The following is a 43238-nucleotide window of genomic DNA, read 5'->3' on the forward strand; positions in this document are numbered from 1 at the left end:
ACGATTCATTTAAAGAAGCCATCTTTTTGGCTTCTTTTTTATCGGACAACAATGAATTTAAATATTAAAATTGGAATGATATATATCATATTTAGCAGTTTAGAATCCATTTTGATTATTTAGGAAAACTTAAGGTTACTTGAGTTCCCACATTTTCTTTACTTTCAATATTCAAATCGATATTAAGTAAAATACATAATCGTTTTACAATTGACAACCCTAAACCAGTTCCTTTTATTTCTGGATGATCGGAAGATTTGGATCTATAAAACTGGTCGAAAATTTTCTTCATATCTTCTTTTGCAATTCCGATTCCGTTATCAGAAATTGTACAGACTACCGCTTTTTTTGTGTCTTTTAAATCAAAAGTTATAAAGCTATTTACTTTCGAATATTTGACCGCATTGGTTAAAATATTATTACTTATAATGGTAAACAAGTAGGAATCCGTTTCAACATAAAAATCCTTCGAAAAAGTAGCCACACATTTCAGTTTTTTTTCATTGATAATTGTCGAATTTCTTGAAATAACATCTAAGAATAAAGCATTTAAAGATATTTTTTCAGTCTTCAACGATTTTCTTTGATTTTCAAATCGTGCTAATAAAAGTAGCTCATCAACTAAATTATTCAATCGATTGACTTCGTTGATACAGAAATCGATTTTGTCTTTGTATTCTTTCTCGCTACGAGGTTTTCTCACCAAAACTTCCATTGTGCCTTTGATCACAGCCAGTGGAGTTCTCAGTTCGTGTGAAGCATCAGAAGTAAATTGTTTTTCACGTTCGATCGCATTTTCTACCCTATCCAACAAATTGTTAATGGTTTCAGAAAGCAAGTGAAGTTCGTCACGATTAATTGGTAAGGGAATTCTAGATTTCAGGTTGTCTTTGGTGATAATATTAGAGGTCTGAATTATGGAACATATTGGTTTTATACTTCTTCCTGCTATGAATCGCGCAATAAGAAATAGTACTAAAAGTATCAAAGGATAAGCTACTATTAATATGAAAAATAAATTATTCAAAACCATTGCAGAATCTTCTAAAGACATGGCGATGATCATAAATCCAATTATCTTAGTATTTTGATATAAAGGAACTTGTATTTGTCTAACTGAAGTGTTTTCAAGCCTTCCGTCAAACAAAACATTATTGATTGCTAAAGGATAATACGTTAGTTTTTTTTGTTTTAGATTCGGAGATTTATCCACTAATGCTCCTAATTCATCCACAAATTGAATGAAAGCTGGACTGATGTCTACCTTGTTGAACTGCACCTTTTTCCACTGTTTTTCACGAATAAGAAGGACGCAGTTTTCCTTGACCTCAATTTCTTTTAAGTGTTTGACAACTTCCAATTTGATGTCGTTATTCACCTTCACATACACACTGAATCGTACAATTGCGTATATGACAAAAAACACTACAAAAATTAATAATGCTGTAGAAATTAGGTAATTGGAAGCAATTCTATTTTTAAAAGAAAGTTGTTGCATTTATTTAATCGTTGGCGATATAACCCACACCGCGAATGGTTTTAATGTAATCTTCGTCTACTTTTAAGTTGAGTTTTTTTCTAATAGAATTCATAAAAACATCAATAACTCCCGTATCATAATCGAAATGAATATCCCAAACATCCTGAATTATTTGTGTTCTTGAACAAACGGTTCCTTTATTTTTAACCAAATACGATAGCAAGTCGAATTCTTTTTGTGTCAACGCAACATTTTGTTTATCAACAGTAACAGCGTGTTTTTGGATGTTGATTTCAATTGGACCGAGAGTTAATATTTCTTGGTCTTTTTTATCTCGAAGCTGGACTTTAATGCGTTCTAACAGTTCGTCAAAACTGAAAGGTTTCTTAATATAATCGTTTGCACCTGTTTTTAAACCTTCTACCGTTTCTTGAACTGTATCTTTAGCCGTCAGGAAAATAATAGGTGTTTTAGTATCGGTTTCTCTGATTTTTTGACAAACTTCTAGGCCGGTCATTTTGGGAAGCATCCAATCTAAAAGTATCAAATCAAACTTTTCTTTTTGAGAAAGAGTATAACCTTCTAAGCCATTATTAACAGCAGAAATTTGATAATTTTCTTCTTCTAATCCCTGTTTCAGAAATTGAAGAATTCCTTCTTCGTCTTCAACTATAAGTATGTGCTTCATAGCGGCTATTTTTTTTGGTAAATTTAAATCAAAATTAAAAAGCTATTACTAAAATCAATACTTTATTAATCAAATATTAATTAAGTTCTGAGCTTAAATTTAATCAAAAGCAATAAGCTTTATTTAATTAAGCTTAATGAATTTTTTTAATAATATTTTTGAATTATTTACATAATACTAATTGTTGCTGTTAGTATTATCATTAGTTTTGGTTTGTCAAATTGTTTGACAATCCAAGTAAGATAATAATAAGTATTTTAAATAAGCCTGTTAAAAACAATCAATAAAGAATAAAGTTATATGAATACAAATGTTATTAACAATTATTCCAAACTCAAATCATCTTTATTTTTTTTACCCATATTTTTCTTAAGTTTAATTGTAGTAGTTCTTAGTACTCAAGATGCCTTAAATACGGTTAACTACGTAAAAATTCAAAAAGGCACTTTTTTTTATATTAATTATAATTTAGGACAATATCCAAACTTTATCGCGAATCTTACCCAAATAGGAGATACTTCAATTTTTTTTGCATTGCTATCGATTTTTATTATAAAAGCACCAAAATTATGGGAGGCTTTATTATCATCTACCATAGTTGCGGCTCTATTTTCTTGTTTACTCAAAACTATTTTTAGAGTTCCACGACCTCATGAAGTCTATGATGATAGTAGTTTTATAATAATCGGAAAAAAAGCTATAGGTTTTGCGAGTTTACCTTCCGGACACTCAATTACAGTCTTTACAACACTTACTGTTTTGTTATTTGCATTTATGCCTAAAATGTTGAAATATAAAATTTTATGGATTTTTACTATAATCATCTTAGGATTAGCAATTGCGTTTACAAGAGTTGGCGTCGGAGCACATCACCCACTTGATGTTATTATTGGCAGTATTATTGGATATATTTCTGGACTTTTAGGGATTTTTGTCATCATAAAATATAAAATTTTTGCGTGGATCAACAATAAAAAATATTACCCAATTTTTATAGTGTTAATGCTAAGTTGCAGCATTTCGTTAATTTACAAAATAATGTATGAAAATTTGGTAATATATTATTTGACCCTAATTTGTTTACTTATTTCACTTTATAAAATCACTTATGTATATCTTAAAAAATATTTTAAAAATAACTCATTTCGTTTTATTAATGAGTCTGCTTAATTTTTTATTCTTTCATTACCCTTTTTTTAAATTTGTTGTTAATAATGTTGATTATAAAAGTAGCGATGGTATTGTTATTATTATTAGTTTAATTATTCTAATGGTAGTTTTAAATGCTTTTGTTTTTTTTATCATTTTTTTTCTTTCTCGTTTTGTCGGAAAATTTTTGTTGGTCTTATTCTTTATGATCAACGCAGTTGCTATTTACTTTATTAATACCTACAGCGTTATATTAGATGAAAGCATGATTGGCAATGTGCTCAATACAAAATTTGAAGAGTCTAGTGGTTTTTTTTCCATTAAATTAGTTTTATACCTAATTTTCTTTGGTATTCTTCCTAGCATTTATATCATTAAAGTTACAATTATAAATGTAACTGCAAAGAAGTTTTTAACCATCACTTCACTTACACTTTTATTTATTTTAAGTTTAGTATTTGTAAATTCAAGCAATGTGCTGTGGATTGATAAAAATTCAAAAGTATTAGGTGGACTTGCTATGCCTTGGTCCTACACAGTTAATATTACTCTTTTTAATGTTCATCAGTACCAAAAAAATAAGAAAGAAATTTTATTACCAAATGCAATAATAAAGGATACACAAAAATCAGTTGTAATATTAGTTATAGGAGAATCTGCCAGAAGCGAAAATTTTTCTTTATATGGATACAATAAAAATACCAATCCACTACTTGCAAAAATACCGAATGTCTTTCATTTTAATGCTAACGCTGGAGCCACTTATACTTCCGCAGGTTTAAAATGTATCTTAGAGCATACTCGTACAGACGATTTGTATGAAATTTTACCCAATTATTTATATCGAAATAATGTAGACGTTATTTGGAGAACTACAAATTGGGGAGAACCTCCAATTCACATAAAAGATTATCAAAATAGAGAAGTTTTAATGCCAAATTGCAAAGGTGAAGGATGTAATTATGATGAAGTTCTTTTAGCTGGATTAAAAGAACAAATACTAGCCAGTAAAAAAAATAAAATATTAATAATATTGCATACAAGTACAAGTCATGGACCTACTTATAGCAAGAAATATCCTTCTCAATTTGAAACTTTTAAACCCGTTTGCAATAGCGTTGAATTAGCAAATTGTTCGCATACAGAACTAATCAATGCTTATGACAATACTATAGTTTATACTGATTATATTTTATCAAAAGTAATTGAAGATTTAAAACAATTACCAGAGTATAAAAGTGCGATGATTTTTGTTTCAGACCATGGTGAATCCTTAGGAGAAAATAATCTATATATGCATGGATTACCTTTAAGTATTGCTCCTAAAGAACAGTATGAGATTCCGTTTATCGTCTGGTATTCTGATAATAGTTCGAAAAAATTAAAGCCTAATAAATTAATATCTCAAAACTATATTTTTCATAGTGTTTTAAATTTTTTAAGCATTCAAAGTCCAATCTATAATGAGGAAATGAACATTTTTAAATAATTAGCAATTCCAAACGCTTTTATCAAAATTTAGAAAACTGACAATCATATGCTCATCATCGGACAAAAGCATTATAAGAATATAAACTTGTGGGAGATTATAGAAAATTCGAGTGTAGATTTTATAATTCGAAGCAGGAAAGAAATAGAGCGAACAATTAACTTATAAAAAAAACCTCCGATTTCTCGAAGGTTTTTATTGTTTTTTTAAAATACGCCGGTATAGCTTACAAACACTACTTTTCCGTCGCTGTAATATTTGGCGAGAAGTAATTTTTTACTATCCTGAAAATAGTTCATAAATTGGTGAACATAATATCCTCCGCTAAAATCACCATCTATTCTACTGTTGTATTGATAAGGAGCGATTGGCAACTGAATGTTTTGTACATTCAATATAAAATTTGGTGACGTCAATTGATACAAAACAGGATATTCCTCATTGTTTTTGTCTCCGCCCCAAGCAACGGTGTTCAAATAATAGTTTCCTTTTATATTCAATAATCCAAAATTATTTACCAATTCATTACTGAACGGAACTTTTGGAAGCAGGTTCATGCTTTTTGTGACTTTACCTTCTGTATTCATTACAATCAACATGCCAGCTCCAAATGAATAAACAGGATCATTAAACTTAGGATCGTTTGGAAAAGCAGATGATGGTTTAGAACCTGTTTTGTATTTACATTCAGTAAACAATTCAATTTGATTATTTTGAACAGTTACACTATTGAATTTTACATCCTGAATATCTTTGATTCCAGGGAAAGCATCTATTTTATCGTTATTCAAAATTTTTCCACCATTCAAATCATAAAGCATAATGTTGCTGTATGAAGCTTCTCTTAAACTAGCTTTAAAATTGAAAGCAACAAGATAATCCTGAGTTCCGATAGAAATTGCTAAAGGTTTACTGATTTTAATTTCAGCACCTAAATCTTTATCGGCTTCGCTAGTAGCATCAACAACATATAAACTGTGCTTTTCTCCTTTTTCAACTACTCGCTTAACGAAAACTAATTTACCTGAATTCGTCATCGTAACATCTCCCGAATAGAATTCTAATGGGAAAGTGATTGTTTTCTTCCAAACTTCTGCAAAAGATTTACCGTCAATTACCAAGCAGTCATCCACTTCAGCGATTTTTCTGTTGGAGAATTTAGAATACACGATTCCAAAATAAGTACCGTTTGGAGAAGCAACAACCGTAGCAGTTCCCGATTTTGAAATACTTTCAAAGGTGTAATCGACAATTAAAGTAGACGTAAATTTATCCGTAGTTTTATCAAAAATCATTCTGTGAATGGACTTCTTTTTAGCTTTATTCGAATAACCATCAATAAAGATTACAATTTTGTCTTTTCCTAATTCGTAACTTCCTAAATAATTGTATAAAGTAAACATCGTTTTTTCGGGAAAATCCTGAGTAAACGTGTTAACCAGATTATTTTTCTGATCAAACTTTCTCATGATGATACCGTGTTGGGCCATCATTCCATGTTTGTTTACCGCAGTCATTAAGTAATGCCCATAATTATCGGCCAAAACCACTTTTGGATCTTCTTCAAGATTCACATTATAATCAAATTTTGAACCCCATTCTTTTTTGATTTGAGCAGACATCGTCGTAGATGTTAGCACCAAAATCAATGTGAAAATTCTAAAATATTTCATAATTATACTTTGTAAATTGCGCTTTCAAATTGTTTTAATTCTGCTTTTTCCTCATAAGACAAGTCCATATAAATTATATTTTCTTGCAACGCATTCAGTTGTTTTTCAGCTTCTTTTTTGTCGCCAAGTGCAATGTATAAACGAACTAAGTTAAATGATACAAACGTTCCGATTTTAGCATTCAAATCAGCTTTTTTGTCTTTCCATTGGATTTTTGTCATCGTATCTTTCCAAATATCAATTCCTTTTTGCATTCCAGCCATTCCCGCTGCAGTCATTTCTGGACTTTCCGGATTTAGTTTTCTCAAATTAGTTGACACATAAACGGAAGCTTTTTCTAAATCATCGTATTTTCCTTTGTTTTTAACAGAAACTATTTTTACCGATGGCGTTGTGTAACGAATACCGTAATTCTCATCTAAATACGCGTTTACATGAGCAATAACTTCATTCAAATAATTCTTTTCAGATAAAGGTTTGTTCAAATTATTAGACGGAGAAGTCGAGTACAATTTGAAATCCTGATAAAACATAGTATTTATCTTTTCGGTTCCATTTATCTTAACAATCAATTTTGTAGGTTGATTAGCGAATGTTTGTCCAGCATTATCTTGAAAATTCATTTTTTTGATATCAAGCATTATATCTACATAACTTCCACCTTTCGTGAATCCTGTAATTCCAATTTGTGAAGCCAAAACATCATTATCCACAATGATATAATTGTTAAAATTTGGTTCGCTATAAACGGGTTTAGTTGGTTTGTAATATACGGGCTTAGTTGGTGTAACTAATTTTGGCGCTTTACCCTGATCGGTCATTGCCAAACGCTCTAATAAAGACATTTTTTTAAATTCGGCTGATTCTAAAGCATATTTTTCTTTAGAATTAATAACATCTTCATCGTAAGTTTTTAATTTATCTTTGAATTCCACTTCGCTATCTGCTACAACTTTATCGTAATTTTTTAACTCTGCTTGAAAATCTACTTTTGATTGTGCCACAATATCATCCGTTTTCAACGTGTATGGCGAAGTAACTTTAACTTTAAAATTTCTATTCAAAGCTTCTATTGGAAATTTTGCTACAACAGGAACTCTAAACTGAACCATTTCAGAAGTAAAACTTTGTGCATTTGATAACGAAACAACTCCAATAAGGAATACTAGTAAAAATCTAACTTTCATAATTTTAATAATTTACATTTTGGCAAAAGTACTATAATTATTAAGCCTACAAAATACAATCATAGTTAATTATGTTAAAATTAAAGAAATAGCGATTATAACAGTCCGTTATACTTTCGGATAAACCATTCTGTACCTAAAGAAATGGCGATCAAAACAAGTAGCCAAACCCAATCAATAAGTGGTGATTTTTTAACCAAAGTCTTTTGAATGGCTTTATAACTTTCGTCTGCAAGAAGTTGTTTTATAAGTACATCAGTCTGATTGGCAAGGAAAGCTTTTCCTTTGGTCTGGTTTGCCAATTGGTTTAATTTGTTCCAATCTGGGTTCACAAATTGTTTTTCAATATTAAAATCTAAGACTTCAAAACCACTGCTGTAAACTGAATTAGAGTTCAATTCTTTTACTGTAAACGTATAATTTCCAGCGGATAATCCGTCAAGATTTACTTTGAATGCGTTAGATGTTCGAAGCAAATCGTAGTTTTTAACTTGTTTGGTTTTTTTATTGGTAACTGAAATGGTCAATCGCGCTTTTTCATCCAATTCATAATTCTTATTGAAATACTGCGCCGTAATTTCGATACCTTCACCCGAGTTGTAAAAGCGTTCGTGATTGACAACTAAAGATTTTTTAGAATTATTAGAAGCCAAATATTGTATTGTTTTGTCTAAGAAAATATCAAAATCGGCAAAGCTTTTTTTATCTACGTAAGTATTCGCACGCCATTTCCAGATGTTTTCACCAAATAAGTAAGCGTTTCGCTTGCCTTGATTTTCAGCGAAAGCCAACAAAGGTTGATTGGTTGCGATGTTTCGGATGGTAGATGATAAAAGAACATTCACGTTTCCGGTTTCTGTGATCGTTCCAAACGGATTTTCTAAGGGCGGAAATTGCTCAAATCCGAAATTATCTAATGCAAAAAGATTAAATTGAGTGTCGAATGAAGCCAAATAATCCTCTTTACTTCCACTCATTTTGAAAGTAAAATTATCCTGATTTTGATTTAAGAAAGTGTAGTCGGTATCATTTCCGGTAATAATCCAACTGTTGATTCTCGCATTTTTATTCTGATCAAAAATAGCTTTAAACTCTGCATTTGGTTGATACAAAATCAAAACATTATAATTAAGTAACGAACTGACTTGGTTTGGCTTAATAATAGTTACTTTTCGTTGCGCATTAGATTCTATTGCGCGTTTTATCGCACCCAAATCAGGATGAGAAATGGTAGAAATCAAGGCAACTTCTGTTTTTTGATCAATGACTTCTACTGCAAAATTTTTGGTGTTGTTATACGTGTTCTTTTCCTGTTCTTTTGATGATAGTGTTGCTTTCAGAATTTGAATTCCCACTTTATCCGCCGGAAGTAAAACATTCAGCGTTGCCGATTTTTTAGAAGGTGAAAAAGAAACCGTTTGCTCATTTAAAACCGAATTCCCTTGAGAGATTTTAAACGTAGCATTGATACTTTTTGTTCCCGAATAATTCAGGAATACTTCAACTGGATATTTATTCTTGTGAAAAGCATATTTGTTGACGTTCAATTGCGAAATCCTTAAATCTAAATACGTCATCGTATCACCAACAACCAATGGATAGACTTTGTTATCGGGGTTGAACCCGAAAACGTAATCTTCACCCGATGTTTGGTTTCCATCAGAAATCAAAACCGTTGGGTAATTTGTATTCTTATAGATGTTCTTAAGATTCTTGGCAACCACATCAATATTAGATTGTGTTCCTTTAAAATCAATGGTATCCGATGGCAAAAAATCGGAATCAAACTGATAAGTCTGTACTTCGAACTTGTTCGCTAAATCGGAATTCTCAGAAAGTTTTTTAAAGACTTCCATCGCCGAATTATTTGCTTTCAAATCTTTTATAGAAGCCGAATTATCGATTACAATAGGCAACGGAGTTTTTACCGTTTCAATAGTTTTTCGGGTAATAATCGGATTAATCAATAAAAGTAGTAATCCGAAAATGCTGAAGAAACGCAAAAAAGCCAAAAGCAGCGTCACTTTCGACTTGCTTTTAGCTTTGTATAGGTATTGGTAAAATGATAAACCAGCAGCAATTAGTATTGATACAAGTAATAACAAGATTGTTGTGGTATTCATTTAAAGAATTTATTTTAAATTTTAAATTATAAATGAATCGAACAATTCAAAATTCATAATTCAAAATTCATAATTATTTTTAAGTAAGCATTCCTCCGCAAACATTCAACACTTGGCCAGAAACATACGCACTCATATCGGAAGCAAAGAAAAGACACGCATTGGCTACATCTTCTGGAGTTCCACCGCGTTTTAGCGGAATAGAATCTCTCCAACCTTGCACCACATCGGCATTTAATTTGGCTGTCATTTCAGTTTCAATAAATCCTGGAGCAATAGCATTACAACGAATGTTTCTTGAACCCAATTCTAGCGCTACCGATTTAGTAAAACCAATCATTCCCGCTTTAGAAGCTGCGTAATTTGCTTGCCCGGCATTTCCCTTCACTCCTACTACGCTACTCATATTTACGATAGAACCCTTACGGTTTTTAAGCATCACTTTCTGAACCGCTTTGGTCATATTAAAAACCGATTTTAAGTTGATTTCGATTACTTTATCAAAATCTTCTTCAGACATACGCATCAAAAGGTTGTCTTTTGTGATTCCGGCATTGTTAATTAATATGTCAATATTTCCGAAATCAGCCATAACATCGTCTGACAATTTTTGAGCTTCGTTGAAATCGGCTGCATTTGATTTATATCCTTTGGCTTTAATTCCCATTGCCGATAATTCGTTTTCTAAGGCCAAAGCTGATTCGGCAGATGAACTATAAGTAAACGCAACGTTTGCTCCGTGTTGGGCAAATACTTTGGCGATTCCGCTTCCAATTCCTCTACTCGCTCCAGTGATGATGGCTACTTTTCCTTCTAATAATTTCATGATAAAATTAGTTTTGATTTTTTTTATTGAAAGTTCAAATATAGAATATTTTATACTTAGTAAAAAATCATTTGCTATCATTGTACTCGAAAGCAAGCAAATGATTGAAAACCAATTCCATTTTGAAAAACTATATCATGAGTATAAAAAACTTGTGTTCAATGTGGCGTTGAATTATCTGCAGAATATTGAAGATGCTGAAGAAATTACGCAAGATGTTTTTGTCAAAATTTATAATTCAGTAGACAATTTCAAACAAGAATCGAGTTATAAGACTTGGATTTACCGCATTACTATCAATCAATGTTTGGATTATATCAAGCAGAAAAACAGTCAGAAACGCTTTTTTATATTTGGAAAGAAAAGCCAAAACGAACAAGAATATCTCACGAGTTCCACTTTCGAACATCCTGGTATTTTAATGGAAAACAAAGAAGAAGCAGCAATTCTTTTTAGTGTTATCAATACGCTTACGGAAAATCAGAAGACTGCTTTTTTACTTTCCAAATTGGATGGAATGAGTAATTCTGAGATTTCAGAAATCATGGAGTTGAGTATTTCATCAATAGAATCGCTTGTATTTAGAGCCAAAGTCACGCTTCAGGAAAAATTAGGAGAAAAATTTACCAACTACCGCAAGAAAAAATAAAAACCTTCGTCTATATGAGTATGGAAAAAAATAATTGGATAGAAACTATTCTAAACAGCACCAACGGAATTACACAAGTAACGCCCAATGATGCTTTATTTTCTAAAATCCAGCAGCGAATTGAGCCCCAAAATAAAGTCTCATCCAAGACACTTTGGTTTGCAGCGGCTTCAATAGCTGTGTTAGTTATGCTTAACGTCAGCATAATTGCATCCAAATCAAAATCAGAAAAAAATTCAACAACAGCCTATTTAGAAATGACAATTAATAAAAGTAACCAGTTATATTAACGATGATGGAAAAGACAAAACTTTTAACGATTTCAGTTGTTGGACTATTATTACTCAATTTAGGAACACTGGGATTTCTTTTTTTGAATGGAAAAAATCACGGACCATTACATGAAGGCAGACCCGAACCAAAGGAAATTATTATTGGAAAATTACATTTTGATGCTGCCCAACAAAAGGATTATACCAAATTAATACAATGGCATCGCGGAGAAATCAAAAATCTTGACGCAAACATTCGTCAAACTAAGAACGAATTGTATTTCCAATTAAGTGAATCCGAAGTGAATGTAAAAACAAAAGACAGTCTGATTACACTTTTGAATACTTATCAAAAACAAATTGAAGAAACGCATTTCAAACATTTTCAAGATATCAAAAAGCTATGCAAACCAGAACAACAAGATAGTTTTAATGATTTAACCGAAGAATTAGGACGAATATTTTCGCCAAACAAGCCACCAAGAAAAAGACATGATTAAAAAAGGAATATATCTTGTTTTCCTTTTGATTTGTTGCTTTCAGAATTATTCTCAAAGTAATAGCGATTCGTTGCATCTCAATTTTAATCTTAAATTCAATAAACTTCCTTTAGAATTAAACAAAAACTATGTTTCTGATACTAAAGACACTTTGAGTATCAGCACTTTTAAATGTTATGTTTCCAATATTCAAATTCAGTATAGCGATAACTCAAGATTTATACAAAACGACAGCCAGCACCTACTCGATTTTGACAGCTCCAATTCATTTCAAATTCCAATTTGCAAAAAATCAGATAAGTTAATTTCCAAAATCACTTTCAATATTGGTATTGATAGTCTAACCAATACGGCTGGAGCCATGGCTGGTGATTTGGACCCAATCAAAGGAATGTATTGGGCTTGGCAAAGCGGTTATATCAATATGAAGATAGAAGGTAAAAGTACACGTTGCAAAACTCGTAAAAATGAATTTCAGTTTCACATTGGCGGTTATCTTTCTCCCTTTTACGCTATGCGGAAAGTAGAAATCAACGGCAATGACAATAGCAATTTCAATAGCAATGACAATTTCAATAGCAATAACAAAATAAATATTGCGATAGAGTTAAATGATTTTTTCTCCAAAATTCAATTATCACAAACAAACAGCGTTATGATTCCGGGGAAAATTGCCCTGGAATTAGCCAATGATAGCGTTAAAATGTTTCATTTAGAATGAGAACCTATTGGAAATATTATGTTGTATTTGGGCTTATTGGATTATCCTTTTCCAATCAATTTACGACACCTTTGTACTTAGAAATTCCTGAAAATTGGCCTCAACCTAAATATGATTTCAAAAAAAATCTGTTGACGGAAGAAGGATTTCAACTCGGAAGAAACTTATTTTATGACCCAATTCTATCGCGCGATAATACTATTTCCTGTCAGAGTTGCCATTTGCAACAAACGGGATTTACCCATGTCGACCATCAATTGAGTCACGGCATTGAAGGTAGCATTGGCACCAGAAATTCTTTAGCACTGATTAACCTGGCTTGGAACAAAGATTTCCATTGGGATGGTGGTGTGAATAATTTAGAAGTACAAGCCATCAATCCAATTACTAATCATTCTGAAATGGATGAAACTTTGGAAAATGTCATCTCTAAATTGCAAGCAAGCGAAAAATACAGAACGTTATTTTCAAAAGCTTTTGGCGATGATAAAGTTACTAGTCAACGCATGTTGAAAGCATTGGCACAATTTACGGTGATGCTAACTTCCTCCAATTCAAAGTACGACAAAGTCATGCGCAACGAGGTCAGTTTTACAACCCAAGAACAACACGGCTATGACTTGTTTAAACTTAATTGTGCTTCGTGTCATACAGAACCATTGTTCCGAAGTGATAAATTTGAAAAAAACGGATTGGCAATCGACACCACTTTGAATGATTTAGGTCGGATAAAAATCACAAACAAATCCGACGATAATCTGCGTTTTAAAATCCCAACATTAAGAAACATTCAATTTACGTTTCCCTATATGCACGATGGCCGATTTAAAACCTTGACCGAAGTTGTGAAGCATTACAACTCGCTAGGACATGATAAAAACTTACCAAAGGAACTAGCAAAACCCATGAATCTATCCGATAACGACCGAGTAGATTTGGTTGCTTTTTTAGTAACCTTGACCGATAAAGAATTTCTATTCAATAAACGATTTAGTTTTCCTAAAAATTAATTTTAAAACAATACGCAAGAATTAAAAAGTTCTGTCGTCTAAAAAAACAACAAACCAAATAACTAATTATGAAAAAAGCACTTTTACTTTTATTGCTTAGTACCCATTGCATACTTTTTGCACAAACCAACCCTGCTATTACAAGCTGGTTACAAAACACAACCGGAATTACGGGTCGTCATTATGTATCAGGAAACCCTACTCCTATTATAGATGCGGTTGCAGCCAATGTTCAATCGGTTCAATACAACACTACTTATTCTTATGTATCGGCAACAGGAATTCCCGCATATATAACGGGACCATTTCAAGGCGGCAATCCTTCCTTAGCAACAGCTCAGAATAAAATTTTCAGAATTCCGTTAACGGCAACTCAAAATACAGGAACAGCCACAGCAACCACTGGTGGAAATATTGGCGTTTTTATTAATGGCGTGGCTTTATTCGATTACCGAGATGGTGTGGCTTGGAACAATACTACAAATGCACTTTGTGGTGGACCTGGAAATCCTCCTTGCGCCGGTGGACCAATGACTACTCAAGCTTGGAACCGAGATGCAATTCCGGCAGAACGTGATGGTTTTGATTGTGCCAAAGCACATCCTGCGATGGGAAATTACCACCACCACCAGAATCCAAGTGCATTTAATTTAGACTTACAAGTGGTATCGACCATTTGTGATGCCTATCCTTCTGATGGTTTGTATGTAATAAATCCCACGGTGCATTCGCCTTTGCTGGGATTTGCTTATGATGGTTTTCCAATATATGGAGCTTATGGCTACACCAATGTTGATGGAACAGGCGCTATCGCAAGAATGAAATCCAGTTATCAATTAAGAACCAATACATCTAGAACCAATGGCCCAGCAGTTGGAGGCACCTACTTCAATGGGTATTTTAGAGAAGATTATGAGTATGCTGCGCATTCTACTGACCCAACCTATTTAGATGTTCACAATGGTCGTTTTTGTATCACGCCCGAATATCCAGTAGGGATTTATTGTTATTTTACTACGGTAGATGCCAATCACAACTCGGCGTATCCCTATGTAGTGGGACCAACATTTTACGGAAATGTTGCTGTTACTACTGTTACTTCAGTTCCGGCCGGAACCACAACATTTGTCTTAGCAAATGCAGATTTTAATTTGTCCAACTTGAATATTAAAATCTATCCAAATCCGGCACAGGATTTTATAGCGATTCAATCGGATATGATAGAAGACAATTTGGACGTTTCTTTGATTGACGAATTAGGCAAAGTAATCCAAACCAACAAAATCCTGCAAGGAAGCACGTTGAGCATTATCGATTTAACCACTGTTTATAATGGTATTTATTTTGTGAAAATAGCCAGCGGAAAAGATGATAAAACGTTTAAAATAATTGTAACTAAATAATCCTATGAAACTTCGCTATTTATCATTCGTTCTCCTACCTGCTCTTTGGTCTTGCAGTAGTTCTGATTCAGGAAGTAATTACATTGACCCCTATGCTAATGTAAAGGTAACTTTTGGTACCACTATCGATGTAGATAATTTAGCGAATTATGCCAATCAAAATATTCCCTCATACATTACTAAAGACAACACCACTGGAAATCCTATTACCAATAAAGGAGCAACGCTTGGAAGAGTCTTGTTTTATGATAAAAATTTGTCGGCTACCAATACTGTTTCCTATGCCACTTGTCACCAACAAGCGAATGCCTTTAGCGATGCCAATGTAGCAAGTATTGGTGTAAACGGAACTACAGGAAGACATGCCATGAGGTTAATCAATACCCGATTTGCAGTTGAAAATAAGTTTTTTTGGGATGAACGTGCCGCAACATTAGAGTTACAAACTACACAACCCATACAAAATCATAGCGAAATGGGATTCAGCGGTACTAGTGGTGATGAAGGTTTTAGTGGTTTGGTAACTAAATTAAATCAAATAGCGTATTATAAAGAACTTTTCAAGTTTGTCTATGGCTCAGAAGAAATTACCGAAAATAAAATCCAATTGGCACTGGCGCAATTTATTCGAAGTATTCAATCATTCGATAGTAAATATGATACAGGACGAGCGCAAGTTGCCAATGATGGTCAATTGTTTCCCAATTTTACTGCACAAGAAAATCAGGGCAAAAATTTATTCTTGTCTCCTCCCGTTTTTGATGCTACAGGAAACCGAATAGCCGGAGGAGTTGGATGTGCAGGCTGTCATGCTGCACCAGAATTTGATATTGCACCCAATTCAGGAAATAACGGAATCATTGGCGTTTTAAACGGAACTGGAATTGACATTACCAATACCCGCGCTCCTTCCCTACGCGATCTTGTCAAACTAGACGGAACCTTGAATGGCCCATTGATGCATACTGGATTTTTTACTTCACTACAAATGGCTATAGGTCATTATGGAACAATCAATATCGCTCCGGGAAATACAAATCTCGATCCAAAGCTTCGTCCAAATGGTTTTGGACAGCAGCTCCACTTTACAGCAGCCGAAATCAATTCGTTAATAGCTTTTCTTAAAACACTCTCAGGATCTAATGTTTATACTGATGCGAAATGGGGAAACCCTTTTCCGAATTAAAATAAAAAACTCCTCTTTTTATATAACTAGAGGAGTTTTTTTTATGTGTCAAAGCGATAGTTCAAATACCTTGAAGCTTGGGGAGTATTGAGCGACTTTTATTCCTTAATAAACTTACCACTTGCTGTTCCTTTATCAGTAACAATCTTAATAAAATAACTTCCCGATTTTAATTCCGAAACATCCAATGTTGTATTCGGATTGGTATTTACTTGAACTAACTGTCCGAGCGTGTTATAGATACTTACCGAGCTCATTAGCACATCTTGCTTAGTTGTAATAGTCAAAATATTTTTAGCTGGTACTGGGGACAAACTAAACATACTACTAAACTCAAAATCCTGAGTACCCAAAGCAGTAATTGTCGTAGTATAAGTATTAGTCAGAATTGGAAAATTATAATCAAAATAAATATTTGCACTATTACTAAAAGTATTCCCAACAACCAATGTTGACTTTGTTTTTATTTTAAATACCACATAACCGTCATTATTGGCATCATCAAACGGAAGGTTAATATTTTCAAAAATGAATTCTACTTTATTCGTATTCTTGATATTCGTAACAAAACTGGCGCTTCCACTTAATGGAACCAAACTACTAACATCAAATTTAGTTGTATCAATTATATCACTTACAACAATGTTTTCTGCCTCAGCCGTTCCGGTGTTTTCAAACCGTATCATGTAATGCACATACTTACCAACCGTTTCCAAGCCAACTACATTACCTTCCAAACAGTTCTTATCATTTGGATCAAATGAACCAACAACCACTTGCTGTAAGCGATGTGAATTATCGGTTTGGGTTTCGTCAGCAGTCAAGGGAAATATGGTGGATTCAAATTTTATTAAGTCTCCAATAGTAAGCGGAAGAGTTTCTGAAGGGGTATTCATATTAATAATGACCTCTATCTCGCGAGTTTCAAAAGGAGCAAGATTGACATAAGTCCATGTCAGTAAACTAAAAGCTTGACTGTTTGGTACAGGTGTTGACATGATAAAATCCATATAATTATCTTCAAAACCAAAATTTAAGCTTCCTGAAATTACTGTATTTCCTTTGTTTTTATAAAAGATTTTATACCTCGAATCAAAACCTGGTCTTGCTCCGATTATGGGTACAATCCAAGTTTCAACATCCTGATGTGTTCCATTTGGGGTAATGCAAAAATTTTGAGTTACAGGCGAAACCTGATCAGGAAAAGCAAGTTCTAAGCTTGTTGGCGATGCTGTATAATAGGATGGATTTTCAAAAACGGGTGTAATGGTATAGCTTCCGGTTGAAACGTCAATATTATAATTTCCAGAGGCATTGCTTATGATACTCCCTGACGTAGTACCATTTTCAATCGTGAAACGTAAATTTGGGAGAATAATATCATTGTTATCACAGCCATTAGCATCAAGGTCGAGTTTTTCACTTCCCTGAATGGTATAGTTAACACCGCCGGGCGTAAAACTGCAATAGGTATTTATATTGCAATTCGGATAATAGCTCTGTATAAATGCAATTTCAGATTCATCACAGCAAACATACTGCATGTTTGGATTTCCTTGTGTAATCATTCCGAAATTGTCAATTCTGCCATTTTTAACATTCATTGCTTGCAAATTATTAAATCTCAATTCATAAAAAGGTGGACCTTGGTTAGCAGGATAAGCAATTGCCAAATCACTCAAATCTAAATACTCAATGAGGTTATTAGCGCATTGCAGATTGCGCAATTTGGTAAGTCCTGAAATATCCAACTGGATTAATTGATTGTTTTCACAAACTAAGCCTTCTAAGTTCGATAGATTGGATACATTTAAACTATGCAAACCCATATAACTACAACCTAAATAAGTCAATAAATTGTTACCCGATACATCCAAAGTTCCTAAAGGTGTGTAACCACAATCCAAGCTTTTTAAGTTGGGCATTGTAGCAAAATTAAATGTTGCAAGTGGATTTTGTCCGCAACTAAAAAGCTCTAAGTTAAGTGAGTTAGTTAGCACAATACTGGTAATCTGATTATAACTACAGTCAAAATTTTTAAGACTTGGATAGTTATTTAGATTAATCGAGGTAAGCAAATTAGAATTACAATACAACTCATCCAGATGAATCAGTCCTGTATAATTTAAATTAGTAATATTGTGGCTACTGCATCTTAAAAACTTCAAATTAGTAAAACTGCTCAACCCTGTAAGGTTCGTAACATAATTTAAATCCGATGCTATTCTGTAAAAGTCAAGGTGAGAAACTGCCAAAGCTTCACTAACTTCAATTTGTCCGTTATTGTTTGCATCTATTTTAAAGTAGGCTCCCAATAAATTCTTAACGATGTAATTGTTTGTATCTGCTTCTAAAAGTTTTGCTTTAAAATTCGCATCAGGTATAGTAACAATCTGCGCATTACCAATAACTAACGTAAACGCTAAAATCAAAAAAGTGTAAAGCTTGTTCATAATTATTCTTTTATAAACTTACTACTTGCTGTTCCGTTATCACTTATAATCCTGATGAAATAATTTCCGGTTTTTAAACCCGAAACATCTATAATTTCATTCGGATTGGTATTTACCTGAACCAATTGACCAATTGTATTATAAATATTTATAGAGCTTATTACAACAGTTTGTTTAGTTGTAATTGTCAACACATTTTTAGTAGGCACTGGACTTAGTAAAAACGCACTTTGAAAGTCAAAATCTGCTACAGCCAATGGATTAAAAACAAGCGTAGTATAAGGATTAGTAACAATTGGCGCATTGTAATCGAAATAAATACTTGCCGAGTTAGTGAAAGTATTTCCATCAACAAGAGTTGGTAATGTTTTGATTTTAAATGCTACGTATCCATCGTTATTGGCATCGTCAAAGGGAAGGTTTATATTTTGAAATATAAATTCCACCTGATTGGTATTAGAAATTTTTGTAGAAAAAGCATCACTTCCAGTTAAAGGTATCAAAGTTGTAATATCATACTTAGTGGTATCAATTACATCTTTTACAACAATATTCTCAGCTGAAGCAGTACCATTGTTTTCAAAATGAATGATATAATGCACATACTTTCCAACTTCATTTACAGGCAAGACAGCACCTTCGGTACAAATTTTATCATTTGGATCATAAGAATTGACAACAAGTTGATAAAAGAAAGAGGAATTGTCATCTGGAGTTTCATCAGTTAACCCCGTGACCGTAGTAGTAAAAATTATTCCATTTCCAGCATTTACAGCAGGAGTATCCGTCGGTGAATTAAGATTGAGAACAACCTGAATTTCTCTTGTGTCATAGGGTAGTAAATTACTAAAATCCCAGTTTAAAGTATTCGTGACTTGACTAGAGCTACTTGGGTTTGAAGAAACAAAATCCATAATAGTGTCGTCAAAATCTAAGGATACCGACCCACTTTGTGTTGAAGTTCCTTTGTTTTTATAGACGATTACATAGTTAGCATCAAAACCGGGCCTTGCAGGTCCAATAGGATATAGTACAACTTCTAAATCATTGTGAACAGTATTGGATGTTATACAAAAATTTTGAATAAACAGACTTGTTGTAGCTGGAAAAGTAACCGTAGCAGTTGCTGGTGAAACTGTAAAATAAGTTGGGTTTTCTACTATTGGAGTTATGGTTTGTGTTCCGGCTTGTACATCATAATGATAATCCCCAGTACCATCTGAAATGAGGCTTCCTATATTAGTGCCATCGCTAAATGCCAATTTTAAATTCGGATAATTAATATCGGAAGCATCACAACCAGTATTGTTTTCGTCATATTTATTATTTCCCTGAATAGTATAAAAATCACCTCCAGGATTAAAACTACAATACGAGTTTACATGGCAGTTGGTATAGCCATACGTTGTGATACTATTCTGAAATTGTGCAATCTTGTTCTCGTCAGTGCAGATATATTGTAAATTTGGGTTTCCTGCAAAAAAAAGGTCTGCCAATTCGTTTGTTGAACCTGTTTTAATAAATAAAGTTTCTAATGGATTATTATCAGCATAAAGTGAATATAGGTTTGGTGAATGACTAAGGTCAATAGTGGTTAGGAGCGTATTTTCAGAATCTAATTCGGTAAGCGAAACCAAATTAGTTAAATCTATGGAAGCAATCGGAGTAAAACTAATGGCCAAAAATTGGAGTTGTGCCAAATTGGATACATCAAGTGTTGCAATGGGATTCAAAGAACAGGTTAATGTAAGTAGATTATTTAAGCCACTTACATCCAAAGCTGAAAGTTGATTATTACTACATTGCAATACTGTAAGATGAGTAAGTCCGCTTAGATCGAGTGTTTCTATTAGATTATTTTCACAAGTAAGATCAATTAGATTTAGCGAATTACTTAAATCAATTGAGGGAATTTGATTAGAAGAAAAATTTAAAAATTCAAGTAGCGTCAAATCGGTGACATCCAAAGTGGTCAATTGATTTAGTCCACAATCTAACGATGTTAGGTTTGTCAATAAATTAAGGTCTATTGCTTGGACAGCATTTTGTGTAAAGTTAAGTTTTCCCAAAGCTAACGAACTAGCCAAGTCTAATTCGGGTATCAGGTTTTGTGAGCAATCCAAAGTTATAAGAGCGGATAATGTAGAGGTGTCCAGGTAATTGATTTGATTCATATTGCATTTTAAATGCTGCAAATGCGTTAACCCTGATACATTTAAACTAACCAAATTGTTATCTAAACATTCTAAATTTTCTAAATTCAATAATGCTCCTAAATCTAAGCTTGTTAATGAATTATTATTACAAAACAATATTCTCAAATTCATGAAACTGGCTATTCCTGTTAGGTTGGATATAGGATTGAAAACACCCTGCACATTTAATTTCCAAACCAATAAAGCTTCACTAACTTGAATTTCACCATCATTATTAGTATCTATTTTTATGGGCGTAGATTCAGCATTATAAGCTATAGGTTGTGTAGGACTCGCCGCTAATAACTTCGCCTTAAAATTTGCATCGGGAATGTTAATAATTTGTGCATTTCCGACAACTAACGCAAACATTAAAATCAAAAAAGTGTAAAATTTTTTCATGTATATATGCATTATTCTTTAATAAATTTGCTACTTGCCGTTCCTTTATCGCTCACAATCTTGATAAAATAAGTTCCAGTTTTTAATTCTGAAACATCTATCGTTTCGTTTGGATTGGTACTTACCTGAACCAATTGTCCGATTGTGTTATAAATATTGATTGAACTTATTATAATAGTTTGTTTGTTTGAAATAGTCAAAACTTCTTTTACTGGAACTGGTGATAAAGAAAACAGGGTACCAAAATCAAAATCAGAAGTACTTAAATTTTGGATTATAGTTGTTGCTGTATTTGTTATTATTGGAAAATTATAATCAAAATAGATATTTGCGCTATTGCTGAACGTATCCCCCAAAACTAATGTTGGTTTTGTTTTGATTTTGAAAGCCACATAACCATCATTATTAGCGTCGTCAAAAGGTAGATTAATGTTTTCAAAGATGAATTCAACCTGATTGGTATTAGTAATTCTAGTAACATACTCAGCACTTCCGCTTAGTGGTATTAAGCTGCTTATATTATATTTGGTAGCGTCAATTATGTCTTTTACTACAATGTTTTCTGCATTGGCGTTTCCGGTATTTTCAAAACGAATTAAATAATGTACATATTGTCCAATCATTGCAGGAGATATTGCTGCTCCTTCGAGGCAGGTTTTATCATTTGGATCTAACGAATTAACTGAGTTTTGATTTAATGTGAAACTATTGTCATTTGGAGTCTCATCATATGAACCAGCAATAGTTACAGTATAACTTAAATTATCTCCAGCATTAAATGCAGGGATTTCGATTGGAGAATTGAGATTCATCGTAAATAGGATTTCTCTTGATTCAAATGGCTGAAGGTTTGAAAATATCCAAGACAAATTATTCGTGGATGATCCTGTATTTAGTGGATTAGCCGAAACAAAATCCATTATATAATCATCAAAAGATAAACTGATAGAACCATTTTGCGTAGTAGTGCCTTTATTCTTATAGAGAATTTTATAATTTGCATCAAAACCAGGTCTTGCAAGGCTTAATGGAATTATGGACACTTCTAAATCATTGTGGACTCCAGTGGCAGTTACACAAAAGTTTTGGGTAATAGGACTGCCTACAGCAGGAAAAGTTAGGGTTACCGCTGGTGGCGAAACTGTAAAATAAGTTGGATTTTCTACTATTGGAATGATAGTATGTGTGCCAGACTGAACATCATAGCTATAACTTCCTGTAGCATTAGAAATTAAATCACCTGTATTTGTGCCATCGGTAAACGAAAATTTTAAATTAGGGTAATTAATATCGGCAACATCGCATCCAGTATTGTTTTCATCATATCTGCTATTCCCCTGAATGGTATAGAATGTTCCTCCAGGTGCGAAACTGCAATATGTATTAACGTGACAGTTTGAATACCCATACTCAGTAATTTTATTCTGAATAGTCAGAAGCTGAATGGCATCGGCACAAATGTACTCAATATTCGCATTGTTAGAAAAATTTAAAGTAGATTCAGTTAGTCCATTTTTGACAAACAAAGTATTTAAAATATTATGACTACAGTCAACATATTGCAAGTATAAAGAGCAGCTACTTAAATCTAATGTGGTGAGTTGATTATTTTCACATTCTAAATAATTCAAGTAAGGTGAATTATCTATTTCAATTGAAGTCAACAGATTGTTTTGACATACGACATCCATAAGATTAGGAAACTGTGTTAAGTTTAGACTAGTCAGAAGATTGTTTTGACAATATATATAATAAAAATTTAACGACGAATTATCTAATACTAATGTTTCTAGTTGATTGTCGTTACAAGCCAACGATTGAAGATTAGCCAAATTGCTCACATCAAGTAAAGTAAGCAAATTATGATCACAGTTTAATGCTTCAAGGTTAGTCAGACCATTTACATCTATAGTAACGATTGAATTATATTCACAATATAAATTAGTAAGTTGCGGCAATCCATTGAGATTTAAATTTGAAATCATATTGTTGGCACAATTAAAAATCTTAAGGTTAGGCATACCAGAAATATTTATTGATGAGATTTGATTATTTCCTGCGCTAAATTCCTGAAGTGCTGTTAAGCTAGTCAAATCTAATGTTGTTAGCGTTGTTAATTGACAATCATAAGCTCTAACTCTTTCAAGATTATTCAATCCTGTTAAATTTAAAGAAGTAAGATTTGGATTGTTAGTACAGAGCAGGTCACGCAGATTAGTCATACTAGTTAAATCTATAGATGCCATTTGAACAAAAGAAATCTCTAAAACTTGCAAGTTTGTAAAATAGTGTAGTCCTTCAATTGATAGTATAGCTGTATTATTGAGATTTAACTCCATAACCTGTGAAGCTTCGTCTTGGCTTATTTCACCGTCATTATTTGCATCAATTTTAAAATATACATTACTAAGATTTACTGCAAAAAGATTTGTATCAGCATCAGCCAATAACAATCTTGCTTTAAAACTAGCATCGGGAAAATTTAGTATTTGTGCCTTTACTGAAAATTGACTTAAAACAAGAATAAGTAAAACGTAGTATTTTTTCATAGCTAGTAATTTGAGTCTCAAATATAAGAAAGTACGAAATAAAAAAGCTCCACTAATGTGAAGCTTTTTTTAAATATAATTTGAATGGATATTATCCCATTACTTCTTTCACTTTTTTACCTATTTCTGCTGGTGAATCTACCACGTGAATGCCACATTCTCTCATGATACGTTTTTTAGCTTCAGCTGTATCATCAGTACCACCCACGATTGCACCTGCGTGACCCATTGTTCTTCCTTTAGGAGCAGTTTCTCCAGCAATGAAACCAACAACTGGTTTACGGTTTCCATCAGCTTTAACCCATTTAGCAGCATCTGCTTCTAATTGACCACCGATTTCTCCAATCATAACGATACATTTCGTTTCGTCATCATTCATTAATAATTCAACTGCTTCTTTAGTTGTAGTTCCAATTATTGGATCTCCACCAATACCAATAGCTGTTGTGATTCCCATTCCTTGTTTCACTACTTGGTCAGCCGCTTCATAGGTTAATGTACCCGATTTAGATACAATTCCAACAGTTCCTTTTTTGAATACAAAACCTGGCATAATACCAACTTTGGCTTCACCTGGAGTAATAACACCTGGGCAGTTTGGACCAATTAATCTACAATCTCTTCGTTTGATATATTCATTTGCTTTAATCATATCTGCAACAGGAATACCTTCAGTAATAGCAATAATTACTTTGATACCAGCGTCTGCAGCTTCCATAATAGCATCAGCAGCAAAAGCTGGCGGAACGAAAATGATAGAAGTATCAGCTCCTGCTTTTTCTACAGCGTCTTTAACTGTATTAAAAACAGGTCGGTCTAAATGCGTTGTTCCTCCTTTTCCTGGAGTAACACCACCAACCACATTAGTACCGTATTCAATCATTTGCGTAGCGTGAAAAGTTCCTTCGCTACCTGTAAATCCCTGAACTATTATTTTTGAATTTTTATTAACTAAAACGCTCATGTTTGTATTTGTTTATTGTGTTTATTTTTCTAGTGTTGCAAAAGTATGAAATAGTGTTCAGTGTTCACTAATCAGGACTCTGTTTTTTATCAAAAACTACAGTTGACTCATTTGATAGCCTCTGTAAAGTTTGTTGTTTTTCAGCTCCCAGACAACCATAAAGTGGGCTAAAAGCATTTCTTCTCTTGGGTTTTCGATGGTTTTTACATAATGTGCGTAGCGAACAGAAACGGTATTTCCATCTTCGAGAATATGTGTGATTCTTGCTTTCGAACGAACATACGCTTTGCCTAATTCAGTAGATAAGTCGATGATCTCCTGATGTTTTAATTTTAGATACCCTTTTGAACTGTGCCATTCCAAAACTACATCAGCATGTAAAAACTTTGAAACAGTTTCGCTTTCCAATAAGACATCTGATTTGTAAAACTCTAGAACGATTTCTTTAGCGCTCATCTTTATTTTAGTTTGTTTAAAATTTCTGGTATTTTCTTGACATTAGCCAATTGCTTTAATTTCTCTCTGGATTCTTCTATTGGTGTTCCGAAATAACTCTTTCCACCTTCAACCGATTTGGTTACTCCCGTTTGTCCCATGATAACCGCCTTCGCTCCTATCGTGATTCCGCTTGTAGTACCCACTTGACCCCACATGGTAACTTCATCTTCAATAATTACACAACCAGCGATTCCGGTTTGCGAAGCAATAAGACATTTTTTTCCAATAATCGTATCGTGACCAACATGCACTTGATTGTCGATTTTTGTTCCCGCACCAATAGTAGTATCTCCCGTAACGCCTTTGTCAATAGTACATAACGCTCCTATTCCAACATTATCTTCAATAACCACTCTGCCGCATGAAAGCAATTGGTCGAATCCTTCAGTACGTTTTTTATAATAAAAAGCATCAGCGCCAAGAATGGTTCCCGAATGAATGATGACATTATCGCCAATCACCGTATGATCGTAAACAATTACATTGGCATGAAGCAGACAGTTTTTACCAATCGTTACATGATTTCCGATAAAACAATTGGGCTGAACAATAGTTCCTTCTCCAATCGTTGACGATTCTGAAATACTAGCACTTGCTGGCACAAAAGGGCGAAAATGTTTGGTAAGAGTATTAAAATCCCTAAACGGATCGTCAGAAATCAACAATGCTTTTCCAACTGGACATTCGACTTCTTTGTTAATTAAAACAATAGTCGCCGCCGATTCTAAAGCCTTATCATAATACTTTGGATGATCTACAAAAACGATATCACCCGGCGTAACCACGTGAATTTCGTTCATGCCTTCCACAGGAAAATCATCAGCCCCAACATATTGGCAACCGATGATTTCAGCAATTTCTTTGAGCGTATGTGTTTTTGGGAACTTCATGTTTTAGATTTGTTTCAGGTTTCAGGTTTCATGTTCAGGTGGTTTGACACAACCTGAAACTTTAAACTTTAAAACAAATTTATTCCTTAACTCTTTCCATATAAGAACCCGTCGCCGTATCAATTTTGATTTTGTCGCCTTCATTGATAAATAAAGGAACGTTTACAGAAGCTCCAGTTTCTACTTTCGCAGGTTTGTGAGCATTTGTAGCAGTATTTCCTTTAACTCCTGGCTCAGTGTAAGTAACTTCTAAAACAATAGAAGCTGGCATATCTACAGAAAGTGGTAAATCAGTTTCTGTATTGATTTGTACCATTACCAAAGTTCCTTCTTTCAATAAATCTGGAGCATCAAGGATTTTTTTCTCTAATGTGATTTGCTCAAAATTTTCGGTATTCATAAAATGAAATTGGTCTCCTTCTGCATACAAATACTGATACGTTTGTGTTTCAACACGTACATCTTCAATCTTATGTCCTGCCGAAAAGGTATTGTCTAATACTTTTCCGTTCGTTAAACTTTTCATTTTTGTTCTCACGAAAGCTGGACCTTTTCCAGGTTTAACATGAAGAAATTCGATGATTTTATAAATATCGTGATTGAACTTGATGCATAATCCGTTTCTAATATCTGATGTAGATGCCATTGTATGTTTATTAGTTTATTTGTTTTTTCGTTTTAAAGAACTTCGACTGCGCTTGGTATGGTATTTTGAATGTTTTGTGCTCCTAAATACTAATTACTGAACACTGAATGAATACTTTTTTAATATGCTCCAGAATAGCCTTTCATGATACCTCTTGATGAGTTTCTGATAAAATCCAATATTTCATCGCGTTCTGGTGAAGCTGACATTTCCGCTTCAATGATACCAACAGCCTGCGACGTATTATAACTTTTTTGGTACAGAATCCTATAGATATCCTGAATCTCTCTGATTTTTTCTGCTGTAAATCCGCGTCTTCTCAATCCAACAGAATTGATTCCAACATAAGAAAGCGGCTCTTTTGCAGCTTTAGTATAAGGAGGGACATCTTTACGAACCAAGGAACCTCCAGAAATCATCGCGTGATCTCCAATATGAATGAACTGGTGAATTGCTGCTAAACCGCCTATGATTGCATAGTTTCCAACAATTACGTGTCCGGCCAAAGCCACACCGTTAACAATAATTGCGTTATCGCCAATATGACAATCGTGTGCTATATGCGCCGTTGCCATTATCAAACAGTTGTTTCCAATTTTTGTCTGACCAGAAGCTACTGTTCCTCTGTTGATCGTAACACATTCTCTAATAGTTACATTGTCACCAATTACTGCAAGTGAATCTTCACCTCCAAACTTCAAATCTTGTGGCACGGCAGAAATTACTGCTCCAGGGAAAATATTACAGTTTTTACCAATTCGTGCACCTTCCATGATGGTTACATTAGATCCAATCCAAGTTCCATCACCAATAATTACATTGTTGTGAATGGTTGTAAAAGGCTCTATAACTACATTTTTGGCAATTTTTGCTCCTGGATGTACGTATGCTAAGGGTTGATTCATTTGTCTTTTCTATTGTTTTTTATTAGTCAAATGTAATTCGCACTTTAAAATGTAATTGCAAACCACTCATTTCATTTGTTATAGTTTAGTTTATTCTGGCAATTTGAGCCATTAATTCTGCTTCAGCTACTAATTTTCCATTAGCATAAGCGCTTGCCTGCATGTGACAAATTCCTCTACGGATAGGAGAAATTAAATCACATTTAAACACCAAGGTATCCCCTGGTAACACTTTATGTTTGAACTTCACATTGTCGATTTTCATGAAGTACGTCAAATAATTTTCTGGATCTGGAACCGAACTTAAGATTAAAATTCCACCGGTTTGTGCCATGGCCTCAACAATGATTACTCCAGGCATTACTGGTGCTCCGGGAAAATGTCCAACGAAGAATGTTTCATTCATTGTTACATTTTTCAAACCTACAACATGACTATCGGACATTTCAATAATTCTGTCGATAAACAAAAAGGGCGGTCTGTGCGGAAGAATACTCATTATTTTATGAATATCCATCAAGGGTTCCAAGTGCAAATTAAAAACTGGAACTTGATTTTTCTGCTCAATCTTAATCATCTTAGATAATTTTTTTGCAAACTGAGTGTTTACGAAATGTCCCGGTTTATTCGCTATTACTTTTCCTTTGATTCTCATTCCAACCAAGGCTAAATCACCAATTACATCAAGTAATTTATGACGTGCGGCTTCGTTTGGATAGTGCAAAGTCAGGTTGTCCAGAATTCCATTTGGTTTAACCGAAATAGAATCTTTACCAAATGCAACTTTCAAATTTTCAATAGTTTTTGGAGAAATTTCTTTGTCAACATAAACGATGGCATTGTTCAAATCACCACCTTTTATTAAACCATTATCCAATAAAGTTTCTAATTCGTGAAGGAAACTAAAGGTTCGTGCATCAGCAATTTCAGACTTAAATTCTGAAATGTTTTTCATTGTAGCATTTTGAGTTCCTAAAACTTTAGTCCCAAAATCAACCATAGTCGTCACTTGATATTCATCTGCAGGCATTAAAAGGATTTCGCTTCCTGTAGCTTCATCTGTAAAAGAAATTACCTCTTTCACAACATAATAGCAACGTTCTGCATCCTGCTCTACCACTCCAGCTTTTTCGATAGCTTCCACAAAAAACTTAGAAGAACCATCCATAATTGGCGGCTCTGATTCGTTTAATTCAATAATTACGTTATCCACATCACAACCCACAAAGGCCGCTAATACATGCTCAGAAGTCTGGATTTTAACGCCACGCTTTTCAAGGTTTGTACCGCGTTGTGTATTTACTACATAACTGGCATCAGCCTCGATAACCGGGTGTCCTTCTAAATCTACTCTTACAAACGTATAACCGTTGTTAATTGGTGCAGGTTTAAAAGTCATTTTAACTTCTTTTCCTGTATGTAATCCAACTCCCGTAAGTGAAATCTCGTTTTGGATGGTCTTTTGTTTAACCATGAAATGCTTATTTAGTTTAGTTTAAATTATTCTTTTTTAAATCCTCAATATCAGCGACAATCTTAGGTAAATTTCTGAAATGAACATACGATTTACTGAAATCTCCATAATTAAATGCAGGTGATCCCTGAATTATTTCGCCATCTGCAATGCTTTTCCCTATTCCGGATTGCGCCTGAACACGGACGTTATTGCCAATTGTAATATGTCCAGCAATGCCAACTTGCCCACCAATCATACAGTTGTTCCCAATTTTAGTTGAGCCTGCGATTCCCGTTTGAGCTGCAATCACAGTATTTTCTCCAATTTCAACATTATGTGCCACCTGAATATGATTGTCTAGCTTTACTCCTTTTCGGATAAAAGTGGTTCCCAAGGTGGCTCTGTCTATCGTCGTATTGGCACCAATTTCAACATTATCTTCAATAATTACATTTCCAATTTGCGGAATTTTATTGAATGTTCCCTCTTCTGTAGGTGCAAAACCAAAACCATCAGAACCCACAACACACCCCGAATGGAAGTTGCAATTGCTACCAATTATAGTTTCAGAATATATTTTAACGCCTGCAAAAAAGATACAGTTGTCACCAATCGTAACATTATCACCTATAAAACAGTTTGGATAAATTTTCACATTTTTACCAATGATTACATTTTTACCAATATAACTAAAGCTTCCTAAATACAACTGTTCGCCATAAGTGACATTCTCTGAAATCATAGAAGGTTGTTCGATTCCGGATTTCATTAACTTCACCTGATTGTAATATTCTAATAATTTTGAAAATCCTTGATACGCATCCTCAACTTTAATTAATGTGGTAGTGAGTTCATTTTCAGGAACGAAATCCATATTGACAATGGTAATCGTTGCTGCAGTTGTATAAATGAAATTCGCATACTTTGGGTTAGCCAAAAATGTTAGCGAACCTTTAGTGCCTTCTTCAATCTTGGCTAATTTGAATACTTCGGCTTCAGGGTTTCCCACCACTTCACCTTCAAGAATTCCCGCTATTTGTGCTGCTGTAAATTTCATCGAGACAAAAGTATAAAAAAAACAATTTTAATGTTAAATTTCCTCAAGTTGTTTTGGGTAACAAATAAAATACTTAGTTACCGGTTTTGATAATGCTTTTAAATTTAATTGATCGGAAGCTTCAACAACATCTTCTATAGTGCGGTCTTTCTTCAATATACTAATGGGTTCAGCATCCTTGTTGTACGCCTGATTTTTAATCTTTCCTTTAAAAATGAAATATTTGGCTTCTTGTTCTGTTATAGAATGTTCTTTTGCAAAACGTTTCGTCATTTCTTCCAAAACTTCTTTAGGGAATTTTTCGTTGTTCAACTTCACTTTAGACAAATCCCTGTTGATAATCATTTTGCTTAAACTACTTAGAATAAAATCAGGATGATGTTGCCAATTTTTTAAAGCGCTAATAATATCAAAATCATCTAATTGTGAAAATTTATCTAAAGTATCATTTGAGAAATTTTCAAGTGTAATTTTATGCTCCATAAAGAACTTCAAAGGCTTACTACATTCAATCTCAATTCCTTTGTGAAGTACTTCTTTGGCTCTTTGTAATGCTTTTGTCAATGTCAATTCGGCTACCAAACTGGTTTTATGTAAATACGCTTGCCAATACATTAATCGCCTTGCCATTAGGAATTTTTCAATCGAATAAATTCCTTTTTCCTCCATAACCAAAACATCTTCCACCACATTCATCATTTGGATTAATCGGTCGGAATTGATATTTCCTTCCGCTACGCCCGAATAAAAACTATCACGTTTTAGATAATCCATTCGATCCATATCCAACTGACTTGAAATCAATTGCAACATGAATTTTCTATGATATTCTCCTTTAAAAACCTGAATTGCCAAACTTAATTCTTCGTCAAATTCTTCGTTAAGTTTATTCATGAACAATAACGAAATAGCTTCATGATTTACTTCTTCTACAATGCTGTGTTCCATTGCATGTGAAAAGGGTCCGTGACCAATATCGTGCAACAAAATAGCAATATATAAAGCATTTTCTTCGTCTTTTGAAATTAAAACCTCTTTAAAACGCAATACTTCTACAGCGCGTTGCATCATGTGCATCGCTCCAATTGCATGATGAAAACGGGTATGATGTGCGCCCGGATACACCAAATACGATAATCCCATTTGAGAAATACGCCGCAAACGCTGAAAGTAGGGATGCTGAATTAAATCATAAATCAACGTGTTCGGAATGGTTATAAACCCATAAATCGGATCGTTGAATATTTTAAGTTTGTTGGTGTTACTCACAAATTTTGGGTTTTAGTAAAGATATTCATTTAAACCAAAGCTTTAAAGTAGTTCAGTAATAGTTTGCCATTCTCTCGTGTTGGCGTAAAAATCTCTAATAGCATTGGCTTTTCATTTTGGCTGTACAAATTTGACAATTCCTTTTTCAAAGAAGTTTCATCACTTGCGAAAGCATATTCTAGCCGATACATTTTAGCCAAATGTTCCGCTGTCAAGCAATGTGATGTCTCAAAAAAGGTGTTGAATGTTTCCGTGTCGTTATGTCCTGGGAGAATTCTAAATATTCCACCGCCGCCATTGTTTATTAGTATAATTTTAAAGTTTTTCGGAATGTAATTGTTCCAAAGCGCATTGCTATCGTATAAAAAACCAACGTCGCCCGAAATTAAAACAGTAGCTTTTTTACTTCCAACAGCTGCGCCTATTGCAGTTGATGTACATCCATCTATGCCGCTTGTTCCTCTATTACAGAAAACTTCTATCGATTTGTCAATGTCGAATAATTGTGCATAGCGAATAGGTGAACTGTTACTAATTTGTAACTGTACCTTTTTGGGCAAACTAGAAAAGATTATTTCAAATGCTTTTAAATCGGAAAACGGAATTTTAAAAAGATAGTCATCGTGTTTCACAATTCGCTGCTGGACAATAGTTTCAAAAGTTGATTTGTAATCGCTGTCTAGACTTTTAACAAACGGCAGAAACTGCTTAAAAAACTGATTTGGGCTCACTTTAAAATGATTGGTCAGTATACCAAAAGTATCATAAGCGCGCCATTCGTCAATATGCCAATGATGTCTTGGTTTGTTTTTTCTAAGAAACGCTTTAATTCTTTTGGATACAATCATTCCACCAAAAGTGATCAAAATCCTAGGTTGCAATTTCAAAAATTCAGCTTGCGAAAATGGCGTAATTAAAGTATCTATTTTAGTAATAAAACTTGGATGATGTAAATTAGAAGTTGTTTCCGTCATTACAACAACCGATGGGAATTCGGCCAATTGGTCCAACCATCTTTGTTCTACCGAATTTGGAGCACATTCGCCCACCAAAACCAAAACTTTTTTGCTGTGATTCCATAAGGTGGAAAACGCAATTATATCAGCAACATCGACCAATGGATGCGTTATGTGTAAACCAGTAATATTATAATCAACTGAAAGTTTATTGGTGGTTTCATACAAAGGTTCTTCAAATGGTACGTTGATATGAACTGTCCCTTTTCGGGCAATGGCGACATTTATGGCTTCGTTTATAAAAACATCATTTGCTTCGGATGCATCTTCGGTAAGATTGGCATTGTATAACGAATGATTGATGAAAACATTTTCCTGACGAATAGTTTGTCCGTCGCCAATATCAATTTTGTCAAAAGGTCGGTCGGCAGAAATTACGATAAAAGGAATTTGACTGTAGAAAGCTTCGGCCAAAGCCGGATAATAATTCAATAACGCCGAACCTGAAGTACAAACGACAGCAACCGGTTTTTTCGTTTGTTGTGCAATTCCCAACGCAAAAAATGCCGCACAACGTTCGTCAGCAATGCTATAACAATTGAATTTGGGATTATTGGTAAATCCAATTGTTAAAGGTGCGTTTCTGGAACCCGGTGAAATAATAATATCGTGAACTCCTTTGGCATGGCATATTTCGATAATGCTTTGCGCTAAAGGTATTTTAGGATAAATCATTGTTGTTTTTATAAGGATAACAAATATACAAAGTTGTTCAGCTTTTTCAATACTGTAATTTGTTTTCTTACTTTTACGACTACTTTTTTTAGCTATGGAAATCAAAATTAGACCTTACACCACTGCGGATGCCAAAGCCATCGTGGAAATTCTCAATTATTATATTCAGAACTCGACCGCTTTATACGATTATCAAAACCGAACTAAGGAACAACAGCAAGCTATATTTGACGAAAAGCTACAGAAAGGTTTCCCAGTAATTGTTGTAACAATAAACGAGCGAATTGTGGGTTTTGGCTATTATAGTGAGTTCCGCTTTCGCGAAGCCTATAAATTTACTGTAGAACATTCGGTTTATGTAGCTCCAAACGAGCACGGAAAGGGAATTGGCAAAGTACTATTGCAAAAGCTGATTGCTCTGGCTAAAGAACAAAAGTTGCATACAATGGTTGCCGTAATTGATTCTGAGAATCAAAGCAGTATTAGTTTTCACCAGCAATTCGGTTTTGAAATAGTTGGAACTATAAAGGAAAGCGGTTTTAAGTTTGAACGATGGTTGCACAGTGTTATTATGCAACTTTTATTAGAATAGAATTAGATTATATCAATTCCGATTTCTTCGAGAATACCTAAAAGATAACTACTTTGATTGGGATTGTATTTTTCGATGCCGCTTTGGTACCATTTTGAGATCACGTCAATTTGGAATGAGGTATAATCATCATCATTTATTCTAATGCCCAGCATTCCGGCCAAAAGGAAATCCTCTAAAACTTTGTTGGTAACAATCAATTTTGGGATGCCGTGAACCACTTTTCCATTCATTCGTTCATAGTCTTGTCGACCTTGATTGAAACCGCTAGCAAAAGCTTCTTTTCGATTTTGGTTAATTGTTATGTAGGGATTTAAGCCGCTAGAATATCCTTCTAAATACTCTTGTCTGTATATTGGATTGAATATATTATTCATAGTGTAATCGTTGTGGTATTTGATTTTCTAACCCAAACTTATTAACAAAAAATGACTAATTGTTTAAAAATCGTTTAACGGAAAAAAAAACCTTCAAATCACAAGTGCGATGACGTTTGTCGATAAAATCTACTTTTTATACTGTGGCGTATGTTCAAGAATCAAACTCAAAAAAAATAACTATATTGTAATCCTTAAATAGATCATTGATGGAAACTACAAAATTTAACATCGCCGTTTTAATCGATGGCGATAATGCCCAACCCAAATTAATCAAAGAAATCCTTGAAGAAGTTTCTAAATATGGAAAAGCAACCATTAGAAGAATTTATGGTGATTGGACGCAAACAAACATGAATGGATGGAAAGAAATCATCAATCAGTATTCCATCAGTCCGATTCAGAAATTTGCCTATACAACGGGAAAAAACTCAACCGATAGCTCGCTGATTATTGAAGCAATGGATATACTTCACAGCAAAAATGTTGAAGGCTTTTGTATTGTTTCTAGCGATAGTGATTACACCGGTTTGGCAAAAAGAATTAGAGAAGAAGGACTTTTTGTTATGGGAATAGGGCAAAAGAAAACCCCAAGTGCTTTTGTTCAATCCTGTGAAATATTTACGTTTTCGGAAAATCTTTTTGCAGAACATGAAATCATTCCAATCACTAAAAAGAAAACTACTGCAAAAGAAATAGCAGTTAAAGAAAGCGACGTAGCAAAGATTAATCTTTCGATTATTGATAAAGCTTTTGATATTTCAGCCAATGAAGATGACGAAGCTTATATTTCAAATATTGGAGCCAATCTTCGTAAAATTTCACCAAGTTTTGACTCCAGAACTTTTGGATTTAGGAACTTAACCAAACTATTTGAAAGTATCGAAAAATATCAAGTCGTAAAGAATATTGTTAACGGATTAAACCATCCATTGGTAAGACTTAAATAAAAATACGATTTTAAGGAAAATTTAAAAGTTCAATGTTTTGTTTTTTTATCAAATAGATTATTTTTGACCGTCTTAAATAACACATTGTAGTTTTATGAAGAAAATACTTTTTGCTCTTGTCTTATTTTTATCTTCATTTTTTGCCGTTGCACAATCGGGATATGAAATAACAATAAACTTAAAAAACTGTCCTGATACCTTGGCATATCTTACATACTACCAGTTCGATAAAACCTTAATTAAAGATACTTGCACCACTATTAAAGATGGTAAAATTGTTTTCACAGGAAAAAATAAACTTGACAAAGGAATTTACTCCTTAGTAAGTCAGAAAAAAGCAATTTACTTTGATTTCTTTATTGATGATACTACGCAAAAACTAGAAATGTCAAGTGTGGCCAGCCCAAATATTGGTAAAGAATTAAAAGCTTTGAATTCCCCTCTGGAAAACGAATTCTTCAACTACATTCAATTTGTCAACCAACAGAATGTGAATTTCCAAGCCTATAAATCCGGAAAACAATTTCTAACAAAGAAGGATACACTTGCGCTGAAAGAGAAAGAAAAAGAATTTGAACGGAACATTAATTTGTATGAGTCTAACTTCTTATCAACTCACAAAGGGACTTATATTGGTGATGTGATGAATTTGAAAGTAGAAAAATTACTTAAAGAAATTCCAAAAGCATCTAACGGAAGACCCGATAGCATTAAGGTCTTCAAGTATTATAAAAGCCATTACTGGGACGATGTGAATTTTGCAGATGACGGTATAGTGCGCAATCCGTTTTTTAATACTAAAGTAAAAAAGTATTTTGAGTCGATTATCATTTCGCATCCGGATAGCGTTGCTGTTGAAATAGATAAAATAATGAGTAAAACAAAACCCGGAACATTAACGCACAAGCTTCTGCTGGCTCATTTTACCTATACTTACGAAACCTCAAAAATGATGGGATTTGACAAAGTATTTGTACACATGTCAGATACTTATTTTAAAACCGGTAAAGCAAACGGTATTTATGAAGATCCAGAAATTGTACAGAAAATCATCAGACGTGCCGATAAGCTTAAGCCTTTATTGGTTGGAGCAGCAGCTCAAGATTTACTCATGATTAAGGCAGAAGATTTTAGCAAAATGAAAGCTATGGGATTTGAAAATGCTAAAAACAGCGAAGAAATGACCACTGTTTATTATAAGAATGTAACTGCAGTTACTAAATTATATATGAAATTAAGCGATGTTAAAGCAGATTACACGGTACTTGTTTTTTGGGATGTGGATTGTGGCCATTGCCAAAAGGAAATTCCAAAATTGCTTGAATCCTATAATGAAATGTTGAAAGAAAAAATGAATGTAAAAGTTTACAGCGTTTACATGCAACATGAAGGTGAAAAATACTTGAAATATATAGCGGATAATAAACTTCCATGGATAAACGTTTATGATGGCGCACACTACAACAATGCGATTGAAAAATATGATGTATACTCTACGCCTGTGATTTATATTTTAGATAAAAATAAAATTATCAAAGCAAAACGTATTGATGCTGAGCAAGTAAAACCTATGATTAAATTACTGGAACAAGAATCCAAAAACTTGAAATAATGAAACCAATAGAAATCAAAACATTAAGCGTCGCAGAACTCCAAAAAAGAGAAAAAACTGCTACGGCAATGAGTTGGTTAATGGGGACCATAATACTCATCCAACTCATATCTGGTATTTATTTAACAACGCAACAAGGATTTAATGTATTCCTAATGTTACCCTTAGTATTTATACCCTTACTTATTGTAAATATTGCGAACGTCAAAAAAATAAAGGAAGAAATAGCCCGTCGTCGAAAAAAATAACTATTCTTCTTCTAGATTCATATATTTCCCTTTTTTGCTTCCTTCATACATTTCGTATTTTACCAAACGCGCTTCCAAACTTCCGTTGAAAAGCTTAATTTTTCGTGAAGGTCTTAGCCCAACAAACTTTAAAGCTTCCAGGTTTGCCGTAATAAACCAAGCATTCGTGTTGGGATAATTATTTTTCAACGTATCCCCTATTTCTCGGTAAAAACGTTCCAATTCAATGTTCAATCGTTCCCCATAAGGTGGATTGAAAACCATTTGTAACGGTCCCGTATTTTCTTTTTTAGTTTCAAAAAAATCAGCTTGGCTTATGGTAATATAATCATCCAGATTAGCATTCAGTATATTGTCTTTAGCTTTTTGAACCGCACTTGGCGCTTTGTCGTATCCCGTTATAGTGTAATGAAATTCACGGGTTCGCTTCATTAAGGCATCAATGATTTGATCGAATAAATCGTTATCCCAATCGCTCCATTTTTCGAATGCAAATTCTTTTCTGTTAATGTTAGCCGGAATATTACAGGCAATCATAGCGGCTTCCGCCAATACGGTTCCCGAGCCACACATCGGATCTAAAAAATCGCTTTTCCCTTCCCAACCTGCCAACAATAACATTCCAGCGGCCAAAACTTCATTTATCGGAGCAATATTGGTAGCTGTTTTGTAACCTCTTTGGTGTAATGAAGCTCCAGAAGTATCTAATGCAACTGAAACTTGATCTCTATCAATGTGAATATTGATTCTTAAATCCGGATGGTCTTTTTCTACACTTGGTCGTTGTCCTGATTTCTCCCGAAATTGATCAACAATCGCATCTTTAGCTTTTTGAGAAACAAACTGCGAATGTTTAAAATTATCCGAATGAATCGTGGTATCGATAACAAACGTTTGATTTTCATTTAGGTATTTAGACCAATCAATTCCCTGAATGCCTTTATACAAATTTTGATCGTTCGTAGCTTTGAAATAATAAATCGGTTTTAATATTTTTAAGGCAGTTCGCAAGGACAAATTGGCTTTGTACATAAAACCTTTATCTCCTTTAAAAGTGACAGCTCGTGTGCCAATTTCAACATCTTGCGCGCCTAATTGCTGTAATTCTTTTGCTAATAGTTCTTCAAAACCAAAAAAGGTTTTGGCAATCATTTTAAAATTCTCCATGTTCAATATCAATTTCAATAGCAATATCAATAGTCTATTTGCTATAACTTCGGCAAAAATACATTAAATTTGCGCGTTCAGAATTGATTTGAAAAGAATAAATGTCTACACCAGAAAATACGAAATCCGAAATCACCAGTCTTAAATCAGAAAAATGGTATTCTTCTTGGTTTGACACGCCTTATTATCACATACTTTACAAAGATAGAAATTACCGTGAAGCCCAAATTTTCATGGACAACTTGACGCATTATTTAAATCTACCCGAAAAAGCAAAGGTTTTAGACTTGGCTTGTGGAAAAGGGAGACATTCTATTTACTTGAATCAATTAGGATTTGATGTTGTAGGTGCTGATTTATCCGAAAACAGTATCGCGGAAGCCAAAATAAACGAGAATGATACCTTACATTTTTTGGTTCATGACAAACGAGAACCTTTTGATGCTAAGTTTGATGCGATTTTCAATTTGTTTACCAGCTTTGGTTATTTTGAAAACCGTGAAGATGATATCAAAACATTACTGGCAATTAAAGAAAGTCTTTCAGATTATGGTTTTGCCGTAATCGATTTTATGAATTCACAGCAGGTTATCGAGAATCTGATTCCAGAAGAAATTAAAGAAGTAGACGGAATTACATTTTATATTAAACGATTTGTAGTCGATGGTTTTATTACCAAACAAATTGATTTTGAAGACAAAGGTGAAAAATTTCAGTTCACAGAAAAAGTCAGAGCCTACACTTTAGAAGATTTCCAAAATATGATGGATGAAACTGGAATATACCTCCTGGATACTTTTGGAGATTATAAGCTGAAGAAATTCCACAAAAACACAAGTGAACGTTTAATAATGATTTTTAAATAGTGGATGCGGTAATTCGGTGATTTGTTGATTTGTTAAATCTGAATTCAAATAACCAAATATCCAAATAACCAAATCAAAACGAATGAACTACTTACTTCCTTTACTTTCAGTACTTATTGGCTACTTAATTGCTATTTTACTTAAACCAAAAGTCAAGCAAAATTTAAAACTTTTATTGGCCTTTAGTGGTTCGTTTTTATTGTCATTAACTGTTATGCATTTGCTTCCTGAAGTATATGAAAGCCACACTAAAAATGTTGGAATTTTCATTATGTGTGGAATATTATTCCAAATCATTTTAGAATTTTTTTCCAAAGGTGCGGAACACGGACATGTGCATGGTCATGATAAAATGATAAAAATGCCTTGGTTATTGTTTATCAGTTTGTGTATTCACGCTTTTCTCGAAGGTTTTCCTGTGGGACATCATCACGATTTGGCATACGGAATTGCGATCCACCACTTACCTATCGCGATTATTTTAACTACATTTTTCATAAATGCACAATTGAATAAAACAGTTTTGTTATTATTCATGTTGACTTTTGCGCTTATGACTCCGCTTGGTACTTTGGTTTCAGATAGTGTACCAATAGTAAATCAATATTACACCGAAATAACAGCCGTTGTAATTGGAATTCTATTCCATATTTCTTCTACCATTATCTTTGAAAGTAGTGAAGGTCACAAATTCAACCTTGCTAAAGTATCGATGATTATTTTAGGGATTGTATTAGCAAGTTTTTTATAAAACTTTGTAACTTTGAAACTTTGCTACAATAAAAAATGAACTTCATAAAAACCACCGAACAATCCTCCAAATACGAACATTTAGAAAAAATGTCAGTTGCCGATTTGTTATTCAATATTAATAGTGAAGATAAAACGGTACCGCTTGCGGTTGAAAAAGCATTGCCACAAATAGCAGCATTGGTTACCAAAACCGTCGAAAAAATGAAACTCGGTGGTCGCCTTTTCTACATTGGTGCCGGCACTTCCGGTCGATTGGGAATTGTTGATGCTTCTGAATGTCCGCCTACTTTTGGAGTTCAATTTGATTTGGTTAATGGAATTATTGCTGGCGGTGATAAAGCCATTCGACGTGCCGTTGAAAATGCTGAAGACAATACTACACAAGCTTGGGTTGATTTACAAGAACAAAATATTAGTGAAAATGATATTGTAATTGGAATCGCAGCATCAGGAACAACGCCTTATGTAATTGGTGGTTTAGAAAAATGCAACGAAAATAATATCAGTACTGGGTCTATTTCTTGTAATGACGGAAGTCCCATTGGTTTAATTGCCAAATTTCCAGTGGTTGTTGTGGTTGGTCCCGAATTCGTTACCGGAAGTTCGCGAATGAAAGCTGGAACAGCTCAGAAATTAGTCCTGAATATGATTTCCACAGCGACAATGATTCAGCTTGGAAAAGTAAAAGGAAACAAAATGGTTGATATGCAATTGAGTAACGACAAATTAGTGGATCGTGGCGTAAAAATGATCATGGGTGAAATTCCAGTGAATTATGAAATAGCAGCGGCTTTATTGAAAGAATTTGGGAGCGTCAGAAATGCCGTTGATCAGTACAATAAATAAAAAACAATTTTGAAATCATGAGTAAAAATATTCTTTTACTGTTTACATTACTAATCGGATTTACCACTTTTTCTCAAGGATTAACTTTGGGCGACAGTTCGCCAAAACCACTAAAATTAGAAAACGGAAAAATATATCAAGACGGTGTTCAGGTGCCCAGTTATCAGATGAAAAAAATACTAGCATCAAACCTTCATTCATTAAAGGTATATCAGCAAGCCAAGTCAAAGGAAACTATTGGCACCACTTTATTGGGATTGGGAGCTACTTTAACTATCGTTGATTTAGCGATTGGATTATTTTCGGATGCAAAATATCCAACGGCATTGACTTATGCTGGTGTCGGAATGATTGCCGTATCTATTCCGGTATTATCTGGAAGATCAAAAAAAATGGAAGAGGTCGTTCAATCGTATAATGACGGTCTCAAAAATACCACTTCATTAGAGTTCGATTTAAATGCTGTAGCGAATCAGAATGGAGTCGGACTCCAAATCAAATTTTAACATGTCAGACAACAAAAAGCTTTTTAATAAAGGGGTAAAATTTATGCTTTATGCCTTACCGCTAATGTTTATTGGACCAAGCGTAATTTACAACGCATGGATTAATAAGGAAAACGTTTGGCATTATGTAGTTTTGGGTTTTGGGATTTTTATATGTTTTATGGCAGTATATTTTTTGTTCAAAGGAGTTAAAAACCTTATAGACGGACTTTTTGAATATGATAAATAAGAACTACTGAAAATTTCACCCATGATGAACTCGATAAACTAAAATAAATTAGCCCGGATTGCAGTGGAAATCCTTTTTTAGGATTGCCCTATAGCAAAGCGGAAGGGAAATCATAACAAAAGATTGAAACGGAAAGCCGGAAATGGCTTCTAAAATAAATTCAGGTTAAATTCAAATAAAAACACACTGAACTAAATTCAGCATAAATGAAAAAAATAACACTACTCCTGCTCACTTTAACTATACTTTCTTGCAACCAAAAAGAGCGCGATTGCACCGATTTTAGAACCGGCAAATTTAAATTTGTTCAGGATATTAATGGTAAAAAACACACATCAACATTCGTCCGTACGGAAAACATTCAGATCGAAACTTATAACGGAAAAACTGATTCAGCATCGGTACGTTGGGTAAACGACTGCGAATTCATTTTACAAAAACTACATCCTAAATCGATGGAAGAAGAAAAGGCAATTAGTATGAAAATTTTGTATACGGAGAAGAACTCGTATACCTTTGAATATTCCTTTGTAGGAAGCAATAAAAAACAACGTGGTAGTGCCATTAAAGTCGACTAACAGCATTTTATGCTAAACTAAAATTAAAAAAATGGAAGTTTTATTTACACCAAATGCAGTAATTGCACTATTAACATTAACCTTTTTAGAAATTATCCTGGGGATTGACAATATTGTATTTCTTTCGATCGTTTCAGGAAAACTTAAAGAAGAAGACCAACCCAAAGCGCGACGAATTGGACTATTGTTAGCCATGCTTTTCAGGATTATATTGCTATTTGGAATTACCTGGGTTTTGAATTTACAGGATACATTGTTATCAATAGATTGGGGTTTCTTTGAAGCGCACATTACAGGACAAAGTTTAATTATTTTTGGTGGTGGTTTGTTTCTATTGTATAAATCAGTTTCTGAAATTCACCATAAATTAGAAGGAGATGAAGAAGGAACTACGGGAAAAGCGAGTGCTACTTTGTCTCAGGCCATACTTCAAATTGCCTTATTAAATATTGTTTTTTCTTTCGATAGTATTTTAACTGCAGTTGGAATGGTCAGCATGAAAGACCCTTCAGAGGGCGGTTTTGGTTACGAGGGTGCTCTGATTATTATGATTCTTTCTGTCGTTATTTCTATTGTAATTATGATGATTTTTGCAGGCCCAGTTTCTAAGTTTGTGAATGAACATCCGACTATTCAAATTCTTGGTTTGTCATTTTTAATCTTAATCGGAGTAATGCTTCTGGCCGAAGGATCGCATTTGGCACATTTCCGTTTTGGGAACGATGTAGAAGTTGGTGTAATTCCGAAAGGTTATTTATACTTTGCTATTTTCTTCTCTTTATTTGTAGAATTCCTCAATTTGAAAATGAAAAAAGGCAGAAAGGCTGTTAAGCTTCGTAATAGCGAAATTATCGACAATAAGTTGAAAGATACAGATGCTACGAATTAGTAGCGAACGGTTCGGGATTTATCAGTAATGGTAATTCCTGCTATTCATTGCAATAAAAAAAGCTTCCAATTCGGAAGCTTTTTTTATTTTCATTGCTATCAGGGCTAGATAGGAATTGTATTTTTAAACCAGACAGGTTTTTAAAACCTTTCAGCAGCATTATTTTTGTTTCAAATTTAATTTTGCAAACGATTTTGAAACAAGTTGTGTTTCAATTTTAATTTTGCAAACGATTTTGAATGACTAGTCCTAAATAATCGATACAGATTATAAGACAAAAATAGATAGATTAAA

At 33.7% G+C, this 43238-nt stretch carries 40 protein-coding genes; 20 read left to right on the forward strand and 20 right to left on the reverse strand.

Going from position 1 to position 43238, the window contains the following annotated elements:
* Positions 1–115: 115 nt before the first annotated feature.
* Complete coding sequence (locus PSU83_RS04685) at positions 116–1498, reverse strand: HAMP domain-containing sensor histidine kinase (RefSeq protein ID WP_300587241.1); 1383 nt, start codon at positions 1496–1498, stop codon at positions 116–118.
* 4 nt (positions 1499–1502) lie between these two features.
* Entirely contained in the window at positions 1503–2168 is a 666-nt protein-coding gene (locus PSU83_RS04690; protein WP_300587244.1) for a response regulator transcription factor, read from the reverse strand.
* 300 nt (positions 2169–2468) lie between these two features.
* Between PSU83_RS04690 and PSU83_RS04695 the strand changes: the two genes are divergently transcribed.
* Complete coding sequence (locus PSU83_RS04695) at positions 2469–3338, forward strand: phosphatase PAP2 family protein (RefSeq protein WP_300587247.1); 870 nt, start codon at positions 2469–2471, stop codon at positions 3336–3338.
* Entirely contained in the window at positions 3283–4806 is a 1524-nt protein-coding gene (gene eptA, locus PSU83_RS04700) for a phosphoethanolamine--lipid A transferase EptA (protein WP_300587329.1), read from the forward strand. Before PSU83_RS04695 ends, eptA begins: the two co-directional genes overlap by 56 nt.
* A gap of 206 nt (positions 4807–5012) precedes the next feature.
* On the opposite strand, the gene PSU83_RS04705 is transcribed toward eptA, so the two are convergent.
* The 4 genes from PSU83_RS04705 to fabG form a co-directional block, all read right to left on the reverse strand.
* A complete protein-coding gene (locus PSU83_RS04705) occupies positions 5013–6479 on the reverse strand; it encodes a hypothetical protein (protein ID WP_300587249.1) in 1467 nt (488 codons plus the stop codon).
* 2 nt (positions 6480–6481) lie between these two features.
* Positions 6482–7666 carry a hypothetical protein gene (locus PSU83_RS04710; RefSeq protein WP_300587252.1) on the reverse strand — a complete coding sequence of 395 codons (1185 nt, stop codon included), beginning with the start codon at positions 7664–7666 and terminating at the stop codon, positions 6482–6484.
* 95 nt (positions 7667–7761) lie between these two features.
* Entirely contained in the window at positions 7762–9789 is a 2028-nt protein-coding gene (locus tag PSU83_RS04715) for a hypothetical protein (RefSeq protein ID WP_300587254.1), read from the reverse strand.
* 79 nt (positions 9790–9868) lie between these two features.
* Positions 9869–10615 (reverse strand): 3-oxoacyl-[acyl-carrier-protein] reductase, encoded by a 747-nt coding sequence (gene fabG / locus PSU83_RS04720; protein WP_300587256.1) that lies wholly within the window; start codon positions 10613–10615, stop codon positions 9869–9871.
* On the opposite strand from fabG, the gene PSU83_RS04725 reads away from it, so the two are divergent.
* The 7 genes from PSU83_RS04725 (at position 10614) to PSU83_RS04755 (ending at position 16356) form a co-directional block, all read left to right on the forward strand.
* Positions 10614–11264, forward strand: a complete 651-nt coding sequence (locus PSU83_RS04725) for an RNA polymerase sigma factor (protein ID WP_300587258.1) — start codon at positions 10614–10616, stop codon at positions 11262–11264. The two genes, fabG and PSU83_RS04725, sit on opposite strands and share 2 nt — an antisense overlap.
* 14 nt (positions 11265–11278) lie before the next feature.
* Positions 11279–11554 carry a hypothetical protein gene (locus tag PSU83_RS04730; protein WP_300587261.1) on the forward strand — a complete coding sequence of 92 codons (276 nt, stop codon included), beginning with the start codon at positions 11279–11281 and terminating at the stop codon, positions 11552–11554.
* Between the two features lie 5 nt (positions 11555–11559).
* Positions 11560–12036: a hypothetical protein gene (locus PSU83_RS04735; RefSeq protein ID WP_300587263.1), complete on the forward strand. Its 477-nt coding sequence runs from the start codon at positions 11560–11562 to the stop codon at positions 12034–12036.
* Positions 12029–12757, forward strand: a complete 729-nt coding sequence (locus PSU83_RS04740) for an MbnP family protein (RefSeq protein ID WP_300587266.1) — start codon at positions 12029–12031, stop codon at positions 12755–12757. The genes PSU83_RS04735 and PSU83_RS04740 overlap by 8 nt, the downstream gene beginning before the upstream one ends.
* Complete coding sequence (locus PSU83_RS04745) at positions 12754–13767, forward strand: cytochrome c peroxidase (protein WP_300587268.1); 1014 nt, start codon at positions 12754–12756, stop codon at positions 13765–13767. Before PSU83_RS04740 ends, PSU83_RS04745 begins: the two co-directional genes overlap by 4 nt.
* A gap of 68 nt (positions 13768–13835) precedes the next feature.
* Complete coding sequence (locus PSU83_RS04750) at positions 13836–15170, forward strand: YHYH protein (protein ID WP_300587270.1); 1335 nt, start codon at positions 13836–13838, stop codon at positions 15168–15170.
* 4 nt (positions 15171–15174) lie between these two features.
* A complete protein-coding gene (locus PSU83_RS04755; RefSeq protein WP_300587273.1) occupies positions 15175–16356 on the forward strand; it encodes a cytochrome c peroxidase in 1182 nt (393 codons plus the stop codon).
* 98 nt (positions 16357–16454) lie between these two features.
* Here PSU83_RS04755 and PSU83_RS04760 read toward each other — a convergent pair whose 3' ends face one another.
* From PSU83_RS04760 to menD, 12 genes are all read right to left on the reverse strand, one after another.
* Entirely contained in the window at positions 16455–18809 is a 2355-nt protein-coding gene (locus PSU83_RS04760; protein ID WP_300587275.1) for a T9SS type A sorting domain-containing protein, read from the reverse strand.
* 2 nt (positions 18810–18811) lie between these two features.
* Positions 18812–21406 (reverse strand): T9SS type A sorting domain-containing protein, encoded by a 2595-nt coding sequence (locus tag PSU83_RS04765; protein WP_300587277.1) that lies wholly within the window; start codon positions 21404–21406, stop codon positions 18812–18814.
* Positions 21407–21417: 11 nt separating this feature from the next.
* Positions 21418–23955, reverse strand: a complete 2538-nt coding sequence (locus PSU83_RS04770) for a T9SS type A sorting domain-containing protein (protein WP_300587279.1) — start codon at positions 23953–23955, stop codon at positions 21418–21420.
* Positions 23956–24046: 91 nt separating this feature from the next.
* A complete protein-coding gene (gene sucD, locus PSU83_RS04775; RefSeq protein WP_300587281.1) occupies positions 24047–24919 on the reverse strand; it encodes a succinate--CoA ligase subunit alpha in 873 nt (290 codons plus the stop codon).
* Positions 24920–25015: 96 nt separating this feature from the next.
* A complete protein-coding gene (locus tag PSU83_RS04780; RefSeq protein ID WP_300587283.1) occupies positions 25016–25375 on the reverse strand; it encodes a nuclear transport factor 2 family protein in 360 nt (119 codons plus the stop codon).
* Positions 25376–25377: 2 nt separating this feature from the next.
* Positions 25378–26307, reverse strand: coding sequence for a UDP-3-O-(3-hydroxymyristoyl)glucosamine N-acyltransferase (locus PSU83_RS04785; protein ID WP_300587285.1), 930 nt, complete (start codon positions 26305–26307; stop codon positions 25378–25380).
* Positions 26308–26386: 79 nt separating this feature from the next.
* Positions 26387–26953, reverse strand: a complete 567-nt coding sequence (efp, locus tag PSU83_RS04790; protein WP_300587287.1) for an elongation factor P — start codon at positions 26951–26953, stop codon at positions 26387–26389.
* Positions 26954–27072: 119 nt separating this feature from the next.
* Positions 27073–27858, reverse strand: coding sequence for an acyl-ACP--UDP-N-acetylglucosamine O-acyltransferase (gene lpxA, locus PSU83_RS04795; protein WP_300587288.1), 786 nt, complete (start codon positions 27856–27858; stop codon positions 27073–27075).
* Positions 27859–27943: 85 nt separating this feature from the next.
* Positions 27944–29332: a bifunctional UDP-3-O-[3-hydroxymyristoyl] N-acetylglucosamine deacetylase/3-hydroxyacyl-ACP dehydratase gene (locus tag PSU83_RS04800; RefSeq protein ID WP_300587290.1), complete on the reverse strand. Its 1389-nt coding sequence runs from the start codon at positions 29330–29332 to the stop codon at positions 27944–27946.
* A 16-nt stretch (positions 29333–29348) separates the two neighbouring features.
* Positions 29349–30371: a UDP-3-O-(3-hydroxymyristoyl)glucosamine N-acyltransferase gene (lpxD, locus tag PSU83_RS04805; protein WP_300587292.1), complete on the reverse strand. Its 1023-nt coding sequence runs from the start codon at positions 30369–30371 to the stop codon at positions 29349–29351.
* A gap of 33 nt (positions 30372–30404) precedes the next feature.
* Positions 30405–31640 carry an HD domain-containing protein gene (locus PSU83_RS04810; RefSeq protein WP_300587294.1) on the reverse strand — a complete coding sequence of 412 codons (1236 nt, stop codon included), beginning with the start codon at positions 31638–31640 and terminating at the stop codon, positions 30405–30407.
* 29 nt (positions 31641–31669) lie between these two features.
* A complete protein-coding gene (menD, locus tag PSU83_RS04815) occupies positions 31670–33331 on the reverse strand; it encodes a 2-succinyl-5-enolpyruvyl-6-hydroxy-3-cyclohexene-1-carboxylic-acid synthase (RefSeq protein WP_300587296.1) in 1662 nt (553 codons plus the stop codon).
* Positions 33332–33425: 94 nt separating this feature from the next.
* Between menD and PSU83_RS04820 the strand changes: the two genes are divergently transcribed.
* Positions 33426–33923 (forward strand): GNAT family N-acetyltransferase, encoded by a 498-nt coding sequence (locus PSU83_RS04820; RefSeq protein ID WP_300587298.1) that lies wholly within the window; start codon positions 33426–33428, stop codon positions 33921–33923.
* Between the two features lie 2 nt (positions 33924–33925).
* Here PSU83_RS04820 and PSU83_RS04825 read toward each other — a convergent pair whose 3' ends face one another.
* A complete protein-coding gene (locus PSU83_RS04825; RefSeq protein ID WP_300587300.1) occupies positions 33926–34300 on the reverse strand; it encodes a hypothetical protein in 375 nt (124 codons plus the stop codon).
* Positions 34301–34509: 209 nt separating this feature from the next.
* On the opposite strand from PSU83_RS04825, the gene PSU83_RS04830 reads away from it, so the two are divergent.
* The 3 genes from PSU83_RS04830 (at position 34510) to PSU83_RS04840 (ending at position 37110) form a co-directional block, all read left to right on the forward strand.
* Positions 34510–35250 (forward strand): NYN domain-containing protein, encoded by a 741-nt coding sequence (locus PSU83_RS04830; RefSeq protein ID WP_300587303.1) that lies wholly within the window; start codon positions 34510–34512, stop codon positions 35248–35250.
* Between the two features lie 94 nt (positions 35251–35344).
* Positions 35345–36862, forward strand: coding sequence for a thioredoxin-like domain-containing protein (locus PSU83_RS04835; protein ID WP_300587305.1), 1518 nt, complete (start codon positions 35345–35347; stop codon positions 36860–36862).
* Entirely contained in the window at positions 36862–37110 is a 249-nt protein-coding gene (locus tag PSU83_RS04840; protein WP_300587308.1) for a hypothetical protein, read from the forward strand. The genes PSU83_RS04835 and PSU83_RS04840 overlap by 1 nt, the downstream gene beginning before the upstream one ends.
* Here PSU83_RS04840 and PSU83_RS04845 read toward each other — a convergent pair whose 3' ends face one another.
* Positions 37111–38277, reverse strand: a complete 1167-nt coding sequence (locus tag PSU83_RS04845) for a THUMP domain-containing protein (RefSeq protein ID WP_300587310.1) — start codon at positions 38275–38277, stop codon at positions 37111–37113.
* A gap of 101 nt (positions 38278–38378) precedes the next feature.
* Between PSU83_RS04845 and PSU83_RS04850 the strand changes: the two genes are divergently transcribed.
* The 7 genes from PSU83_RS04850 (at position 38379) to PSU83_RS04880 (ending at position 42944) form a co-directional block, all read left to right on the forward strand.
* Positions 38379–39143: a class I SAM-dependent methyltransferase gene (locus PSU83_RS04850; RefSeq protein WP_300587312.1), complete on the forward strand. Its 765-nt coding sequence runs from the start codon at positions 38379–38381 to the stop codon at positions 39141–39143.
* An 82-nt stretch (positions 39144–39225) separates the two neighbouring features.
* Positions 39226–39894 (forward strand): ZIP family metal transporter, encoded by a 669-nt coding sequence (locus PSU83_RS04855; protein WP_300587314.1) that lies wholly within the window; start codon positions 39226–39228, stop codon positions 39892–39894.
* A 35-nt stretch (positions 39895–39929) separates the two neighbouring features.
* Positions 39930–40742 (forward strand): N-acetylmuramic acid 6-phosphate etherase, encoded by an 813-nt coding sequence (gene murQ, locus PSU83_RS04860; RefSeq protein ID WP_300587316.1) that lies wholly within the window; start codon positions 39930–39932, stop codon positions 40740–40742.
* Between the two features lie 17 nt (positions 40743–40759).
* Positions 40760–41248 (forward strand): hypothetical protein, encoded by a 489-nt coding sequence (locus tag PSU83_RS04865; protein ID WP_300587320.1) that lies wholly within the window; start codon positions 40760–40762, stop codon positions 41246–41248.
* A 1-nt stretch (position 41249) separates the two neighbouring features.
* A complete protein-coding gene (locus PSU83_RS04870; protein ID WP_300587323.1) occupies positions 41250–41477 on the forward strand; it encodes a DUF6095 family protein in 228 nt (75 codons plus the stop codon).
* A 206-nt stretch (positions 41478–41683) separates the two neighbouring features.
* Positions 41684–42055 (forward strand): DNA topoisomerase IV, encoded by a 372-nt coding sequence (locus PSU83_RS04875; protein WP_300587326.1) that lies wholly within the window; start codon positions 41684–41686, stop codon positions 42053–42055.
* A gap of 31 nt (positions 42056–42086) precedes the next feature.
* On the forward strand, positions 42087–42944 hold the full coding sequence (locus PSU83_RS04880) for a TerC family protein (protein ID WP_300587327.1): 858 nt from the start codon (positions 42087–42089) through the stop codon (positions 42942–42944).
* Positions 42945–43238: the final 294 nt, after the last annotated feature.

This window comes from Flavobacterium sp., from assembly GCF_029945805.1.
GTDB lineage: Bacteria > Bacteroidota > Bacteroidia > Flavobacteriales > Flavobacteriaceae > Flavobacterium.

Excerpts from the sequence above, each read along its gene's own strand:
- PSU83_RS04835 (WP_300587305.1), top strand. The coding sequence starts at position 35,345 with ATGAAGAAAATACTTTTTGCTCTTGTCTTATTTTTATCTTCATTTTTT.
- PSU83_RS04875 (WP_300587326.1), top strand. The coding sequence starts at position 41,684 with ATGAAAAAAATAACACTACTCCTGCTCACTTTAACTATACTTTCTTGC.
- PSU83_RS04870 (WP_300587323.1), top strand. The coding sequence starts at position 41,250 with ATGTCAGACAACAAAAAGCTTTTTAATAAAGGGGTAAAATTTATGCTT.
- PSU83_RS04755 (WP_300587273.1), top strand. The coding sequence starts at position 15,175 with ATGAAACTTCGCTATTTATCATTCGTTCTCCTACCTGCTCTTTGGTCT.
- PSU83_RS04735 (WP_300587263.1), top strand. The coding sequence starts at position 11,560 with ATGGAAAAGACAAAACTTTTAACGATTTCAGTTGTTGGACTATTATTA.
- PSU83_RS04865 (WP_300587320.1), top strand. The coding sequence starts at position 40,760 with ATGAGTAAAAATATTCTTTTACTGTTTACATTACTAATCGGATTTACC.
- PSU83_RS04840 (WP_300587308.1), top strand. The coding sequence starts at position 36,862 with ATGAAACCAATAGAAATCAAAACATTAAGCGTCGCAGAACTCCAAAAA.
- fabG (WP_300587256.1), bottom strand. The coding sequence starts at position 10,615 with ATGAAATTATTAGAAGGAAAAGTAGCCATCATCACTGGAGCGAGTAGA.
- PSU83_RS04845 (WP_300587310.1), bottom strand. The coding sequence starts at position 38,277 with ATGGAGAATTTTAAAATGATTGCCAAAACCTTTTTTGGTTTTGAAGAA.
- PSU83_RS04855 (WP_300587314.1), top strand. The coding sequence starts at position 39,226 with ATGAACTACTTACTTCCTTTACTTTCAGTACTTATTGGCTACTTAATT.
- PSU83_RS04765 (WP_300587277.1), bottom strand. The coding sequence starts at position 21,406 with ATGAAAAAATTTTACACTTTTTTGATTTTAATGTTTGCGTTAGTTGTC.
- PSU83_RS04825 (WP_300587300.1), bottom strand. The coding sequence starts at position 34,300 with ATGAATAATATATTCAATCCAATATACAGACAAGAGTATTTAGAAGGA.
- PSU83_RS04850 (WP_300587312.1), top strand. The coding sequence starts at position 38,379 with ATGTCTACACCAGAAAATACGAAATCCGAAATCACCAGTCTTAAATCA.
- PSU83_RS04690 (WP_300587244.1), bottom strand. The coding sequence starts at position 2,168 with ATGAAGCACATACTTATAGTTGAAGACGAAGAAGGAATTCTTCAATTT.
- PSU83_RS04820 (WP_300587298.1), top strand. The coding sequence starts at position 33,426 with ATGGAAATCAAAATTAGACCTTACACCACTGCGGATGCCAAAGCCATC.
- efp (WP_300587287.1), bottom strand. The coding sequence starts at position 26,953 with ATGGCATCTACATCAGATATTAGAAACGGATTATGCATCAAGTTCAAT.
- PSU83_RS04880 (WP_300587327.1), top strand. The coding sequence starts at position 42,087 with ATGGAAGTTTTATTTACACCAAATGCAGTAATTGCACTATTAACATTA.
- PSU83_RS04685 (WP_300587241.1), bottom strand. The coding sequence starts at position 1,498 with ATGCAACAACTTTCTTTTAAAAATAGAATTGCTTCCAATTACCTAATT.
- PSU83_RS04725 (WP_300587258.1), top strand. The coding sequence starts at position 10,614 with ATGATAAAATTAGTTTTGATTTTTTTTATTGAAAGTTCAAATATAGAA.
- PSU83_RS04750 (WP_300587270.1), top strand. The coding sequence starts at position 13,836 with ATGAAAAAAGCACTTTTACTTTTATTGCTTAGTACCCATTGCATACTT.
- PSU83_RS04710 (WP_300587252.1), bottom strand. The coding sequence starts at position 7,666 with ATGAAAGTTAGATTTTTACTAGTATTCCTTATTGGAGTTGTTTCGTTA.
- PSU83_RS04785 (WP_300587285.1), bottom strand. The coding sequence starts at position 26,307 with ATGAAGTTCCCAAAAACACATACGCTCAAAGAAATTGCTGAAATCATC.
- murQ (WP_300587316.1), top strand. The coding sequence starts at position 39,930 with ATGAACTTCATAAAAACCACCGAACAATCCTCCAAATACGAACATTTA.
- PSU83_RS04800 (WP_300587290.1), bottom strand. The coding sequence starts at position 29,332 with ATGGTTAAACAAAAGACCATCCAAAACGAGATTTCACTTACGGGAGTT.
- lpxD (WP_300587292.1), bottom strand. The coding sequence starts at position 30,371 with ATGAAATTTACAGCAGCACAAATAGCGGGAATTCTTGAAGGTGAAGTG.
- PSU83_RS04770 (WP_300587279.1), bottom strand. The coding sequence starts at position 23,955 with ATGAAAAAATACTACGTTTTACTTATTCTTGTTTTAAGTCAATTTTCA.
- PSU83_RS04740 (WP_300587266.1), top strand. The coding sequence starts at position 12,029 with ATGATTAAAAAAGGAATATATCTTGTTTTCCTTTTGATTTGTTGCTTT.
- PSU83_RS04760 (WP_300587275.1), bottom strand. The coding sequence starts at position 18,809 with ATGAACAAGCTTTACACTTTTTTGATTTTAGCGTTTACGTTAGTTATT.
- lpxA (WP_300587288.1), bottom strand. The coding sequence starts at position 27,858 with ATGAATCAACCCTTAGCATACGTACATCCAGGAGCAAAAATTGCCAAA.
- PSU83_RS04730 (WP_300587261.1), top strand. The coding sequence starts at position 11,279 with ATGAGTATGGAAAAAAATAATTGGATAGAAACTATTCTAAACAGCACC.
- PSU83_RS04745 (WP_300587268.1), top strand. The coding sequence starts at position 12,754 with ATGAGAACCTATTGGAAATATTATGTTGTATTTGGGCTTATTGGATTA.
- PSU83_RS04830 (WP_300587303.1), top strand. The coding sequence starts at position 34,510 with ATGGAAACTACAAAATTTAACATCGCCGTTTTAATCGATGGCGATAAT.
- PSU83_RS04695 (WP_300587247.1), top strand. The coding sequence starts at position 2,469 with ATGAATACAAATGTTATTAACAATTATTCCAAACTCAAATCATCTTTA.
- PSU83_RS04705 (WP_300587249.1), bottom strand. The coding sequence starts at position 6,479 with ATGAAATATTTTAGAATTTTCACATTGATTTTGGTGCTAACATCTACG.
- PSU83_RS04715 (WP_300587254.1), bottom strand. The coding sequence starts at position 9,789 with ATGAATACCACAACAATCTTGTTATTACTTGTATCAATACTAATTGCT.
- PSU83_RS04780 (WP_300587283.1), bottom strand. The coding sequence starts at position 25,375 with ATGAGCGCTAAAGAAATCGTTCTAGAGTTTTACAAATCAGATGTCTTA.
- sucD (WP_300587281.1), bottom strand. The coding sequence starts at position 24,919 with ATGAGCGTTTTAGTTAATAAAAATTCAAAAATAATAGTTCAGGGATTT.
- menD (WP_300587296.1), bottom strand. The coding sequence starts at position 33,331 with ATGATTTATCCTAAAATACCTTTAGCGCAAAGCATTATCGAAATATGC.